A 56,599-nucleotide genomic window follows, 5' to 3' on the forward strand; every position below is an offset into this window, starting at 1 on the left:
GAGATGGACATCAAGACGCCGCCGGCGTCCTACTATCTCAAGAAGGCGGCCAAGCTGAAGTCCGGTTCGAACACGCCGGGCCGCGACACCATCGCCACGGTCACGCCCAAGCAACTGCGCGAGATCGCGGAAGCGAAGTGGAGAGACCTGAACGCAAACGACGTCGAGTCCGCGATGAAGATCATCCAGGGCTCCGCACGCTCCATGGGCATCGAGGTGAAGTAAGATGGCAAAGCTTGGAAAACGCGCCCGCGCCGCCCGCGAAGCCTTCGAGGGCAAGGAAAACCTGACGATCGAAGAGGCCGTGGCCCTGGTCAAGAACAATGCCAAGGCGAAGTTCGACGAGACGATCGAGATCGCCATGAACCTCGGCGTAGATCCGCGCCATGCCGACCAGATGGTCCGCGGTGTCGTGGGCCTGCCGAACGGCACGGGCAAGGACGTGCGTGTCGCCGTCTTCGCGCGCGGTGCCAAGGCCGACGAGGCCAAGGAAGCCGGGGCCGATATCGTCGGAGCCGAGGACCTGATGGAAACCGTGCAGAACGGCGAAATCAACTTCGACCGCTGCATCGCCACGCCCGACATGATGCCCATCGTGGGCCGCCTGGGCAAGGTTCTGGGCCCGCGCAACCTGATGCCGAACCCCAAGGTCGGCACGGTGACGATGGACGTGGCCGAGGCCGTCAAGGGCGCCAAGGGCGGTGAAGTCCAGTTCAAGGCCGAGAAGGCGGGTGTCGTCCATGCGGGCGTCGGAAAGGCATCGTTCGACGAAGAGAAGCTCGTCGAGAACGTGCGCGCCTTCGTCAACGCGGTGGCCAAGGCCAAGCCCTCGGGCGCCAAGGGCACCTACATGAAGAAGATCGCGCTGAGCTCGACCATGGGTCCCGGCGTCACGATCGACGTGGCGACCGCCGCGACCGAGTAAGCGGCCAAGGCCGATCCCGGACCACGAATGACGACGCCCCGGCACCCGTGCCGGGGCGTTTTCGCAGGGTCATCCCGCGAATGATCGGAAGCCGGGGATTTACCCCTTCACATTTGCCACGAAAGCCACTAGATGCACCACTCGTCGGGTGGCTGCGCATGCGTGGCCACCCGGCGATTCGTCCAAGACGGTGGGTGCGCGGGTTATTCCGGTGCTTAATATCCTGCCTGAGACGGGAAACGACAAGATTGGCCGGGGTTCCGACCTCGGGCGGTTTGGCGATGCCCCGTAACGGACCTGATTGCCGGGTCGATGGCCCGGTGGAACTGAGCCGGGGGGCAACCCCCAAATTTGGAGTGAAACTGTGGATAGAGCCCAGAAAGAGAAAGTGGTCGAGGAACTCGGCCAGATCTTCGAAAGCTCTGGCGTCGTGGTGGTTGCGCACTACGAGGGCCTGACAGTTGCCGAGATGCAGGATCTTCGTGCCCGCGCCCGCGAGGCCGAAGCATCCGTACGCGTCGCCAAGAACAGGCTCGCCAAGATCGCCCTCGATGGAAAGCCCTGCGCAAGCATTGCCGACTATCTTTCGGGCATGACCGTTCTGACCTTCTCGGAAGACCCCGTGGCAGCAGCCAAGGTCGCCGAAGGTTTCGCCAAGGACAACAAGAAATTCGAGATCCTTGGCGGGGCTATGGGTGAGAGCGCTCTGGACCGCTCCGGCGTCGAAGCCGTGTCGAAAATGCCCTCGCGTGACGAGCTCATCGCTCAGATCGCAAGCTGCATCGGCGCACCCGCTTCGAACATCGCCGGCGCGATTGGCGCACCTGCTTCGAACATCGCGAGCATCCTCTCGACGATCGAGGAGAAGGCGGAAGCCGCCTGAGGCAACTGACATGACCCGCGCGGGGCACAAGCCTCCGACGTTGGAACACAAATCTGAAAACGGAAAGAGCTGATACAATGGCTGATCTGAAAAAACTCGCTGAAGAGATCGTTGGTCTGACGCTTCTCGAAGCACAGGAACTGAAAACCATCCTCAAGGACGAATACGGCATCGAGCCCGCAGCCGGTGGCGCGGTCATGATGGCCGGTCCCGCAGGCGACGCCGGTGGCGCAGCCGCCGAGGAGCAGACCGAATTCGACGTGATCCTGAAATCGGCCGGCGCGTCGAAGATCAACGTCATCAAGGAAGTCCGCGCGATCACCGGTCTTGGCCTGAAAGAAGCCAAGGACCTGGTCGAAGCCGGTGGCAAGGCCGTCAAGGAGCAGGTCTCCAAGGACGAGGCCGAGGACATCAAAGGCAAGCTGGAAGCAGCCGGCGCCGAGGTGGAACTCAAGTAATCGGTTGGTGCGTGATCCCACGCACCGCTTTTTGCAAGGCTGAGCCCGGATCTCCGGGCTCAGCCGAACCTGTCTTAGCAAGACCCCGACCTGTCGGGCCGGAGTTTTCCTAGGACGAGGTTCTTCGATCGGGAGGCGCGTGGTGGGACATGCGCCGGGAATAGATCGGAACCCGCTCTCTCGTATGGCGGTGGTGCTGGGGCCCGACAGCAGCCGCCGCCGGTGCGACATGAAAGGTGACCAGACACATGGCTCAGACCTACCTTGGCCAGAAGCGTTTGCGCAAATACTTCGGCAAAATCCGCGAAGTCCTCGAAATGCCGAACCTCATCGAGGTTCAGAAATCCTCGTATGACCTGTTCCTGAACTCCGGCGACCAGAAGACGCCGCAGGACGGCGAAGGCATCAAGGGTGTCTTCCAGTCGGTCTTCCCGATCTCGGATTTCAACGAGACGAGCGTGATCGAGTTCGTGGACTACGAGCTCGAGAAGCCGAAATACGACGTCGAGGAGTGCATGCAGCGCGATATGACCTACAGCGCGCCGCTCAAGGTGACGCTGCGGCTCATCGTGTTCGACGTGGACGAGGATACCGGCGCGAAATCCGTGAAGGACATCAAGGAGCAGGACGTCTTCATGGGCGACATGCCCCTGATGACCCCGAACGGCACCTTCGTCGTCAACGGCACCGAACGCGTGATCGTGAGCCAGATGCACCGCTCTCCCGGTGTCTTCTTCGACCATGACAAGGGCAAGACGCACAGCTCGGGCAAGCTGCTCTTCGCCTGCCGGATCATTCCCTATCGCGGGTCGTGGCTGGATTTCGAGTTCGACGCCAAGGACATCGTCTTTGCCCGTATCGACCGGCGCCGGAAGCTTCCGGTGACGACGCTGCTCTATGCGCTCGGGCTCGACCAGGAAGGCATCATGGATGCCTATTACGACACCGTCACCTACAAGCTGAAGAAGAAGGGCAAATCGGTCAACGGCTGGGTCACGAAATTCTTCCCCGAGCGCGTGCGTGGCACCCGCCCCACCTTCGACCTTGTGGACGCGAAGACCGGTGAAGTGATCGCCGAGGCCGGCAAGAAGGTGACGCCGCGCGCGGTCAAGAAGCTCATCGACGAGGGCGAGGTCAAGGACCTCCTGGTCCCGTTCGAGAATATCGTGGGCAAGTTCGCGGCCAAGGATATCATCAACGAGGAAACCGGCGCGATCTATGTCGAGGCGGGCGACGAGCTGACGCTCGAGCGCGACAAGGATGGCGAGATCACGGGCGGCACGCTTCAGGACCTGCTGGACGCGGGCATCACCGAGATCCCGGTGCTCGACATCGACAACATCAACGTCGGCCCCTACATGCGCAACACGATGGCCGCGGACAAGAACATGAACCGCGCCACCGCGCTCATGGACATCTACCGCGTCATGCGTCCGGGCGAGCCGCCCACCGAGGAGGCCGCGTCGGCGCTTTTCGAGACGCTGTTCTTCGACAGCGAACGCTATGACCTGAGCGCCGTGGGCCGGGTCAAGATGAACATGCGCCTCGCGCTCGACAAGCCCGACACGCAGCGCACGCTGGACCGCGAGGACATCGTCGCCTGCATCAAGGCGCTGGTCGACCTGCGCGACGGCAAGGGCGACATCGACGATATCGACCACCTCGGCAACCGCCGGGTGCGGTCGGTCGGCGAATTGATGGAAAACCAGTACCGCGTCGGCCTGCTGCGGATGGAGCGCGCGATCAAGGAGCGCATGTCGTCGGTCGAGATCGACACGGTGATGCCGCAGGACCTGATCAACGCCAAACCCGCCGCCGCCGCGGTGCGCGAGTTCTTCGGCTCCTCGCAGCTTTCGCAGTTCATGGACCAGACCAACCCGCTCAGCGAAGTGACGCACAAGCGCCGCCTTTCGGCGCTCGGGCCGGGCGGTCTCACGCGCGAGCGCGCGGGCTTCGAGGTGCGCGACGTCCACGCCACGCATTACGGCCGGATGTGCCCGATCGAAACGCCCGAGGGTCCGAATATCGGTCTCATCAACTCGCTCGCCACTTTCGCGCGGGTGAACAAGTACGGCTTCATCGAAACGCCTTACCGGAAAGTCGAGAACGGCCAGGTCACGGACGAAGTGCAATACATGTCCGCCACCGAGGAACAGCGTCACGTCGTGGCGCAGGCCAACGCCAATCTCGACGAGCAGGGCAGGTTCGTGAACGAGATGGTCAACACGCGGCAGGCGGGTGAATACACGCTCTCGCCGGTCGAGGGTGTGGACCTGATCGACGTGAGCCCCAAGCAGCTTGTCTCGGTCGCGGCCTCGCTCATCCCGTTCCTCGAGAACGACGACGCCAACCGCGCGCTCATGGGATCGAACATGATGCGGCAGGCGCTGCCGCTTCTGCAGGCCGAGGCGCCGCTGGTCGGCACCGGCATCGAGGAAGTGGTGGCCCGCGATTCGGGTGCCGCGATCATGGCGAAGCGCGCCGGTGTCATCGACCAGGTCGATGCGCAGCGTATCGTCGTGCGCGCGACCGAGGACCTGGAGCCGGGCGATCCGGGCGTGGACATCTACCGTCTGCGCAAGTTCCAGCGGTCGAACCAGAACTCGTGCATCAACCAGAAACCCCTTGTGAAGGTGGGCGACACCGTGACCAAGGGCGAGGTCGTGGCCGATGGGCCCGCGACCGACATGGGCGAGCTGGCCGTGGGCCGGAACGTGGTCGTCGCGTTCATGCCGTGGAACGGCTACAACTTCGAGGACTCGATCCTGATCTCGGAGCGCATGTCGCGTGACGACGTGTTCACGAGCGTTCACATCGAGGAATTCGAGGTCGCCGCGCGCGATACGAAGCTGGGCCCCGAGGAAATCACCCGCGACATCCCGAACGTGGGCGAGGAGGCGCTGCGCAACCTCGACGAGGCGGGCATCGTCTATATCGGCGCCGACGTGGAGCCGGGCGATATCCTGGTGGGCAAGATCACCCCCAAGGGCGAAAGCCCGATGACGCCGGAGGAGAAACTGCTGCGCGCGATCTTCGGCGAGAAGGCGAGCGACGTGCGCGACACGTCCCTGCGCGTGAAGCCGGGCGATTTCGGCACCGTGGTCGAGGTGCGTGTCTTCAACCGCCACGGCGTCGAGAAGGACGAGCGTGCGCTTCAGATCGAGCGCGAGGAAGTCGAGCGCCTGGCCCGTGACCGGGACGACGAACTCGCCATTCTCGAGCGCAACATCTATGCGCGCCTGAAGTCGATGATCCTGGGCAAGACCGCCGTGAAAGGCCCGAAGGGTGTCAAGGCGAACTCGGAGATCACCGAGGAGCTTCTGGAGACCCTCAGCAAGGGCCAGTGGTGGCAGCTTGCGCTCAAGGACGAGGGTGACGCGCAGATCGTCGAAGCCCTGAACGAGCAGTACGAGGCGCAGAAACGCGCGCTCGACGCCCGTTTCGAGGACAAGGTCGAGAAGGTGCGCCGGGGCGACGACCTGCCGCCGGGCGTGATGAAGATGGTCAAGGTCTTCATCGCCGTGAAGCGCAAGCTTCAGCCGGGCGACAAGATGGCCGGGCGTCACGGCAACAAGGGCGTCGTGTCGAAGGTGGTGCCGATGGAGGACATGCCGTTCCTCGCCGATGGCACGCCGGTCGATATCTGCCTCAACCCGCTGGGCGTTCCCAGCCGGATGAACGTGGGCCAGATCCTCGAGACGCATATGGGCTGGGCCGCGCGCGGCTTCGGCGTGCAGATCGACGAGGCGCTTCAGGACTATCGCCGCTCGGGCGACCTGACCCCGGTGCGCGAGGCGATGAAGCTCGCCTATGGCGACGATGTCTATGAAGAGGGCATCGCCGGCATGGAAGAGGATCAGCTTGTCGAGGCGGCGGGCAACGTGACGCGCGGCGTGCCGATCGCGACGCCCGTCTTCGACGGGGCCAAGGAGGCGGATGTGAACGACGCGCTGATGCGCGCGGGCTTTGCCACCTCGGGCCAGTCGATCCTGTTCGACGGGCGCACGGGCGAGCAGTTCAGCCGGCCGGTGACGGTGGGCGTGAAATACCTGCTCAAGCTGCATCACCTGGTGGACGACAAGATCCACGCGCGCTCGACCGGACCCTACAGCCTCGTCACGCAGCAACCGCTGGGCGGCAAGGCGCAGTTCGGCGGCCAGCGCTTCGGCGAGATGGAGGTCTGGGCGCTCGAAGCCTATGGCGCCGCCTACACGCTGCAGGAGATGCTGACCGTGAAGTCGGACGACGTGGCGGGGCGGACCAAGGTCTACGAGAGCATCGTCAAGGGCGAGGACAATTTCGAGGCCGGCGTGCCGGAATCGTTCAACGTGCTCGTCAAGGAGGTCCGCGGCCTGGGCCTCAACATGGAACTCCTGGATGCGGAGGATGAGGAGTGAGCCGGATGCCGGGCTGAGGCCCGGCTTTCGGCAACCGGGTAGGCCGGACTTCGGTCCGGCGTGCCCCATCCCTTCCGCACAGATCGAGGTATCAAGATGAACCAGGAACTCACGAACAACCCTTTCAACCCCGCCGCCCCCGCGCAGGTCTTTGACGAGATCCGCGTGAGCCTTGCCAGCCCCGAGCGCATCCTGAGCTGGTCCTACGGCGAGATCAAGAAGCCCGAAACGATCAACTACCGCACGTTCAAGCCCGAGCGTGACGGTCTCTTCTGCGCGCGCATCTTCGGTCCGATCAAGGATTACGAGTGTCTCTGCGGCAAATACAAGCGCATGAAGTATCGCGGCGTCGTCTGCGAGAAATGCGGCGTCGAGGTGACGTTGCAGAAGGTCCGGCGCGAGCGCATGGGCCATATCGAGCTGGCGGCACCTTGTGCGCATATCTGGTTCCTGAAATCGCTGCCCTCGCGCATCGGTCTCATGCTGGACATGACGCTGCGCGACCTGGAGCGCGTGCTCTATTTCGAGAACTACGTGGTGATCGAACCGGGCCTCACGGACCTGCAATACGGCCAGATGCTCACCGAGGAAGAGTTCATGGACGCGCAGGATGCCTATGGCATGGACGCGTTCACGGCCAATATCGGCGCCGAGGCCATCCGCGACATGCTGGCGCAGATCGACCTCGAATCCGAGGCCGAGAACCTGCGTGCCGATCTGGCCGAGGCCACGGGCGAGTTGAAGCCCAAGAAGATCATCAAGCGCCTGAAGGTCGTGGAGTCGTTCCTCGAGTCGGGCAACCGCCCCGAGTGGATGGTCATGACCGTCATTCCGGTCATCCCGCCGGAACTGCGCCCGCTGGTGCCGCTCGATGGCGGCCGGTTTGCCACGTCGGACCTCAACGATCTCTACCGCCGGGTCATCAACCGCAACAACCGCCTCAAGCGGCTCATCGAGCTGCGCGCGCCCGACATCATCGTGCGCAACGAGAAGCGGATGTTGCAGGAATCGGTCGACGCCCTCTTTGACAACGGCCGCCGCGGCCGCGTCATCACCGGCGCCAACAAGCGTCCGCTGAAATCGCTGTCGGACATGCTTAAGGGCAAGCAGGGCCGCTTCCGCCAGAACCTTCTGGGCAAGCGGGTCGACTTCTCGGGCCGGTCGGTCATCGTGACCGGGCCGGAGCTGAAGCTACACCAGTGCGGCCTGCCGAAGAAGATGGCGCTCGAACTGTTCAAGCCGTTCATCTATTCGCGGCTTGAGGCGAAGGGGTTGTCCTCGACCGTCAAGCAGGCGAAAAAGCTGGTCGAGAAAGAGCGTCCCGAGGTCTGGGACATCCTCGACGAGGTGATCCGCGAGCATCCCGTGATGCTGAACCGCGCGCCGACGCTGCACCGCCTGGGCATCCAGGCGTTCGAGCCGGTGCTGATCGAGGGCAAGGCGATCCAGCTTCATCCGCTCGTGTGCTCGGCCTTCAACGCCGACTTCGACGGGGACCAGATGGCCGTGCACGTGCCGCTGAGCCTCGAGGCGCAGCTCGAAGCGCGTGTGCTCATGATGTCGACGAACAACGTCCTGAGCCCCGCCAACGGGACGCCCATCATCGTGCCGTCGCAGGACATGGTCCTGGGTCTCTACTACACGACGCTGGAACGCGCCGGCATGAAGGGCGAGGGCATGGTCTTTTCGTCGATCGACGAGGTGCAGCAGGCGCTCGACGCCGGCGAAGTGCATCTGCACGCCAAGATCACCGCGCGCGTGCCGGTCATCGACGACGAGGGCAACGAGACGCTGGAGCGGGTCGAGACGACGCCCGGCCGCGTGCGTCTCGGGGCGCTTCTGCCGATCAACGCGAAGGCGCCCTTCAGTCTCGTGAACCGCCTTCTGCGCAAGAAGGAAGTTCAGGAGGTCATCGACACGGTCTATCGCTATTGCGGGCAGAAGGAGAGCGTCATCTTCTGTGACCAGATCATGACCATGGGCTTCCGCGAGGCGTTCCGTGCCGGCATCTCGTTCGGCAAGGACGACATGGTGGTGCCCGATGACAAGTGGAGCATCGTCAACGAGACGCGCGAGCAGGTCAAAGGCTTCGAACAGCAATACATGGACGGCCTGATCACGCAGGGCGAGAAATACAACAAGGTCGTGGACGCCTGGTCGAAATGCAACGACCAGGTCACCGAGGCCATGATGAGCACCATCTCGGCGGGCAAGACCGACGAGAACGGTGCGGAACTCGAGCCCAACAGCGTCTACATGATGGCCCACTCGGGTGCGCGTGGCTCGGTCACGCAGATGAAGCAGCTGGGCGGTATGCGCGGCCTGATGGCCAAGCCCAACGGCGACATCATCGAGACGCCGATCATCTCGAACTTCAAGGAAGGTCTGACCGTTCTCGAATACTTCAACTCGACTCACGGCGCCCGCAAGGGCCTGTCCGACACCGCCCTGAAGACGGCGAACTCGGGCTACCTGACGCGCCGCCTGGTGGACGTGGCCCAGGACTGCATCGTGCGCGAGCATGATTGCGGCACCGATCGCGCCATCACCGCGGAAGCGGCGGTCAACGACGGCGAGGTCGTGGCGTCGCTGGGTGAGCGTGTGCTGGGCCGTGTCGCGGCCGAGGACATCGTCAAGCCCGGCACCGAGGAGGTGGTCGTCGCGGCGGGTGAGCTCATCGACGAGCGCATGGCCGACGCGATCGAGGAGGCCGCCGTGCAATCGGCGCGCATCCGCAGCCCGCTGACCTGCGAGGCCGAGGACGGAGTCTGTGCCTTGTGCTACGGGCGCGACCTTGCGCGGGGCACGATGGTCAACACCGGAGAGGCCGTGGGCATCATCGCCGCGCAGTCGATCGGCGAGCCGGGCACGCAGCTCACGATGCGGACCTTCCACATCGGCGGCGTGGCGCAGGGTGGCCAGCAATCCTTCCTCGAGGCGAGCCAGGAGGGCACGGTGGCGTTCGAGAACGCGACCACGCTCGAGAACTCGCGCGGCGAGACGCTTGTCATGGGCCGGAACATGAAGCTCAAGATCATGGGCGAGGGCGACCGCGAACTGGCGAGCCACAAGATCGGCTATGGCTCGGCGCTCCATGTCAAGGAAGGCGACAAGGTCAAGCGTGGCGACAAGCTCTTCGAGTGGGATCCCTACACCCTTCCGATCATCGCCGAGAAGTCGGGCACCGCGAAGTTCGTCGATCTCGTGACCGGCGTGGCCGTGCGCGACGAGACGGACGATGCGACCGGCATGACCCAGAAGATCGTCATGGACTGGCGCGCGGCGCCCAAGGGCAACGAGCTCAAGCCCGAGATCATCGTCGTCGGTGACGATGGGGAACCCGTGCGCAACGAGGCCGGCAACCCCGTCACCTACCCGATGTCGGTGGACGCGATCCTGTCGATCGAGGACGGCGACGCCATCCAGGCCGGCGACGTGGTCGCGCGGATCCCGCGCGAGGGTGCGAAGACCAAGGACATCACCGGCGGTCTGCCGCGGGTGGCCGAGCTCTTCGAGGCGCGGCGTCCGAAGGATCACGCGATCATCGCCGAGATCGACGGCTATGTCCGCTATGGGCGCGACTACAAGAACAAGCGCCGCATCAGCATCGAGCCCGTCGACGAGACCTTGGAGACGGTCGAATACATGGTGCCCAAGGGCAAGCACATTCCGGTTCAGGAAGGTGATTATGTCCAGAAGGGCGACTACATCATGGACGGCAACCCCGCGCCGCATGACATCCTGTCGATCCTGGGTGTCGAGGCGCTGGCGGACTACATGATCAACGAGGTGCAGGAGGTCTATCGTCTGCAGGGCGTGAAGATCAACGACAAGCACATCGAGGTCGTGGTGCGCCAGATGCTCCAGAAGTGGGAGATCCTCGACAGCGGGGAGACCACGCTTCTCAAGGGCGAGCACGTGGACAAGGCCGAGTTCGACGAGGCCAACGAGAAGGCCATCGCGCGCAACAAACGGCCGGCGCAGGGCGAGCCGATCCTCCTGGGGATCACCAAGGCGAGCCTGCAGACCCGCAGCTTCATCTCGGCGGCGTCCTTCCAGGAGACGACGCGCGTGCTGACCGAGGCGAGCGTGCAGGGCAAGCGCGACAAGCTCGTCGGTCTCAAGGAAAACGTCATCGTGGGCCGGCTCATCCCGGCGGGCACGGGGGGCGCCACGCAAGAGGTGCGCCGCATCGCCCAGAGCCGCGACAACGTGGTCATCGAGGCGCGCCGAGAGGAGGCGGAGGCCGCAGCGGCGCTTGCCGCACCGGCCGAGGACGACGTGGTGGGTGGAGACGAGCACGACACGCTGGTCGAAACCCCCGAGAGCCGCGACGAATAAGCCGGGTCTCGACCCCGCAGCAAAGGCCCCGCCCGACCCGGCGGGGCCTTTTTCGTGTTGCACCTTGCCGGGATTGCCGGAAGAGATTGGTGGCGAAGGGGGCGGGGCGCATGAAACTATCCGACAACCTGACCGGCGCGGTCTTCATGATGGTGGCCATGGCCGCCTTCACGGTGAACGACATGTTCATGAAGCTGATGAGCGGGTCGGTGCCGCTCATCCAGCTCATCTTCCTGCGGGGCATCCTGACGACGATCGCGGTTTCGGTCCTGGCCTGGCGGCTTGGGGCCTTCCGGGGACGGATCGCCGGCCGCGACCGGCTGATCGTCGCGATCCGGACCGGGTCGGAGATCTGTGCGACCTATTTCTTCCTGACCGCGCTCACCCACATGCCGCTGGCCAACGTCACCGCCATTCTCCAGGCGCTCCCGCTTGCCATCGCGGTCGCGGCGGCGCTTTTCCTGGGCGAAGGGTTCGGGTGGAAGCGGCTCGTGGCCATCGTCGTCGGTTTCGTGGGTGTCCTGCTCATCGTGCGGCCCGGCGCGGAGGGGTTCAATGTCTACTCGCTTTACGGCCTTGTGGCCGTGGGTTTCGTCACGGTGCGCGATCTCAGCACGCGGCGCCTGTCGCGCGAGACGTCCTCGATGCTGGTCACTTGGGTGACGGCGCTTTCGATCACCGTTGTCTACGGCCTTGCGTCGATCACGATCGACTGGGGCCCGATGGACGGCGGCGAACTGGTGCTGCTGGTGCTGGCGTCGAGCTCGATCATCGCGGGTTATCTCTTTTCGATCATGGTGATGCGAGTGGGCGAGATCTCGTTCGTGGCGCCGTTTCGCTATACCGGGCTTGTCTGGGCGCTGGTGCTCGGGTGGTTCGCCTTCGGCGACTGGCCGAGCAACATCACGCTTCTGGGGGCCGCCATCGTTGCCGGGAGCGGCATCTTCACCATCATCCGCGAGGCACGGGAAGGTCGGCGCACACCGATGCAATATGGTCCGCGGATACGTTGAAACGCGCCTTGATGAGAGTTTTCTGATCCTCGTCCATCGGCGCGAGCCCCTTGGGCTGGAACTTGTCGCCTGAATCGTTGTCGTCGTGTTTCGAGCGCAGATACATCGGCTCGGACGGCTGGATCACCATCGGCATCACCTGGTGGAGCCGGTGGTGGCCGAAATTCATGATGGTCTTGTCGTCGCCTGGCGGAAAGAGGACGGCGAGACCGCAGGACAGAAACGCGCCATATTCGGGCCGCACGAGCAGGGTGTCTTCCGCGAGGCTGACCGAGAAGCCGTTGTTGAACTCGTAGGCCATGCGCGGGTTTTCCTTGCGGAAACGCGCCGTGCGGCGGGCCGCGAAAAGCGACTTCTGGATGAAATCGACCCCGATCGCGTCGTCATCGTCGAGACGGAATTGCAGGGACTCGCCATCATGTCCGTCGAGCTCTTTCTGGATGGCCAGCTGGAGGGCGAGCCGGTGCTTGAGCGGCGGGGTCGGCACGATCCTGATCTGCGGGACCGCGGCGGTCACGTCGTGGAGCCGGTCGAGCCAGCGTTTCGGCATCCGCTCGCCGATGATGACGAGGAGGGTGAAGTCCCCGTTGGTCTGAGCCACGAGCGACGGCAGGGTGAGTGCCTCGAAATGGCGGAAGCGAAGGGTCATCCGCGCATCGTCATAGAGATAGGCCTCGCGCTCTTCGAGCGTGTCGTGCATCCGGCGAAATCCGCCATGGGCGGGGTAGGAGAAACGGCAGACACCGATCACGCGCATGGACGGGTTCCCCGTATTCCGGTTTCAGGCCGCATAGAGCGCGCGGACCCGTGTTTCGTCGAGGCAGAAGACGCGCGAGAGATGCGCCGCGTCCTCGGCCGAGATCCGCGGCAGGCGCACGGGCTTGATCCCGTCCTTCTGGCGCGAGTCGTTGAAATCGTTATGGCCCCGGATGAACATGTCCTCGCCGGTGACGCTGAGGACAGGCATGATCCGCGCGAGCTTCGCATGGCTGAAATTCATGATCCCGCGCGAGGCATGGGGCGAAACCGCAATGGCGAGCGCGGGGGTCCAGAGCGTTTCGATGCAGGGCCGGGCGCGGACGCCCCCGGCGTCGAGACGTGCGATGAAACCCTGGTTGAAGTCGATGCCCGCGTAGCGGTTGTTGCGGATCACCCCGATCATGTCCTGCGCCGTTTCGCGCAGCCGCTCGACGAAGCGGATCGAGACGGCGTCGTCGTCGTCCATGCGGAATTGCAGAGAGGGAAGGCCGCGATCCTCGCGCAGCGCGTTCACGACCGCCTTCATCACCGGACGGTGCCGCCCCGGCTCGCGCGCGACAAGGACCGCCTGCGGCAGGTCGGCGAGGAGCGCCTCGAGCCGGGCGCGCAAATGGGGTGGGAAGGACGTGCCGATCACCACCGCCAGGGTGAAATCGGGGTCGGTCTGCGCCCTGAGCGGGGGCAGGGTCAGCGCCTCGAAGGTGCGAAACCGCTCTTCCATGCGGATCGGGTCGTAGAGGAAGGCCTCGCGGTCCTCGATCGTGTCGTGTTCGACCTGAAAGCCGCCGAGCGCGGGATAGGAAAATCGGCAGATGCCGATCACCTGCATGTCGCGACTGTTCATCCTGCCACTGCTTTCCCGTCCTGCCCGTTGCGCATAGAATGGCACCGGCCGAGGGCGCAAGGCAAGGGCCGTGGCCGCTGTTGACAACCCTTCCGACTCCCCCTATACGCGCCCCAATCCGGTGGGGGAGGTCGCTCCTTTCGCCGTAATCAAAATTCAAGTGGACAAGATCCGGGCAATTTTGTCGCCCCGATCCTCTGGGAACCCACCGCGTCGTTCACCTCGGAATGGGAACGATTGCGGTATTTGCGCTTTGCGGACGCGCGAGGTGCACGCCAGGAAGCCGCACGGGGCGCGCCTTGTGCAAACACATGTGTTGAAAGACGGGAAAGAGACCGAATGCCAACGATCCAACAGCTGATCCGCAAGCCGCGGCAGCCCAAAGTCAAACGTTCGAAGTCGATGCACCTCGAGGGTTGTCCGCAGAAGCGCGGCGTCTGCACGCGCGTCTATACCACCACGCCGAAGAAGCCGAACTCGGCCATGCGGAAGGTCGCCAAGGTGCGCCTCACCAATGGTTACGAGGTCATCAGCTACATCCCCGGCGAGAGCCACAACCTTCAGGAGCACTCGGTGGTCCTGATCCGTGGTGGCCGGGTCAAGGACCTTCCCGGTGTCCGCTATCACATCCTGCGCGGTGTTCTGGATACCCAGGGTGTCAAGGATCGGAAGCAGCGCCGTTCGAAATACGGTGCCAAGCGTCCCAAGTGATGCCGGTGGCATCATCCCGGGCCTGAGCCGGGATCCCGAAGCCAATGAGGCCCCGGATCAGTTCCGGGGCGCGAAGAGAAGAAACGAAGGATTGACCTAGATGTCTCGTCGTCACGCCGCCGAAAAGCGCGAAATCCTGCCCGATGCCAAGTTCGGCGACAGGGTTCTGAGCAAGTTCATGAACAACCTGATGATCGACGGCAAGAAGTCGGTCGCTGAGAAAATCGTCTACAACGCGCTCGATCGCGTCGAGGACAAGATCAAGCGCGCACCCGTCGAGGTGTTCCACGAAGCGCTCGACAACATCAAGCCGTCGGTCGAGGTGCGGTCGCGCCGCGTCGGTGGTGCGACCTACCAGGTTCCCGTCGAGGTCCGCCCCGAGCGCCGCGAAGCCCTGGCGATCCGCTGGCTCATCAACGCGAGCCGCGCGCGCAACGAGAACACGATGGAAGAGCGCCTCGCCGGCGAGCTCCTGGACGCCGTGCAGTCGCGCGGCTCCGCCGTGAAGAAGCGCGAAGACACTCACAAGATGGCCGAAGCCAACAAGGCTTTCAGCCACTACCGCTGGTAAACCCGGAGAGGCACGACACTTATGGCACGCGATTATCCGCTCGAGCGCTACCGCAACTTCGGCATCATGGCGCATATCGACGCTGGCAAGACGACGATGACCGAGCGCATCCTCTTCTACACCGGCAAGAACCACAAGATGGGCGAAACCCACGAGGGCGCCTCCACCATGGACTGGATGGAGCAGGAAGCCGAACGCGGGATCACCATCACTTCGGCCGCGACGACGACTTTCTGGCAGCGCCAGGAAGACCCGACGCCCGAAGGCACGTCCGAAACCAAGACGCGCTTCAACATCATCGACACGCCCGGCCACGTGGACTTCACCATCGAGGTGGAGCGGTCGCTCGCGGTTCTCGACGGGGCCGTGGCCCTGCTCGACGGCAATGCCGGCGTTGAGCCGCAGACCGAGACGGTGTGGCGCCAGGCCGACCGCTACAAGGTTCCGCGCCTCGTTTTCGTCAACAAGATGGACAAGATCGGCGCCGACTTCTTCAACTGCGTGAAGATGGTCAAGGAGCGCACCGGCGGCCAGCCGCTTCCGATCGCGCTGCCGATCGGGGCCGAGGACAAGCTCGAAGGCATCATCGATCTCATCAAGATGGAAGAATGGGTCTGGATCGGCGAGGATCTCGGTGCGTCGTGGGAACGCCGCCCGATCCGTGACGAGCTTCAGGACCAGGCGCAGGAATGGCGCGACAACCTGATCGAACTCGCGGTCGAGATGGACGATGACGCGATGGAAGCCTATCTCGAGGGCGAAGAGCCCGATGAGGCGACCCTGCGCAAGCTCATCCGCAAGGGCACCCTGTCGCTCACCTTCTTCCCGATGCTCGCGGGCTCGGCCTTCAAGAACAAGGGTGTGCAGCCGCTCCTGAACGCCGTGGTGGACTTCCTGCCCGGACCGAAGGACGTGCCGGTGCTCAAGGGCTTCTCGCCCGACGACGAGACAGAGGAGCGCAACATCGAGCGTCCCGCCGATGACAGCGCGCCGTTCTCGGCGCTTGCGTTCAAGATCATGAACGACCCGTTCGTGGGCTCGCTGACCTTCACCCGCATCTATTCGGGCGTTCTCAAGAAGGGCGACCAGATGCTGAACTCGACGAAGGGCAAACGTGAGCGCGTGGGCCGCATGATGCTCATGCACGCGATCGACCGCCAGGAGATCGAGGAAGCCTTCTCGGGCGACATCATCGCGCTCGCGGGTCTCAAGGACACCACGACCGGGGACACGCTCTGCGATCCGCAGAAGCCCGTCGTCCTGGAAACCATGACCTTCCCCGACCCGGTGATCGAGATCGCGGTCGAGCCGAAGACGAAGAACGACCAGGAGAAGATGAGCCAGGGTCTCCAGCGTCTCGCGGCGGAGGATCCGTCCTTCCGCGTCGAAACCGACCTCGAGAGCGGCCAGACGATCATGAAGGGCATGGGCGAGCTTCACCTCGACATTCTCGTCGATCGACTGAAACGCGAGTTCAAGGTCGAGGCCAATATCGGTGCGCCGCAGGTGGCCTACCGTGAGACCATCGGCCACGAGATCGAGCATACCTACACCCACAAGAAACAGTCGGGTGGGTCGGGTCAGTTCGCCGAGGTCAAGATGATCATCTCGCCGACCGAGCCGGGCGAGGGCTATTCCTTCGAGAGCCGCATTGTCGGCGGCTCGGTTCCGAAGGAATACATTCCCGGTGTCGAGAAGGGTATCGAGAGCGTCATGGACAGCGGTCCGCTTGCCGGCTTCCCGGTGATCGACTTCAAGGTCGCGCTCGTCGACGGCAAGTTCCACGATGTCGACTCGTCGGTCATGGCCTTCGAGATCGCGGCGCGGATGTGCATGCGCGAAGGTCTTCGCAAGGCCGGCGCCAAGCTCCTGGAGCCGATCATGAAGGTCGAGGTGATCACGCCCGAGGAATACACGGGCAACATCATCGGCGATCTGACCTCGCGTCGCGGGCAGGTTTCGGGGCAGGAGCCGCGCGGCAACGCCATCGCGATCAGCGCCAACGTGCCGCTCGCCAACATGTTCGGCTACATCAACACGCTGCGCTCGATGTCCTCGGGCCGTGCGCAGTTCACGATGCAGTTCTCGCATTACGATCCGGTACCGCAGAACATCTCGGAGGAGATCCAGGCGAAATACGCATAACCACGGTGGGCAGGTTGCCCACCCTACCAACCTCGTAGGGTGGGCAGGTTGCCCACCCTACCAACCTCGTAGGGTGGGCGTTCCGCCCACCGTTGTGAAAAAGCAAGGAGGCCAAAAATGGCAAAGGAAAAGTTCGACCGTTCGAAACCGCATGTCAACATCGGGACTGTTGGTCACGTTGACCACGGGAAGACGACTTTGACGGCTGCGATCACGAAGTATTTCGGCGATTTCAAGGCGTATGACCAGATCGACGGGGCGCCCGAGGAGAAGGCGCGCGGGATCACGATCTCGACGGCGCATGTGGAATACGAGACCGACGCGCGGCATTACGCGCATGTGGACTGCCCGGGCCACGCGGACTACGTGAAGAACATGATCACGGGTGCGGCGCAGATGGACGGGGCGATCCTCGTGGTGAACGCGGCGGACGGCCCGATGCCGCAGACGCGCGAGCACATCCTTCTGGCGCGCCAGGTGGGCGTTCCTGCCCTGGTGGTGTTCATGAACAAGGTGGACCAGGTCGATGACGAGGAGCTGCTGGAGCTCGTCGAGATGGAGATCCGCGAGCTTCTGTCGAGCTACGACTTCCCGGGCGACGACATCCCGATCATCGCGGGCAGCGCGCTGGCGGCGATGGAGGGGCGTGACCCGGAGATCGGCGAGAACAAGATCCGCGAGCTGATGGCGGCGGTTGACGAGTACATCCCGACGCCCGAGCGCGCGGTGGACCAGCCGTTCCTGATGCCGATCGAGGACGTGTTCTCGATCTCGGGCCGCGGCACGGTCGTGACGGGTCGCGTGGAGCGCGGCGTGATCAACGTGGGCGACGAGATCGAGATCGTGGGCATCCGCGACACGAAGAAGACGACCTGCACGGGCGTGGAGATGTTCCGCAAGCTTCTGGATCGCGGCGAGGCGGGCGACAACATCGGGGCGCTGCTGCGCGGGATCGACCGTGAAGGCGTGGAGCGGGGGCAGGTTCTCTGCAAGCCGGGTTCGGTGACGCCGCACACGAAGTTCGAGGCGGAGGCGTATATCCTGACGAAGGAAGAGGGTGGCCGTCACACGCCGTTCTTCGCCAACTACCGTCCGCAGTTCTACTTCCGGACGACGGACGTGACGGGGACGGTGGAGCTTCCGAGCGGCACGGAGATGGTGATGCCGGGCGACAACCTGAAGTTCACGGTCGAGCTCATCGCGCCGATCGCGATGGAAGACGGTCTGCGCTTTGCCATCCGCGAGGGCGGCCGCACGGTCGGCGCGGGCGTGGTGTCGAAGATCATCGAGTAAGGGCGGCTTTGCGGGCGTCAGCCCGTGAAACGCCCGTGGGCGGCTTGGCCCAGGGTGGCTTCGCGCAGCGAAACGCCCGGGCCCGACCGCCCGTCTGCGTGGCAGGCGTGAGAGACGCGAAGGGCGCCCCGGACCGGGGCGCCCTTTGTGCGTGGAGAGACCGTTCGCAACAGCGGTCGGAAGGGGCCGCGACGCGGCGAGGTCCGGCGCAGGTCGAAAGAGATCGCGCGCCTGCATCATTCCGGTTTCCGCCCTCTTGCCAGCCCTCTCGAAACCGCCTATACGAGCCCTCGCAGCCGGGCCGCGTGATTCACGCGGCCCGGTGCATTATACGACGCGAAGAGGGTGCCGGATGAGCCGCCATCCTCCAATCCGATCGAAACCCCAGTCGAAGGGGACTGACATGGCCGTAGCCAGCCAGAACATCCGCATTCGCCTCAAGGCGTTTGACTACCGTGTTCTCGACACCTCCACCCAGGAAATCGTCAACACCGCCAAGCGCACCGGCGCCTCGGTTCGCGGGCCCATCCCGCTGCCGAACAAGATCGAGAAATTCACCGTTCTGCGTGGTCCCCACGTGAACAAGAAATCCCGCGACCAGTTCGAGATCCGCACGCACAAGCGCCTTCTCGACATCGTGGACCCGACCCCGCAGACCGTGGACGCGCTGATGAAGCTCGACCTGGCCGCCGGCGTCGACGTGCAGATTTCGGTTTAAGGAGGGCTACGCATGTTGCGCTCTGGTGTAATCGCGAAGAAGGTCGGGATGACCCGGCTCTTCATGGAGGACGGGAAACAGATCCCCGTGACCGTCCTGCAACTGGACAACCTTCAGGTCGTCGCGCAGCGCACGGCCGAGGACCATGGGTATTCGGCCGTTCAGCTCGGCGCCGGCTCGATCAAGGCGAAGCGCGTCTCGAAGGCGATGCGCGGGCATTTCTCGGTCGCCAAGGTGGAGCCCAAGCGGAAGGTCGCGGAATTCCGCGTCGATCCCGAGAACCTGATCAACGTGGGTGAGGAAATCACCGCGAACCATTACTTCGAGGGCCAGTTCGTCGACGTGAGCGGCACCTCGATCGGCAAGGGCTTCGCCGGTGCCATGAAGCGGCACAATTTCGGCGGCCTGCGCGCGTCGCACGGCGTGTCGATCAGCCACCGTTCGCACGGCTCGACGGGTCAGTGCCAGGATCCGGGCAAGGTCTTCAAGGGCAAGAAGATGGCCGGTCACATGGGCGCCGCTCGTGTCACCACGCAGAACCTTCAGGTCGTCAAAACCGACGCCGACCGTGGCCTGATCATGGTCAAGGGTGCCGTTCCCGGCTCCAAGGGTGGCTGGGTCACGGTGAAGGACGCGGTCAAGAAGCCGTTCCCCGAGAACGCGATCCTGCCCGCTGCCCTGAAATCGGATGCCGAAGCCGCCGCGAAGGCCGCCGAGGAAGCCGCGGCCGCAGCCGCCGCCGAGGCCGAGGCCGAAGCCAAGCGTCTCGCCGAGGAGCAGGCCGCCCAGGAAGCAGCCGAGCTGAAAGCCGCAGAAGCCGACATCGAGGCCGACAAGGCCGACGAGACCGGCGAAGAGAAAAAGGACGGTGAGGAATGAAACTCGACGTGATCAAACTGGACGGCAGCAAGGCCGGCTCGGTCGATCTTGGCGAAGACATCTTCGACCTCGATCCGCGTGCCGACATCCTGCACCGCGTTGTCCGCTGGCAGCGCAACAAGGCGCAGCAGGGCACCCACAAGGTCAAGACGCGCTCCGAGGTCAGCTATTCGACCAAGAAGATCTATCGCCAGAAGGGCACCGGCGGCGCACGCCACGGCGCGCGCTCGGCTCCGATCTTCCGCAAGGGTGGCATCTACAAGGGCCCGGTTCCGCGCAGCCACGCGCATGACCTGCCCAAGAAGGTGCGCGCGCTCGGCCTGAAACACGCGCTGAGCGCGAAGGCCAAGGCCGGTGAACTGGTCGTGATCGAATCGGCCGAGGCAGAAGGCAAGACCGGCGCCCTGGCCAAGCAGGTCCGCGACCTGGGCTGGAAACGCGCGCTGGTGATCGACGGGGCAGAGGTGAACGAAGGGTTCGCCAAGGCCGCGCGCAACATCGAGGGTCTCGATGTGCTGCCGTCGATCGGCGCAAACGTCTATGACATCCTCAAGCGCGACACGCTCGTGCTGACCAAGGCGGGTGTCGAAGCACTGGAGGCTCGTCTGAAATGAGTGCCAAAGCCGAACATTACGATGTGATCCGCAAGCCCGTGATCACCGAGAAGGCCACCATGGCGTCGGAGAACGGCGCGGTCGTCTTCGAGGTGTCGATGGACGCGGCCAAGCCCCAGATCAAGGAGGCCGTCGAGGCGCTCTTCGGTGTGAAGGTGAAGGCCGTGAACACCTCGATCATGAAGGGCAAGGCCAAGCGCTTTCGCGGCCAGCCGGGCAAGCGCAAGGACGTCAAGAAGGCCTACGTGACGCTCGAAGAGGGCAACACGATCGACGTGACGACAGGGCTTTAAGGGTCCGTCCCGGGCTTGACCCGGGACCTCGCGCCGCGTGGCGTGCTCTGACGTGACGAGGCCCCGGATCAGGTCCGGGGCGGGAATTTCGGGAAACCCCGGCTGCGCGAGTGGTCGGGGTTTTTCCTTTTTTGCTATGTTCAAGCCGAATTGAAACTGGAGATATCACGTGTACTTTAAGGCGTTGCAGGCAAGCCTACTATAATCTCCTGTCCAGGGATGCATGGCACAGGCTAGGTCAATGCCATGATTTCCCGCCCGGCGTTGAGAGCTTTACGCGGTGGTTCGCGGCGGAGCGGGGGAGCGATCCGCTCCGATCCATGGCCGCCCCGCTGCTTTTCGCACCTTACCCGCTTGACCCTCCGCACAGTCTTCACTACACGGACCCATCACGGCAGCCCCGGATTCGTCCGGGGCTTTGCCATTGTTCGCGAGAACGCTCGAACCGGGCACCTACGGGGGCCTATAACATCGCCGGGTCAACGCCCGGTCTACATAGCGGGGCCGCGGCCTCGCACTGCTAAACGGAAGACAGAAAGCATGGCACTCAAGTCGTACAAGCCAACGACGCCGGGCCAGCGCGGGCTGGTGCTGATCGACCGTTCGGAGCTTTGGAAAGGACGCCCCGTCAAATCCCTCACCGAGGGTCTGACGAAATCGGGCGGCCGGAACAACACCGGACGCATCACATCGCGCCGTCGCGGCGGCGGGGCGAAACGCCTCTACCGGATCGTTGATTTCAAACGTAACAAGTTCGACGTGGCGGCCACCGTCGAGCGGATCGAATACGATCCGAACCGGACCGCCTTCATCGCGCTGGTGAAATACGAGGACGGCGAACAGGCCTATATCCTCGCGCCGCAGCGCTTGGCCGTTGGCGACAGGATCGTCGCCGGCTCCAAGGTCGACATCAAGCCCGGTAACGCCATGCCCTTTGCCGGCATGCCCATCGGCACGATCGTCCACAATATCGAGCTCAAGCCCGGCAAGGGTGGCCAGATCGCGCGTGCCGCGGGCACCTATGCCCAGTTCGTCGGCCGCGACGGCGGCTATGCGCAGATCCGCCTCTCGAGCGGTGAGCTTCGCATGGTGCGCCAGGAATGCATGGCGACCGTGGGTGCCGTCTCGAACCCCGACAACTCGAACCAGAACTTCGGCAAGGCCGGCCGGATGCGCCACCTTGGCAAGCGTCCATCGGTGCGCGGTGTCGTGATGAACCCGATCGACCACCCGCATGGCGGGGGCGAAGGCCGGACCTCGGGTGGCCGTCACCCGGTCACGCCCTGGGGCAAGCCCACCAAGGGTGCCCGCACCCGCAACAAGAACAAGGCGTCGCAGAAGCTCATCATCCGCTCGCGTCACGCCAAGAAGAAGGGCCGTTAACACATGGCACGTTCCGTCTGGAAAGGCCCCTTCGTCGATGCCTATGTCCTGAAAAAGGCCGAAGCATCGCGCGAGTCGGGGCGCAACGAAGTCATCAAGATCTGGTCGCGCCGTTCGACCATCCTCCCGCAATTCGTGGGACTGACGTTCGGCGTCTACAATGGTCACAAGCACATTCCCGTGAACGTGACCGAGGACATGATCGGTCAGAAGTTCGGTGAATACTCGCCGACGCGCACCTATTACGGGCACGCGGCCGACAAGAAAGCGAAGCGGAAGTAAGTCATGGGCAAGGAAAAGAACCCCCGCCGCGTGGCAGACAACGAAGCAATGGCGAAACTCCGCATGCTTCGCACGAGCCCGCAGAAACTCAACCTGGTCGCGGCGCTGATCCGTGGCAAGAAGGTGGACAAGGCGTTGAACGACCTCACCTTCAGCCAGAAGCGGATCGCGCAGGACGTGAAGAAATGCCTTCAGTCCGCCATCGCCAACGCCGAGAACAACCACAACCTTGACGTGGACGAGTTGATCGTGGCCGAGGCCTATGTCGGCAAGAACCTCGTCATGAAGCGCGGCCGCCCGCGTGCCCGCGGACGGTTCGGCGCCCTGCGCAAGCCGTTCTCGGAACTGACGATCAAGGTGCGTGAAGTCGAGGAGCAAGCCTAATGGGTAACAAAGTCAATCCGATCGGCATGCGCCTTCAGGTCAACCGCACCTGGGACAGCCGCTGGTATGCCAATACCAAGGACTACGGAAACCTCCTGCTCGAGGATATCGCGATCCGCGATTTCATCGAGAAGGAATGCAAGCAGGCCGGCATCAGCCGCGTGATCATCGAGCGTCCGCACAAGAAGTGCCGCGTCACGGTGCATACCGCGCGTCCGGGCGTGATCATCGGCAAGAAAGGCGCCGATATCGAGACCCTGCGCAAGAAGCTCGCCAACATCACCGACAGCGAGCTTCACCTCAACATCGTCGAGGTGCGCAAGCCCGAGCTCGATGCCGCCCTCGTGGGTGACAGCATCGCACAGCAGCTCGAGCGTCGTGTCTCGTTCCGCCGTGCCATGAAGCGCGCCGTGCAGAACGCGATGCGCATGGGTGCCCTCGGTATCCGTGTCAACGTGTCGGGCCGCCTCGGCGGGGCCGAGATCGCGCGGACCGAATGGTATCGCGAGGGCCGGGTGCCGCTGCACACGCTGCGTGCGGATATCGACTACGCGCAGTCCGAGGCGATGACGCCCTACGGGATCATCGGCATCAAGGTTTGGATCTTCAAGGGTGAGATCATGGAGCACGATCCCGGTGCCCGTGACCGCAAGGCCCAGGAGCTCCAGGATGGTCCCGCGCCGCGTGGCGCCGGCGGCCGTCGCTAAGGAGGACAGGACATGCTGCAACCAAAGCGCACCAAATTCCGCAAGATGCACAAGGGCCGGATCAAGGGCGAAGCCAAGGGCGGGTCCGATCTGAACTTCGGCTCCTTCGGCCTGAAGGCCACGCAGCCCGAGCGCGTCACCGCGCGCCAGATCGAGGCCGCACGCCGTGCCATGACGCGCCACATGAAGCGTCAGGGTCGCGTCTGGATCCGTATCTTCCCCGATACGCCCGTCACCTCGAAACCCACCGAGGTCCGGATGGGCAAGGGTAAGGGCTCGGTCGATTTCTGGGCCTGCAAGGTCAAGCCGGGCCGCGTGATGTTCGAGATCGACGGCGTGAGCGACGAAGTGGCCCACGAGGCCCTGCGCCTTGCCGCGATGAAGCTTCCGATCAAGACCCGCGTGGTGGTCCGCGAGGACTGGTGAGTTTCGCGATGCGAAGTTCAACAGGTGCGGTGTAGGCAATCTCGCAGAAATCGCCGGGCCGCGCCCCCAAAGAAAGACAAAACCCCCGCCGGAGACATCCGGCGGGGTTTTCCTTTGCGCTCAACCCTCGGCGTCGTTGCCTTGGGCCGTCATCGTGAGCGGTTCCTTGAACGTGAGCGTGCGATAGGGGAAGGGGATCTCGATCCCGGCCTCGTCGAGCGCGCGCTTGACCGCGGCGACGACTTCATCGCGCGAGCGGCGGACGTCCACGGGTTTCGAGCCGGTCCACCACGTCACCTCGAAATTGATCGAGGACGAGGCGAATTCCTGCGCGAAGACCTGCACGGGCCGGGTGTCCTGCTTGACCGTCGAGCAGCCCTTGAGCGCCTTCTCGATCACCTCGCGCGCCTGGTCGACATCGGTGTCGTAGGAGACGCCCGCGATCACGGTCACGCGGCGATCGTCCTGGTGGGTGCGGATCGTGACCGGGTTCTTGAAGAGGATCGAGTTCGGCACGATCACGAGCTGGCCGTCGGTCTGCTGGATGTGGCTTTCGCGGATGGCGATATGCGCGACCTTGCCCTCGATATCCTCGCATTCGATGAAATCGCCCATGCGCATCTCGCGCCGGAAGAGGATGATGATCCCTGCAAGGAAGTTCTCGAACACGTCCTTGAAGGCGAACCCGATCGCCACCGATCCGATACCGAGCCCGGCGAGGATGCTGGCCGGGGTAAGACCGGGAAAGAGGATGACGGCGGCGATCATGATGCCGAGCACCCAGATGCCGATGGACAAAAGCAGGTTGAAGAGCTCCTGGAGGCTCGGGCGCAGCTTGGTGCGCGACAGGGTCCGGGCGAGAAGCGCGGAGGCTCCCTTGGAGACGAGCCAGGTGAGAAGGATGACCAGGACGGCCACGGCCAGTTGCGGCAGGATCGCGATCGCGCCGCGCGCGATGTCGCGAAGCTGGTTGAGGAGTATTTCGACGGGTTCCAGTGGGCCGCTCCGGTTGCTGGTTTGCAGTCAAACGCACGAGGCCGGATTTTGTTCACCGTGGTGTCGGGACGGCTTCTCAAGGCACCGCAAGCTGCGCTACATCCGGGGCATGGCCCAGATCGATTCCCTCTTCGTCACCCGCCTCTATCGCGCCGCGCTGTCCGAGCATGGACCGGCCGTCGATACCGGCGAGCTTGCCGCGTCGTGCTATTCCATCGCCGAGGACGACGAGGCGGGCCAGGACTGGTGCGAGGAAAACGGCTATCCCGGCTACACCTCATATGCATCGCTGACCGACCTGCCGTGGCGGTTTCCCATCTTCGCCGACCTGGTCAAGGTGCTGAATGCGCATGTGGCCGCATTCGCAGACGACCTCGAGTTCGACCTTGAGGGCAGGGCGCTTGCGCTCGAGGATATCTGGATCAACATCCTGCCCGAGGGCGGATCGCATTCCTCGCATATCCATCCGCACTCGGTCATTTCCGGCACGACCTACGTGGCGATGCCCGAGGGGACGAGCGCGCTTCGGCTCGAGGATCCCCGCTCGGCCCGGATGATGGCCGCCCCCCCGCGCCGGAAGGGATGCCGCGACGAGCTGCGCACCTTTGTCTATGCCGCGCCGAAGGTGGGCGACGTGCTTCTCTGGGAAAGCTGGCTTCGCCACGAGGTGCCCACGAACATGAGCGAGGACGACCGGATCTCGGTCAGTTTCAACTACGGCTGGGGGTGAGCGGAGAAAAGCGGGATATACTCTTGCCCTCGCGCCGCGCCTCCCTTATAGAGCCGCAATCCGCGTGACCCGCCCGTCGGGGATTCGCGTGTCTGCAATTCATCCACCGGGTTTCGGGTGACCCTGAAGCAACCGCCAGGGGCCTTCCGGTGTTTTGAGAAAAGGAAGATGGCAATGAACGCCTCGGAACTGCGTGACAAGACGCCCGACCAGCTTCGCGAAGAGCTGGCCAACCTCAAGAAAGAGCAGTTCAACCTGCGCTTTCAGGCCGCGACCGGCCAGCTGGAAAACCCGGCCCGGATGCGCCGTGCCCGTCGTGACGCCGCGCGCGTCAAGACGATCCTCAACGAAAAAGCCCGCGCGGCAGCCGAGTAAGGAGCGAGAGACATGCCCAAACGTATCCTTCAGGGCCGCGTGACCAGCGACGCCAACGAACAGACCGTCACCGTTTCGGTCGAGCGCCGCTTCAAGCACCCGGTGCTTCAGAAAACCATCCGTAAGTCCAAGAAATACCGGGCTCACGATGAGAAGAACACCTACAAGGTGGGTGACGTGGTCCGCATCATCGAATGTGCGCCCAAGTCCAAGACGAAACGCTGGGAGGTTCTGGAGGCGTAAGCCCGAGAACCTTCCGGTTTGATCGAAACCATGGGGCCGATGGCACGCGAGTGCGACCCCAAAGGTCAGGAGAAACCAAATGATCCAGATGCAGACCAATCTGGATGTAGCTGACAATTCCGGCGCCCGCCGGGTTCAGTGCATCAAGGTCCTGGGTGGTTCCAAGCGCAAGTATGCGTCCGTCGGCGACATCATCGTCGTCTCGGTCAAGGAAGCCATCCCGCGTGGTCGCGTGAAGAAGGGTGACGTCCGCAAGGCCGTCGTCGTGCGCACCGCCAAGGAAGTCCGTCGCGAAGACGGCACCGCCATCCGCTTCGACCGCAACGCCGCCGTCATCCTGAACAACTCGGGTGAGCCCATCGGCACGCGTATCTTCGGCCCGGTGGTTCGCGAGCTGCGCGCGAAGAACTTCATGAAGATCATCTCGCTCGCCCCGGAGGTGCTGTGACATGGCTGCCAAACTGAAAAAGGGCGACAAGGTCGTCGTTCTCGCCGGCAAGGACAAGGGCAAGGAAGGCACGATCGCATCGGTCGATCCCAAGGCCGGAAAGGCCGTGGTCGATGGCGTGAACATGGCCATGCGCCACACCCGCCAGAGCCAGACGAGCCAGGGCGGCCGCCTGCCCAAGGCGATGCCGATCGACCTGAGCAACCTCGCCTATGTCGACGCCAACGGAAAACCGACGCGCGTCGGCTTCAAGATGGACGGCGACAAGAAGGTTCGCTTCGCCAAGACCACGGGGGACGTGATCGATGCTTGACACCGCAACCTATACACCGCGCCTGCGCACGCAGTACCGCGAGAGCATCAAGCCCGCGCTCAAGGAAGAGTTCGGCTACAAGAACGACATGCAGATCCCGCGTCTGGAGAAGATCGTCCTCAACATCGGCTGCGGCCGCGAGGCGGTCAAGGACAGCAAGAAGGCCAAGTCGGCCGTCGAGGACCTGTCGCTCATCGCCGGTCAGCGCGCCGTCATGACGGTCGCCAAGAAGTCGATCGCGGGCTTCCGCGTTCGTGACGGCATGCCCATGGGCGCCAAGGTCACGCTTCGCGGCGATCGCATGTATGATTTCCTCGATCGTCTGATCACCATCGCCATGCCCCGCATCCGCGACTTCCGCGGCGTGTCGGGCAAGAGCTTCGATGGCCGCGGCAACTATGCCATGGGCCTGAAGGAGCACATGGTGTTCCCCGAGATCAACTTCGACAAGATCGATGAATCCTGGGGAATGGACATCGTCATCACAACCACGGCTCAGACCGACGCCGAAGCCAAGGCACTGTTGAAGCATTTCAACATGCCCTTCACAAGCTGACGCCGCGGGAGGATTTGAAAAATGGCCAAGAAAGCAATGATCGAACGCGAGAAGAAGCGTCAGAAACTGGTGGAGAAATATGCCGCCAAGCGCGCCGCGTTGAAGGAGATCATCTCGGATGAGAGCAAGCCGATGGAGGAGCGCTTCCGCGCGTCTCTCAAGCTTGCACAACTGCCGCGCAACAGCTCGGCGACGCGGCTCCACAACCGTTGCCAGCTCACCGGGCGTCCGCACGCCTATTACCGCAAACTCAAGATCAGCCGGATCGCCCTGCGCGATCTCGGGTCCGCCGGCCAACTGCCCGGCATGGTCAAGTCGAGCTGGTAAGGAGGCACGCACATGAATGATCCCATCGGCGATATGCTCACCCGCCTGCGCAACGCGGGCATGCGTGGCAAATCCACCGTCACGATGCCGGCCTCGAAGATGCGCGTGCGCGTTCTCGAAGTCCTGGCCGACGAAGGCTACATCCGCGGTTTCGAACAGACCACGGGCGAGAATGGCCATCCGGCCATCGAGGTGAGCCTCAAGTATTTCGAAGGCGCCCCCGCCATTCGCGAGATGAAACGGGTCTCCAAGCCCGGTCGCCGCGTCTACATGGGCGTCAAGGACATCCCGACGGTCCGTCAGGGCCTGGGTGTGTCGATTGTCTCCACCCCCAAGGGTGTGATGTCGGACGCAAGCGCACGCGCGGCCAATGTCGGCGGCGAAGTGCTCTGCACCGTATTCTGAGGAGGCCGCAATGTCTCGTATCGGCAAGAAACCAGTCGACCTTCCCGATGGCGTCAGCGCCAACGTGTCGGGTCAGACCATCGAGGTCAAAGGCCCCAAGGACAGCAAGTCCTTCACCGCGACCGACGACGTGACCCTCGAGGTGGCGGACGGCAAGATCACCGTCACGCCGCGCGGCAAGTCCAAGCGTGCCCGTCAGCAATGGGGCATGACCCGGACGATCGTGGCCAACATGGTTCACGGCGCCAAGGACACGTTCAAGAAAGAGCTCGAGATCCGCGGCGTGGGTTACCGGGCCCAGATGCAGGGCAACGTGCTGAAGCTGAACCTCGGCTACAGCCACGATGTCGATTTTCCCATTCCGGAAGGTGTGACTGTCACCGTGCCCAAGCCGACGGAACTCACCGTCGAAGGCACCGACAAGCAGCTCGTCGGCCAGGTCGCGGCCAATATCCGCGAATGGCGTAGCCCCGAGCCCTACAAGGGCAAGGGTATCCGCTACAAGGACGAGTACATCTTCCAGAAGGAAGGCAAGAAGAAGTAAGGAACGCGAGAGATGGCAAACAGCAAACTGCAACTGTTTCAGAAACGCCGCCTGCGCGTTCGGAGCAAGCTTCGCAAGGTCAACTCGGGCCGTCCGCGCCTGAGCGTGCACCGCTCGAACAAGAACCTCAGCGTGCAGCTGATCGACGACGTGAACGGCGTGACGCTGGCCTCGGCCTCGACCCTCGAGAAGGATCTCGGCGTCGTGGGCAAGAACAACGTCGAGGCGGCCAAGAAGGTGGGTTCGGCGATCGCCGAGCGCGCGAAGAAGGCCGGCGTGACCGAGGCCCAGTTCGACCGTGGCGGGTTCCTGTTCCACGGCAATATCGAGGCGCTGGCCGATGCCGCGCGCGAGGGTGGTCTGAAGATCTGACGGGTCCTGCGCGCCTGGCGCGCAGCCCATGAACCAAGCGAAGATGGCCCGTCGCGGGCCATCTCGATGATCCGGGGGCCCGGTTGGCCCACCTGGATTGACACCAACGCGCCCCGCGTGGGCCGGCAAGAAAGGAAGCCTGATGGCAAGAGATGACAAACGGGGACGTGGTCGCGACCGCGATGAGACGCCCGAATTCGCCGATCGCCTTGTCGCGATCAACCGTGTTTCGAAGACTGTGAAGGGCGGCAAGCGCTTCGGTTTCGCCGCGCTCGTTGTCGTGGGCGACCAGAAGGGCCGCGTGGGCTTCGGCAAGGGCAAGGCCAAGGAGGTCCCCGAGGCGATCCGCAAGGCCACCGAGCAGGCCAAGCGCCAGATGATCCGCGTGCCGCTGCGCGAGGGTCGCACGCTGCACCACGACATGCAGGGCCGTCACGGTGCCGGCAAGGTGGTCATGCGCACGGCCCCGACCGGCACGGGCATCATCGCCGGTGGTCCGATGCGGGCCGTTTTCGAGATGCTGGGTGTTCAGGACGTCGTCGCCAAGTCGGTCGGCAGCCAGAACCCCTACAACATGATCCGTGCCACGCTGAACGGCCTCCAGAAGGAAGCCAGCCCGCGCATGGTCGCGCAACGCCGCGGCAAGAAGGTCGCCGACATCCTGCGCCACAACGAGGACGCGCCGCAAGCCGCGCCTTCGGACGCGCCGGTCGACGTGGCCTCGCCGAGCTAAGGAGACAGAGCAATGGCAAAAACCATCGTCGTCAAGCAGGTGGGTTCGCCCATCCGCCGCCCCGCCAAGCAGCGCCAGACGCTGATCGGGCTCGGCCTCAACAAGATGCACAAGACCCGCGAACTCGAGGACACGCCCTCGATCCGCGGCATGGTCGCCAAGATCCCGCATCTCGTCGAGATCGTCGAAGAGAAAAACTGAAGCCGGGGCGGGTGCGAACCCGCCCTGCCTTCGTTCCAGGCCGGGCGCGCCCGGCTTGAACCGCAAGACCGATACGACTATACGCCACCGGCGGCCCGATGGGCCTCCGACTCACATGACAGACGCCGCGTTCGGCCGCTCCCGTCGCTGGGGGCCGCATCCGGCAAAGGAGAAGCGACATGAAACTGCATGAACTGCGCGACAACGAAGGCGCGAACAAGAAACGCAAGCGCGTGGGCCGTGGCCCGGGCTCGGGCATGGGCAAGACCGGTGGCCGGGGTATCAAGGGTCAGAAATCGCGCTCGGGCGTGGCGATCAAGGGGTTCGAGGGTGGCCAGATGCCGCTCTACCAACGCTTGCCGAAGCGCGGCTTCTCGAAGCCGAACCGCAAGAAATACGCGGTCGTCAACCTCGGCATGATCCAGAAATTCGTCGATGCCAAGAAGCTCGACGCCAAGGGCACGATCACCGAGGACACGCTGATCGAGGCGGGCCTCGTGCGCCGCAAGCTCGACGGTGTGCGCATTCTGGCCAAGGGTGACGTGACCGCGAAACTGACGATCGAGGTCGCCGGTGCATCGAAATCCGCGATCGACGCGGTCGAGAAGGCGGGTGGTTCGCTCAAGGTCACATCCGCGCAGGCGGCCGAATAAGAGGTTGTGGGCGCCAGTCCCGGCGCTTACATATCCCCAAGTTTTCCCTTCGACGCCGCCTGAGCCGGAAAACGGCTTTGGCGGCGTTTGCACAAGAAAGAGACGCCTCAAATGGTTTCCGCAGCAGAACAAATGGCGGCGAACTCGAGCTGGGCCGCCTTCGGCAAGGCCACAGACCTTCGCAAGCGCATCTTCTTCACGATCGGCCTTCTGATCATCTACCGGCTGGGCACGTTCATCCCGGTTCCGGGGATCGACGGCGCCGAGCTTCGGGAGTTCATGGAAGGCGCGGCGGCCAGCATCGGCGGCATGCTCAGCATGTTCACCGGCGGGGCGCTCGGGCGGATGGGCATCTTCGCACTCGGGATCATGCCCTATATCTCGGCCTCGATCATCGTGCAGCTTCTGACCGCCATGGTGCCGCAACTCGAGCAACTCAAGAAAGAGGGCGAGCAGGGGCGAAAGAAGATCAACCAGTATACCCGCTACGGCACCGTTGCCCTTGCGACGCTGCAATCCTACGGTCTCGCGGTCAGTCTCCAGTCAGGCGGGTTGGTGACCGAGCCAGGGATTTTCTTCATCGCGTCCTGCATGATCACGCTCGTCGGCGGCACGATGTTCCTGATGTGGATCGGCGAGCAGATCACCGCGCGCGGCATCGGCAACGGCATCTCTCTCATCATTTTCGTGGGCATCATCGCCGAGGTGCCCGCGGCGCTCGCACAGTTCTTCGCGAGCGGGCGGAGCGGGGCGGTCAGCCCGGCTGTCATCGTGGGCGTGATGATCATGGTGGTCGCGGTCATCGCCTTCGTCGTGTTCATGGAGCGAAGCCTGCGCAAGATCCATATCCAGTATCCGCGCCGGCAGGTGGGGATGAAGGTCTATGACGGCGGCTCCTCGCACCTGCCGATCAAGGTGAACCCCGCGGGCGTCATCCCGGCGATCTTCGCCTCGTCGCTCCTGCTGCTGCCGACGACGATCAGCACCTTCTCGGGCAACCAGACGAGCCCCGTCATGTCGACGGTTCTGGCCTATTTCGGGCCGGGTCAGCCGCTCTACCTGGTGTTCTTCACCGGGATGATCGTCTTCTTCGCGTATTTCTACACCTACAACGTCGCCTTCAAGACCGACGATGTCGCGGAGAACCTCAAGAACCAGAACGGCTTCATCCCGGGTATCCGGCCCGGCAAGAAAACCGCGGAATATCTCGATTACGTGGTGACGCGCGTTCTTGTGCTCGGCTCCGCCTACCTCGCGGCGGTCTGTCTTCTGCCTGAAATTCTGCGGTCGCAACTGGCGATCCCCTTCTATTTCGGCGGGACCTCTGTTCTTATCGTCGTGTCGGTCACGATGGATACGATCCAGCAGGTTCAGTCGCACCTCCTGGCGCATCAGTACGAGGGCCTTATCGAGAAATCGCAGCTGAGCGGCCGGGGCAAGCGCCGCGCGCGGAGAAAAGGGACACAACGCAGATGAACATCATCCTTCTCGGACCGCCGGGCGCGGGCAAGGGCACGCAGGCGCATCTCCTGGTGGAGGAGCGCGACATGATCCAGCTCTCGACCGGCGACATGCTGCGCGAGGCCAAGGACAGCGGCACCGAGATGGGCAAGGTCGTGGCCGACGTGATGGCACGCGGCGACCTGGTGACGGACGAGATCGTGATCGGCCTCATCCGCGAGAAACTCCGGGGCGAGAAGGGCGGCGGTTTCATCTTCGACGGTTTCCCCCGCACCCTGCCGCAGGCGGATGCCCTGGGCGAGCTGCTGGCCGAGTTCGGCGAGACGCTCGACGCGGTCGTCGAGATGCGCGTGGATGACGACGCGCTGGTCGAGCGGATCACGGCGCGGTCGACCTGTGGCAATTGCGGCGAGGTCTATAACGACCATACCAAGCCGATCCCCGAGGACGGCAAATGCGTGAAGTGCGGCGGCACCGAGTTCAAGCGCCGCGCGGACGACAACGAGGAGGCGCTTCGCAACCGCCTGATGGAATACTACAAGAAAACCTCGCCTTTGATCGGCTACTACTATGCCAAGGACATGCTGCGCACGGTGAACGGGCTTGGATCCATCGAGGATGTGAAGGCGGCGATTTCGAAGGTCCTCGGCTGATCGCCGAGCCGGGGTCAGCACTGGATTCCTCGCCGAATTCCGGGGCTATCGCGGCAATTCCGCGGATGGGCTTGACGACTCCGCGCGTTCCCTCTAACCAGCCCTATCTCTCGAGAGAGTGATTCTGTCCGGGTCGCACCCGGAAGGAATCGATCACCTGACATCAGCTGCGGCCCGGAGCGTCCCGCCTCGGGCCTACGTTGTGAAAAAAGGGTCTGGCATTACGGACCCGCAACGAAAAAGGAAATGACACTTGGCACGTATCGCCGGCGTTAACATCCCGACCCACAAGCGGGTCCCGATCGCCCTCACCTACATCACCGGCATTGGCAACACCTCTGCCAAAGCCATCTGCGACGCCGTCAACATCGACCCGTCGCGCCGCGTCAACGAGCTGTCGGACGCGGAAATCCTGGCCATTCGCGAGCATATCGACGCGAATTTCATGGTCGAAGGCGATCTGCGCCGTGAAACGCAGATGAACATCAAGCGCCTGATGGATCTCGGCTCCTATCGCGGTCTGCGTCACCGCCGCAACCTTCCGGTTCGCGGTCAGCGCACGCATACCAATGCCCGCACCCGCAAAGGCCCCGCGAAGGCCATTGCCGGCAAGAAGAAATAAGGGAGGGCACGCGACATGGCACGAGATACCCGCCGCACGAAGCGCAAGGTTTCCAAGAACATCGCCACCGGTGTGGCGCATGTGAACTCTTCGTTCAACAACACCAAGATCCTGATCTCGGACGTGCAGGGCAACGCGATCGCATGGTCGTCGGCCGGCACGATGGGCTTCAAGGGATCGCGCAAATCGACGCCCTACGCGGCGCAGATGGCCGCCGAGGACGCTGGCCGCAAGGCACAGGAGCACGGCATGCGCACGCTCGAGGTCGAGGTGCAGGGCCCCGGTTCGGGCCGCGAAAGCGCGCTGCGCGCACTGGCGGCCGTGGGGTTCAACATCACCTCCATCCGCGACGTGACGCCGATCGCGCATAACGGTTGCCGCCCGCCGAAACGCCGCCGGGTCTGATACCTATTTCCAGGATTGGGGCCGCGTGTTCGCACGGCCCCATTCCGTCATTTTGAAACCTCGGGCGTTTTCTGGCCTTTGGACATGGGGCCGGAAACAGGAATGGAGGGACGCATGATCCATAAGAATTGGGCAGAATTGATCAAGCCGACGCAACTCGACGTGAAGCCGGGCAATGACCCGCTGCGTCAGGCGACGGTCGTTGCCGAACCGCTCGAGCGCGGTTTCGGCCTTACACTGGGCAACGCGCTGCGCCGCGTGCTCCTGAGCTCGCTCCAGGGCGCCGCGATCACGAGCGTGCAGATCGACAACGTGCTGCACGAGTTCTCGTCGGTGGCCGGTGTGCGCGAGGACGTCACCGACATCGTTCTCAACCTCAAGGGCGTCTCGCTGCGCATGGATGTCGAGGGGCCGAAACGCCTGTCGGTATCGGCGAAGGGCCCGGGTGTCGTGACCGCCGCCGACATTTCGGAAACCGCCGGCATCGAGGTCCTGAACCGCGATCACGTGATCTGTCACCTCGACGATGGCGCCGATCTCTACATGGAACTGACGGTCAACACCGGCAAGGGCTATGTGGCCGCCGACAAGAACAAACCCGAGGACGCGCCGATCGGGATGATCCCGGTCGATGCGATCTACAGCCCCGTGCGCCGCGTGAGCTATGACGTGCAGCCCACGCGCGAGGGTCAGGTGCTCGACTATGACAAGCTGACCATGAAGATCGAGACCGATGGCTCGATCTCGCCCGACGATGCCGTCGCCTTCGCCGCACGCATTCTTCAGGATCAGCTTTCGATCTTCGTCAACTTCGACGAGCCGGAATCCGCTGGCCGCGAGTCCGAGGATGACGGGCTCGAGTTCAACCCGCTCCTGCTCAAGAAAGTCGACGAGCTGGAACTTTCCGTGCGCTCGGCCAACTGCCTGAAGAATGACAACATCGTATATATCGGCGATCTGATCCAGAAAACCGAGGCCGAGATGCTGCGCACGCCGAACTTCGGCCGCAAGTCGCTCAACGAGATCAAGGAAGTGCTCTCGGGCATGGGTCTGCACCTCGGCATGGATGTCGAGGACTGGCCGCCGGACAACATCGAGGACCTGGCCAAGAAGTTCGAAGATCAGTTTTGAGGAATTGATCTTCGAATCCCGGACTTGATCCGGGGTCTCGCGGCCGGGCCGTCCGCGAGATAACCACGAGGTCCCGGGTCAAGCCCGGGACAGGCCCCAAGGAGAGCCGGTGACACGCATCGCCGGTCGGACAAAGCAAAACCGCCCGTAGAGGGCCAGAATGGAGTGAGAAAATGCGTCACGCACGAGGCTATCGCCGCCTGAACCGCACCCATGAGCACCGCAAGGCGCTCTTTGCCAACATGGCCGGGTCGCTTATCGAACACGAACAGATCAAGACCACGCTGCCCAAGGCGAAGGAATTGCGCCGGGTGGTCGAGAAGCTCGTCACACTGGGCAAGCGCGGTGACATTCACGCCCGCCGCCAGGCTGCCGCGCAGCTCAAGCAGGATGCGCATGTCGAGAAGCTCTTCGACGTGTTGGGCCCGCGCTACAAGGAACGCCAGGGCGGGTATGTGCGCGTGCTCAAGGCCGGTTTCCGTTACGGGGACATGGCGCCCATGGCGATCATCGAATTCGTCGAACGCGACGTCGATGCGAAGGGTGCCGCGGACAAGGCGCGCGTCGCCGCCGAAGAGATGGCCGACGACGAAGAGTGATCCGAACGATCACGTGAAACGAGACAAAGCCGCCGGATCGCTCCGGCGGCTTTCTTCGTTGGTGGGGGCCGGGTCAGGAATTGTCGAGCTCGGCCTTCACGATCTTCTCGATCTCGTCTACGGGGTGATTGGTCAGCGTCTTGGGGATGTCCGCAACGAGGCGGTCGAGCACTTCCGAGTGCATCTCTTCGCGCAGAACGCCCAGAACCTGCGGAGAGGCGGCAATGACGAGATGGTCGAAATTCCCCGCATGCGCCTCCTTGTAGAGAATATCGGACAGATCCTTGGCGAAGCGCTCCTTGGCGAGTTCGTGCCAGTCGGTGTCGTCCATGGCGGAGCGGTGGCCCTCTCCGGTGTCGGGCATGCGCCCGCGGCGGTTTGCCGATTGTTCCGCGTCCGACGGATTATCCTGTTCTTCCTGGTCCTCGACCTCGAAATTCGGATCCTCGTGATCGGTAAGGTTGCGCAGGAAAAGCGCCTTTTCGCTGTCGGTCACGACGACGAGGGTGTTCTGTCTGAGTTTCGCCATGGTCAATCCTCCCGCTTCGGCTTGCCGGTCCCGTGATGGCCGCCGAGGTTGCCCTCGCCCTTCTCGTCGGCCTTGTGGACACGGGTTGGCCCGTGGTCGCCGCGCTCGGCCCGCTTGAGGCTGTCGCGGGTGCCGACCTTGCGTTCGAGGTTGCCCTGGGCGCGGCCTTGCTGTGACGGGGTCTCCGCCTTGTCGACGAAGTCCTCGGTCTCGCTTTTGCCGTCCTTGGATCGTTTGCGTTCGGCCATGTCGCACCTTCCTTTCTGTTTGGAAGACAACTTCGGAAGGCGCGCAGGGTTCCGGCATGACGCGCGCCCCGCGTCTTGCAATCGGCGGCACCACGGGCATATCAGGGATGGCCCGACCAAATTTCGAGGGAGTAACATCGGTGCGTCCGTGGCACATTCTCTGCATCGCGTGCCTTGCCCTGCCGTTTGCGGTGCGCGCCGAGATCCCGGCGGATCGCGGTGAGATCACGCTTGGCTTCGCGCCGGTCGTGCGGGCGACGACACCGGCCGTGGTCAATATCTATGCGCGCCGCGTGGTCGAGGCCGAGGCGAGCCCGTTCCATGACGATCCCTTCTTCGGGTCCATCTTCCGCGAGTTGGCGCCACGCCGGCCGCGGGTCCAGAACTCGCTCGGGTCGGGCGTGATCCTCTCGGCCGACGGGCTGGTCGTTTCCAACTATCACGTGGTCGGAGGATTCACGGATATCCGCGTCGTCCTCAACGACCGGCGCGAGTTCGATGCCGAGATATTGCTTGCGGACGAGGACAGCGATCTGGCGATCCTGCAACTCGAGGGCGCGCGGGATCTCGCCGCGCTCGAGTTGCGCGACAGTGATACGGTCGAGGTCGGGGACCTGGTTCTTGCGATCGGGAACCCGTTCGGTGTGGGCCAGACCGTGAGCAGCGGGATCATTTCGGGCCTTGCACGCTCGGGGCTGGTGACAGGGATCGCGCGAGGGCTGTTCCTCCAGACCGACGCACCGATCAACCCGGGCAATTCGGGCGGGGCGCTGGTGGATACGCAAGGTCGGCTTGTCGGGGTGAATACCTCGATCCTGTCGCGGTCGGGCGGGTCGAACGGCATCGGCTTCGCGATTCCGGCCGACATGGTGGCGCAGTTCATGGCGCAGGCGCGGGCCGGGAATACCCGGTTCGAGAGGCCCTGGGTCGGCGCGATGGGGCAGCCGGTGACGTTCGACATGGCCGAGGCCCTGGGGCTGGAGGGGCCTTACGGTGTCGCACTGACCGACCTGCACGAGGCAAGCCCGCTGCGCGAGATAGGCTATGGCGTGGGGGACGTGATCCTCGCGATCGACGATGCGCCCGTTTTCGCGCCCGAGGAAGTTCTCTACCATCTTTCGGTCGCGGGGGCCGGGGCGTCGGTCAAGGTCGATGGCATCGTCGCGGGCCAGAGGCGCAGCGATACGCTGAGGCTGACATTGCCACCGGACGATCCGCCGCGGAACACCCTGACCACCGGGCCGCAGTCCGCGATACCGGGGCTCACGCTATCGACGGTCAACCCGGCGGTTCAGACCGAGCGGAACCTTCCGCTGCGGGCCGAGGGGGTCATACTGGACGATCCAGGCCGCGTGGGGGCGCGGTTGGGCCTGCGGGAGGGAGACATACTGCGCGGGGTGAACGGCGTGGAGGTCCGCGACGCGGTGGCGGCCGCGAAGGCGTTGCGGGTCGCCACGCGGCGGCTCGAACTCGTCGTGGAGCGCGGGGGCCGGTCGATGGTCCTGCGCGTGCGGCTTTGACGCGATGGCGGACCTGTTCGACATAGCCGGCGAAGAGGGAGGCGACGGCGAGGACGGAGCACCGCGCCCCCTTGCCGATCTTCTCAGACCCCGGAGCCTTGGCGAGGTGATCGGGCAGGAGCACGTCCTCGGGCCGGATGCGCCGCTGGGTGTCATGCTGGCGCAGAAAAGCCTTGGCTCGCTCATCTTCTGGGGGCCGCCGGGGGTGGGCAAGACCACCATCGCGCGGCTTCTGGCGGACGAAACCGACCTGCATTTCGTTCAGATCAGCGCGATCTTCACCGGCGTGCCCGAACTTCGCAAGGTCTTCGAGGAGGCCAAGCTGCGCCGCCGCACGGGGCGCGGCACGCTTCTGTTCGTCGACGAGATCCATCGCTTCAACAAGGCGCAGCAGGACGGATTCCTGCCCCATATGGAGGACGGGACGATCCTTCTTGTCGGGGCGACGACCGAGAACCCGAGCTTCGAGCTGAACGCCGCGCTTCTGAGCCGGTCGCAGGTGCTGGTGCTGGAGCGTCTTTCGCCCGCAGATCTCGAACGCCTCGTGCAGCGGGCCGAGAAGGCCCTCGGCAAGACACTGCCGCTGACCGGGGAGGCGCGTGAGACGCTTCTGGAGATGGCGGACGGGGATGGGCGCGCGCTTCTGAATCTGGTCGAACAGATCTCGCGCTGGGAGGTCGAGGGCAAGGTCGATCCCGCCGCCCTGGCCAAGCGGCTGATGAGGCGTGCGGCGGTCTACGACAAGGCCGGCGACGAACATTTCAACCTCATATCCGCGCTGCACAAGTCGGTGCGCGGCTCCGATCCCGACGCCGCGCTCTACTGGCTGGCGCGGATGCTGAAGGGGGGCGAGGACCCCCGCTATCTCGCGCGGCGGATCACCCGGATGGCGGTCGAGGATATCGGCCTGGCCGATCCCCAGGCGCAGGCGCACTGCCTGCAGGCGTGGCAGACCTACGAGCGGCTGGGCAGCCCCGAGGGAGAGCTGGCGCTGGCGCAGGCGGTGATCTACATCGCGCTGGCGCCGAAATCGAACGCGGCCTACGTGGCCTACAAGGCCGCCATGCGCGAGGCCGACAGGACCGGAAGCCTGCCGCCGCCCAAGCATATCCGCAACGCGCCGACGAAGCTCATGAAGGACGAGGGCTACGGCGCGGGCTATGCCTACGACCACGATGCCGAGGACGGCTTTTCAGGGCAGAACTATTTCCCCGAAGGCATGAAACGGCTTGTCGCTTACGAGCCGGTCGAGCGCGGTTTCGAGCGCGAATTGAAGCGGCGCCTCGACTGGTTCGTCAAGCAGCGGAGCCGGCGCGGCGACTGAAAGGGTGCCGGAAGAAACGGCGCAGGGCCGGGTGGCGCTCGGCCGGATTTCATGTTTCACTTGGCGCACAAGGGGATCGCGCTAGGTCGTTTCCCAAGCTCATGCGTGAGCACGCGGACACCGCATGCATGTCCGCCTCGAAAATCAGATTTTTCTTCAGCACCTTACGACAGGAGGCATCATGACGAATCCATCGGACAAGATCCTTATCGACAAGCTGGCGCACGCCGCCCGAGCGGGCAGCATCTCGCGCCGGTCCTTCATGCACTACGCCATGGCGACCGGCATGTCGGCTTCCGCCGCGACAGGTCTCTGGACCACCAAGGCGAATGCCGCGCCGCAGAAGGGCGGGACGTTCCGTTTCGGCATCCATGACGGGAACACTTCGGACACGCATGATCCGGGCACCTACGTGACGCGCCAGATGATCTATCTCGCGCACCAGTATCGAAGCTACCTGACGATGATCAATCCCGACGGCTCGCTCGGCCCGGACCTCGCGACGGAATGGAGCGCGAATGACGACGCGTCCGAGTGGACCTTCAAGCTCAACGAGAATGCGTCCTTCCACAGCGGCAAGCCCGTCACCTCGGAGGATGTGAAGGCATCGCTGAACCATCACCGGGGCGAGGACAGCAGCTCGGCCGCCAAGGCGCTTCTGGCCTCGGTGAGCGACATCACGACGGATGGCGATCACACGGTCATCGTGACGCTGGACAGCGGGAATGCCGATCTTCCCTGGCTCATGACGGATTATCACTTCGCGATCTGTCCGGCCGATGGCGAGGGCGGTATCGAGTGGAAATCCGGCGATGGCTCCGGCCCCTACAAGATCGACGGCGGCGAGTTCGGCGTGCAGTGGCAATTGAGCCGGCATGACGGGTGGCACCTTGACGGGGCGTATTTCGACGATCTGGTCATGCTCGTCCTGAACGACTCGAACGCGCGACAGTCTGCCCTCGTCACGGGCGACGTGGACGCCGTGTCGCTTGTCGATCTCAAGACGAAATCGCTTCTGGAGCGTGACCCGAGCATCGTGATCGAGAGTGTGCCCTCGGCCGCGGCGATCACCATGCCGATGCATTGCGACACGGCGCCGTTCGACGACGTCAAGGTGCGCAACGCGCTCAAGCTCGCGATGGACCGCGACGAGGTGATCGAGAAGATCGCCTTCGGTGAGGCGACCAAGGGCAACGATTTCCACCACTCTCCCGCGATGCCGTATTGGCCCGAAGGGATCGAGCAGCGCGAATACGATCCCGACAAGGCCAGGTCGCTTCTGAAGGAGGCGGGTGCCGAGGGGCTCAACGTGTCCATCAGCACGGCGGATTCGGTGTTCTCGGGGGCGGTGGACATGGCCGTTCTCTATGCCGCGCAGGCCAAGAAGGCCGGCATCAACGTCGAGGTCGTCCGCGAGCCGAGCGACGGCTACTACTCGGATGTCTGGCTCAAGAAACCCTTCTGCCTCGTTTCCTGGGGCGCGCGGCCCACGCCGGACGTCATGTACACGCTGGCCTACAAGGCCGACGCGGCGTGGAACGAGACGAAGTGGCAGAACGAGAGGTTCAACGAACTTCTGCTTCAGGCGAAGAGCGAGCTCGACAACGAGCTGCGCAAGGAGATGTATACCGAGATGGCGCAGATCCTGCGCGACGACGGCGGGCTGCTCCTGCCGTTCTTCAACAACTTCGTCTATGCGCGCCGCGACAACGTGATGCGGGGCGATAATCTCGCGGCAAGCTGGGAGCTTGACGGCGCCCGCGCGCCGAGCCGTTGGTGGTTCGCGAGCTAAGGCAGAGTCCGCGACGCAACGAGGGGTCCGGCGCGGTCGTGCGCCGGGCCCTTCGCGGTCGTGACGGGGGCCTGACGAGACGATTCAGGCAGACTGACCGGCTTCACATTCGCTCCATCCGCCGCACAAAAGGCTGGAAACACGCGGAACTTCGTGTTTTGCTTGCCGCATGTCGTTTTCAGGCCGCCAGAAACCCCGTTTAGACGAAACTCTGGACCCTCCATTCCACCTCTCAGGGTGAAACGGACGACGCACTACACAAAAAAACAAGAACTCAGGGAGATGAGATGAGTAATTCGGAAAAGGACTACATGATGGACCGTCTGGCGGCCGAAGCCCGTATGGGCCGGATCTCGCGACGGTCCTTCATGCATTATTCGATGGCCGCGGGCCTGACCGCGTCGGCCGCGACCGGGCTGTGGACCAGTTCGGCCAAGGCCGCGCCGCAGAAGGGCGGGACGCTGCGCGTGGCCCAGCATGACGGGAACACCTCGGATCAGCACGATCCCGGTCAATACCAGTCGAACTTCGAGATCGGCTATGGCCACACGGTGCGCGCCTATCTCACCATGATCAATCCCGACGGGTCGCTTGGCCCCGACGTGGCGAAGGAATGGTCGGCCACGCCGGACGCGGCCGAGTGGACCTTCGTGATCAACGAGAACGCCACGTTCCACGATGGCAACAAGGTGACGGGTGCGGATGTGGTCGCGTCGCTGAACCATCACCGGGGCGACAACACGACCTCGGCGGCGAAGTCGCTCTTGACGGATGTGGAGGAGATCAAGGACAATGGCGACAACTCGGTCACGATCACGCTTTCGGGCGGGAATGCCGATCTGCCGTGGCTCATGACCGACTACCACCTCGCCATCCTGCCGGCGAACGAGGATGGCTCGATCAACTGGCAGTCCGGCATCGGTTGCGGCCCTTACAAGATGGTCGAGCTCGAATTCGGGGTCGGCGGACGCTTCGTCCGGCACGAGGACTGGCACGGCGAGGGCGCGTGGTTCGACGAGGTGCAAGTCCTTGTCATCAACGACCCGAACGCACGCCAGACCGCGCTTGTCACCGGCGACGTCGATACGGCCAGCCTTCTCGACAACAAGACGCTGGCGCTTCTGTCGCGCAATCCGCAGGTCGAGATCGACAACGTGGCCTCGGCCCAGGCCATCACCATGCCGATGCATTGCGATGTCGCGCCCTTCGACAACGTGGACGTGCGCAACGCGCTGAAGCTCGCGATCAACCGCGAGGAACTGATCGAGAAGATCACCTTCGGCGCGGCGACGGTCGGCAACGACTTCCACCACTCGCCGGCGATGCCCTATTTCCCGGAAGGGATCGAGCAGCGCGAATACGACCCCGAGCAGGCGAAATCCCTGCTCAAGAAGGCGGGCATGGAAGGGCTCACGGTCAATTTCTCGACCGCCGACTCGATCACCACCGGCGCCGTGGACGCGGCCGTGCTCTATGCCGAGCACGCCAAGGAAGCGGGCATCACGATCAACGTCGTGCGCGAGCCCAATGACGGCTACTGGTCGGATGTCTGGCTCGAGAAGCCGTGGTGCATGGTGACGTGGGGCGCACGCCCGACGCCCGACGTGATGTACAGCCTCGCCTACAAGGAGGGCGCGGACTGGAACGAGTCGCATTGGGTCAATGACGAGTTCAACAAGCTGCTCCAGCAGGGCAAGGCGGAGCTCGACCAGGAGAAGCGCAAGCAGATCTATCACGACATGGCGCTTCTGGCGCGCAACGACGGGGGCACGGTCATCCCGTATTTCCCGAACTTCATCTACGGCCGTCGGTCGAACGTGAAGCATACCGGCGCCCTGGCCCCCTCGTGGCAGATGGATGGCTACCGCTATGCGAGCCGCTGGTGGTTCGAAAGCTGATCCCGAACGACACCCGGCGTCACGCGGCGCCGGGTGCACCTTATCGAGCGCCTGCGCCCGCTTCCCGACGCGGCGGGCGCGCTCGACCCACTCCCGTTCGACACGAAGAAATCAGGCGCCGTGCAGGGCGCGGCGGGACAATTCGTTGACGCCTCGTGGCATATCCCTAAGTTGGGACAAACAAAAACGATAACAGGAGGGACACATGGGAGACATACTGAGCCTCGTTGCAAAACGACTCGGTCTTGGTCTTTTCATCTTGTTCGTGATTTCGGTCATCATCTTTTTCATGGTCGAAGCACTGCCGGGTGACATCGCACAAGCCGTTCTGGGGCAGGGCGCGACGCCCGAGAACCTCGCGGCGCTGCGCAAGGAGATGGGCCTCGATCAACCCGCGATCGTGCGGTACTTCGAGTGGCTTGTCGGCGCTCTGACCTTCGATTTCGGAACCTCGGTCGTGACCGGAAACTCCGTGGCCGCCATCATCGGCGACCGTTTCACGAAAACGCTTTTCCTGGCTGCCTATGCGGCGGTGATCGCGGTGCCGGTGGCCATCATCCTCGGCATCATCGTGGCGCTTCTGCGCAACACGATCTTCGACCGGGTGGCGAACGTGGTGACGCTGAGCTTCATCTCGTCGCCGGAGTTCTTCCTCGGCTATATCCTGATCCTCTACTTCGCCGTCCAGTGGGGCATGTTCCCCGCGATCTCGAGCGTGCGCGAGGGGATGGGGTTCTTCGAGCTTCTGGAGCGAACCTTCCTTCCGGCGCTGACGCTCGTTCTCGTGGTCGTGGCGCACATGATGCGGATGACGCGGGCGGCGATCATCAACCTCCTCGCCTCGCCCTATATCGAGATGGCGAAGCTCAAGGGCGTGCCGCCCTGGAAGGTGATCGTGCGGCACGCGCTGCCGAACGCCTGGGCGCCCATCATCAACGTGATCGCGCTCAACCTCGCCTATCTCATCACCGGCGTGGTCCTCGTCGAGGTGGTCTTCGTCTACCCCGGTATCGGTCAGGCGCTTGTCGATGCGGTGAGCAAACGCGACTTCCCGATCGTGCAGGCCGTATGCCTCATCTTCGCGGCGACCTTCATCCTGCTCAACCTCGCGGCTGACGTGGGCTCTATTCTCACGAACCCGCGCCTGCGGCACCCGAAATAAGGAGGGCTGAGACATGGACGGAACGGAACAGGCGACGATTTTCGGTATCTCGGAAACGGCATTCGTCATCTTCTACTTCGCGGTGATCCTCGGCGGATCATGCCTCGCGGCATTCTACAACAGGCGCGGCCCCTTCATGCTGCTCTTCGGGCTCACGCTGGTTTCCATCGTGCTGGGCATCGTGGGCGGCGTGGGAGGTCTTCGGACCATCGCGGTCGCGGCGGTGCTTCTGGCCTTCGCGGCAATGCTCTCCTACGGCTTCCGCGAGTTTCTCATCAACGTGGTGGGCGTGTTCAGCAACGAACTGGCCAAGGAGTTGCGGACCGCGCCGCTGACCGCGGGGTTCGGGATGTTCATCATCTTCATCTACGCGGTGGCGGCGATCTTCGCCCCGGCGATCGCGCCCTATGGCGAGGCGGAAGTGATTTCCTCGGCCTTCGCGCCGGCGGATGAAAACATGCTTCTGGGCGCCGACCAGCTTGGGCGGGACATGTTCAGCCGTGTCATCTACGGCGCGCGGAACACCGTCTCGCTCGCGCTCGTGGGGACGACGCTGGCCTTCATCCTGGGCGCGCTCGCGGGGCTTCTTGCGGCGGTCAGGGGCGGATGGTTCGACCAGGCGATGGGCCGGACGGCGGATGTGATCATGTCGATCCCGTCGCTCATCTTCGGTCTTCTGATGGTGTCGATCTTCGGCTCGCTCGCCACGAACCCGGCCTGGCTTCGGATGTTCAGCGGCAACGTGGGGCAGGCGGATTACTTCCTCGGCGTCGCGCTGATGTGCTTCTTCGGCTTCCTCGTGGGACTGCTGGTGCTGGCCACGGTGGCCGAGACGTTCCTGGGCTGGATCATCACGAGCCTGATCTCGGGGGGCGTCATCCTGGTCTTCGCGCTGGGGCTTGCGACCGTCTTCAACTCGTCCGAGATCATCCTCATCCTCGTGGTGTCGGTGATCTACTCGCCGAGGGTCTACCGATTGACCAGGGCGGTGGCGGGCAACGTGGTCGTGATGGATTACATCGAGGCCGCGCGCCTGCGGGGCGAGCGCCGCTGGTACCTCATCCGGCGCGAGATCCTGCCCAACTCGACCGCGCCGCTGGTGGCGGAGTTCGGCCTGGAGTTCTGCTTCGTCTTCCTGCTGATCTCGGGCCTGTCGTTCCTCGGCCTCGGCATCCAGCCGCCGACCGCGGATTGGGGGTCGATGGTGAAGGAGAATGCCACGCTGATCTCCTTCGGGGAAATCACGCCGCTTATCCCGGCAGCCGCGATCGCGCTGTTGACGGTGGCGGTGAACTTCGTCGTCGACTGGATGCTTTTCCGGTCCTCCGGCCTGAAGGAGAATTGATATGAGCAAGGACAAGAGCGTTCTTCTGAAGATCGAAGACCTGCGCATCCAAGGGTATTCGGACGAGACCTGGGTCGACATCATCAAGGGTGTCGACCTCACGCTCCACCGGGGCGAGGTGATGGGCCTGATCGGCGAATCCGGCGCGGGCAAGTCGACCATCGGCGCGGCGGCCATGGGTTATGCCCGTGACGGCACGCGGATCGTCGAGGGCTCGAAGATCGAGTTCGACGGCATGGAGCTGACCAACGCGTCGGAGGCCGACAAGCGGGGGCTGCGCGGATCGCGCATCGCCTACGTGGCGCAATCGGCGGCCGCGTCGTTCAACCCCGCGCACAAGATCATCGACCAGCACACGGAGGCGCCCCTGCAATACCGCATCAAGAAGCGGTTGGAGGCGCAGGAGGACGCGATCGAGCTTTACCGCAAGCTGCGCCTGCCCAATCCCGAGGAGATCGGCTTCCGCTATCCGCACCAGGTGTCGGGCGGGCAGTTGCAGCGCGCGATGACGGCGATGGCGATGTCCTGTCGACCCGACCTGATCATCTTCGACGAGCCGACCACCGCGCTCGACGTGACGACGCAGATCGAGGTCCTGGCCGCGATCCGCGACATCGTCGACGAGTTCAACACCGCCGCGCTTTACATCACGCACGACCTGGCCGTCGTGGCGCAGATGGCTGATACCATCAAGGTCTTGCTGAAAGGTGAAGAGGTCGAGCAGGCGCCGACCGAGCAGATGCTGAGCAACCCAAAGGAGGACTACACCAAGTCGCTCTGGGCCGTGCGCAGCTTCAAGAGCCCGCAGCGCCACCGCAAGGAGGGGGCGACGCCGCTCATCTCGGTGCAGAATGTCGATGCGTCCTATACCGGCGGCGAGAAGGTTCTCGACGATGTCTCCTTCGACATCCACGAGGGCATGACCGTGGCCGTGGTGGGTGAATCCGGCTCGGGCAAATCGACGACGGCGCGCGTCATCACGGGCCTCCTGCCACCGTCGAACGGGCAGGTTCTCTGCAAGGGGGAGCCCTTCCCGCCAAGCTACAAGCAGCGCACGCGCGAACAGCTCAGGCAGTGCCAGATGATCTACCAGATGGCCGATACCGCGTTGAATCCGAAGGTGAAAATCAGCGAGATCATCGGCAGGCCGGCGGCGTTCTACTCGGGGCTCAAGGGGGCCGCGCTCAAGAACCGGGTGGATGAACTTCTCGACCTGATCGAGCTTGATCCGTCGCAATACTACAACCGCTATCCGCCCGAGCTTTCGGGGGGGCAGAAGCAGCGCATCGGGATCGCGCGGGCGCTGGCCGCCGAGCCCACCTTCATCGTCTGCGACGAGGTGACGTCGGCGCTCGACCAGCTTGTCGCGGAGGGGATCCTGCGGCTTCTGGACCGGCTTCAGAACGAGCTGAACCTCGCCTACATGTTCATCACCCACGACCTCGCCACCGTGCGGGCGATCGCGGATGAAGTGGTGGTCATGCAGAACGGGAAGGTGATCGAACAGGGCCCGAAGGACGAGATGTTCACGCCGCCGCACCATCCCTATACCGACCTGCTGCTGAGTTCGGTGCCGGAGATGGACCCCAACTGGCTCACCACCCTGCTCGAGGAGCGGGGCGGTATCGAGAACGTGGGCGACGCGGCCATGGCCGATATCGATCCGGAGGACGACAAGGTCCATTGAGGCCCGGGAAAAACGAGAAAAGGGCGCCGCAGCGGGCGCCCTTTTCCTTTTCAACTCAACGTGTTGTCCGGTCAGGTGATGGCCATCGCCGACAGGACAAGTGTGGCCACGATGGCCCCATACACAATCACGACAGCTTGCCACGTGGCGCTGTGCATACGCAGTTCTCGGTTCAGTTCATCGCGTGTCATGGCGATCTCCCTCAAAGCGGGTGCCCCTTGGGGTGTGGATAAAAAAGCGACGCGCAGGGGCTTGCCCTGGGCATCGCTCCGCGGCGGATTGTGCTGAAAGGATTTATCCCTTCAAATCAATGGCTTGTATCGTCAGACGATGGCCATTGCCGAGAAGACCAGTGCCCCGACCATGGTGGCATAAACCACCAGGACGGCCGGCCAGGTGGCACTGTGCATGCGAAGTTCGCGGTTCAGTTCGTCGCGCGTCATGTGTGCCTCCTGCATTCTGGAGCTACGGGTCGAGCGAGGCGGTCGGGCGCCTCTGACCCCCACATAGTCGATAAATCCTAATACGCAATTAAAATCGGGCAGAAAATGCATGCGCCATTCGCATGGCAGTCAAACCTTTTGTGCATGTCGCGTTTTTGTCACATTTTTCCTTGTTTTCATTGGAAAAAATCCGGCCGACCAAGACTCTCGGGCAGTTGCGCCGACGCCACTCACGACGCCGCGATCGCGGTCATCTCCGCGCCGTGAGCGGAATTCGCCAAAAGTTAACGGGCCGAACCCCACGTCGGTATCCGTGTCGGTATCCACGTCGGTATCGCGTCGGTGGAGGGTGATTCGGGGAAGTTGTGAATGCTGCGCGCGCAACCCGCGCCAGCCGCTTGATCGAGACGGGGCGGCGGGATAGAGCGGACGGGCCGCGAAGCTGCGACGGGGGCGGGCGAGAGATGATCGGGGACACCCGCGAGTTCGATTTCATCGTCATCGGCGCGGGATCGGCCGGCGCGGTGCTGGCAGACCGGCTCAGCGCCGATGGGCGGCACCGGGTCCTGGTGCTCGAGGCGGGGGGGCGCGACCTGCACCCCTGGGTGCGGATGCCCATCGGCTACGGCAAGGCCTATTACCATCCGCGGCTCAACTGGAAGTTCACGACCGAGCCCGTCGAGGGGCTTGGCGGGCGCAGGAGCTACTGGCCGCGTGGCAAGGTGATCGGCGGCTCGAGCGCGATCAACGCGATGGTCTGGGCGCGGGGACACCCGGAGGATTTCGACGACTGGGCCGAGATGGCGGATGCGCCGGGCTGGGGGTGGCCCGAGGTGGCGAAGACCTATCGCCGTATCGAGGACTGGCAGGGGGACCCCGACCAGATCAGGGGGCAGGGGGGCAAGCTCACGGTCGAGCGGATCGAGGACCGGATGCATCCGCTGTGCCACACCTACCTGAAAGCGGCGCAAGAGGCCGGGATCCCGTTCAATCCCGATTACAACGGCGCCGAGATGACGGGGGCGTCGATCTACCAGATCTCGACGCGGCGGGGGGTGCGGGCCTCGACCGCCGCGGCCTACCTGCGGCCCGCGCTGCGTCGCGCGAACCTCCGGCTCGAGACCCATGCGCATGTGACGCGGGTGATCTTCGAGGGGCGCCGTGCGGTCGGCGTGGCCTACAGGCGCGGCGGGCGGGAGCGGATCGCGCGGGCGCGGGGCGAGGTTATCCTGTCGGCGGGCGCGGTGATGAGCCCCGCGATCCTGCAACTGTCGGGCGTGGGGGCGGGGGCCGCGTTGCAGGCGCTCGGCCTCGACGTGGTGCAGGACGCCCCACGCGTGGGCCGGCATCTCCAGGATCATCTTGGCGCCGACCTGCTTTTCCGCTGCACGCCGCCCACGCTCAACCAGGAACTCGGCCCGTGGTGGGGCAAGCTGCGCGCCGGGCTGCGCTACGGGCTGACCCGGGGCGGGCCGCTTGGTCTCAGCGTGAACCAGGGGGGCGGGTTCGTGCGGCTGCGGCCGGGCGCGGGGCGACCCGATCTGCAGCTCTATTTCTCGCCGGTGAGCTACACGCGCGCGCCCGCGGGCAAGCGTCCGCTCATGTCACCCGATCCGTTTCCGGGGTTTCTCATGGGGATGAACCCCTGCCGCCCGACGAGCGAGGGGCACCTGGGCATCACGTCACCGGATCCGATGACGCCGCCCGCGATCCATCCCGATTACCTCGCCACCGCCGAGGATCGCGAGATGATGGTGGCCGGGCTGCAACTGGTGCGGCGGATCGCGGCGCAGCCGGCGATGGCGGGGATCATCGAGGAAGAGATCGCGCCGGGCGCGGGCGTGGAGGGCGACGCCGCGCTGCTCGACTATGCGCGGCGGACGGCGTGGACCGTGTTTCATCCCTGCGGCACCTGCCGGATGGGGCGCGATGCCGATGCCGCCGTGGTCGACCCGCGCCTGCGGGTGCACGGGCTCGATGGGCTGCGCGTGGCGGATGCGTCGATCTTCCCGGTGATCCCCTCGGGCAACACCAATGCCCCCGCGATCATGGTGGGCGAGATGGCGGCCGAGATGGTGCTGGAAGATGCGCGCGGACGGTGAGGAGAGCCTTGCGCGTTTTCCCATGATCGGCGGGGGTAGCATAGGTTGTGCCGATAATCTTATCAGAATTAGATATTTCACTTATGAGCGGCAATGGGTCACTCAGGGGATCAGATTTGCGGAAAGGAGCCGCCATGACCAGGATCGCCGCGCCCGAACTGGGTGAGCCCTATCTTCTGACGCCGGGGCCGCTGACCACGGCCCGTTCCACCAAGGCGGCGATGCTGCGCGACTGGGGGAGTTGGGACGGCGATTTCCGTGCCATGACCCGCGAGATGCGCGACCGGCTCGTCGCGATGCTGGGCGAGGGGTCGGAGGCCTATGACTGCGTGCCGGTGCAGGGGTCGGGATCCTATTGCGTCGAGGCGATGCTGGGCTCTTTCGTGCCGCGCGACGGCAAGGTGCTGGTGCTGGCGAACGGCGCCTACGGGTTGCGCGCGGCGCAGACGATGGAATACCTGGGCCGCGCATTTCACCTTCTGGACAAGGGCGATTACCTGCCGCCGCGAGGTGACGAGGTGGCGCGGATCCTCGCCGAGGATCCGGCCATCACGCATGTTCTGGCCATCCATTGCGAGACCTCGTCGGGCATCCTGAACCCGGTGGCCGAGATCGCGGAGGCCACGCAGGCGGCGGGCCGCAAGCTTCTCATCGACAGCATGTCGGCCTTCGGGGCGCTCGATCTCTGTCCTGCCGAGATCGAGTTCGAGGCGATGGTGAGCAGTGCCAACAAGTGCATCGAGGGTGTGCCCGGCTTCGGCTTCGCGCTGGCCAGGACCGACGCGCTCGAGGCGGCGAAGGGGGTGAGCCATTCGCTGAGCCTCGACGTGCATGCGCAATGGGCGCATATGGAAAAGACCGGGCAATGGCGCTTCACCCCGCCCACGCATGTGGTGGCGGCCTTTCTCGAGGCGCTGCGGCTGCACGAGGCGGAGGGCGGCGTCGCGGGACGCGGCGCGCGCTACACGCGCAATCGCGACGTGATGGTCGAGGGGATGCGCGGCCTCGGCTTCGAGACGCTCTTGGCCGAGCGGTGGCTGAGCCCGATCATCGTCACCTTCTTCTGCCCGGCCGATCCGGCGTTCGAGTTTGCCCGCTTCTACGACCTGATGAAGGAGAAGGGGTTCATCATCTATCCCGGCAAGCTTACGGTCGTGGACAGTTTCCGCGTGGGCTGCATCGGGCAGATGGACGAGCACGTGATGCGCAACGTGGTGCGCGCGGCGCGGGACGCATTGTCGGAGATGGGCGTCGCAAACGCCGCGCCGCCGCAAGCCGCATTGGAAGAACGCGCCAAGCTGGCCGCGTGAAAAGGAGAATGAAAGCATGACTATCGACGCGCCCGTCGAGGCGAACGAGCGGATCTATCCCGAGCCCAGGGTCACGGCCATCGCCATCTGCCTTGACGGCTGCGAGCCTGCCTACCTGGACGCGGCGATCGCGGACGGGCTGATGCCGACCCTGAAACGGATGCGCGAGGAGGGGACCGACCGCATGGCGCATTCGGTGATCCCGTCCTTCACCAATCCCAACAACCTCAGCATCGCGACGGGGCGGCCGCCCAGCGTTCACGGGATCTGCGGCAATTACCTGATCGACCCCGAGACGGGCGAGGAGGTGATGATGAACGACGTGCGGTTCCTGCGGGCGCCGACGATCTTCAAGCAGTTCTACGACGCGGGCGCGAAGGTGGCCGTGGTGACCGCGAAGGACAAGCTGCGCGCGCTTCTGGGGGCGGGGCTTCGCTTCGATGACGGGCGGGCGAAGTGTTTCTCGGCCGAGAAGGCCGACAGCACGACGCAGGCCGAGCACGGGCAGGAGAAGGCGAGCGAATGGCTTGGCATGGCGCAGCCGGAAGTCTATTCCGCCGAACTGTCGGAATTCGTCTTCGCCGCGGGCGTCAAGCTTTTGCGCGAGTGGAAGCCGGACGTGATGTACCTGACCACGACCGACTACATCCAGCACAAGTTCGCGCCGGAAGAGCCGCAGGCGAAGGCGTTCTACGAGATGTTCGACCGCTACCTCGCGCAGCTTGACGAGATGGGGGCGGCGATCGTCGTGACCGCGGATCACGGGATGAAGCCCAAGCATCACGCGGATGGAAGCCCCAACGTGATCTACGTGCAGGAGTTGATGGACGAGTGGCTGGGCGCGGGCAAGGCGCGGGTGATCCTGCCGATCACCGACCCTTACGTGGTCCATCACGGTGCGCTGGGATCCTTCGCGACGGCCTACCTGCCGGAGGGGGCCGACCGGGAGGAGATCATCGAGAAGCTGCGGGCGCGCGAGGAGTTGATCCTCGTTGTGGACAAGGAGACCGCGATGTCGAGATTCGACCTGCCGGGGGACCGGATCGGGGATATCGTGATGATCTCGGGCGAGAATGTCTGCATCGGGACGAGCGAGGACCGGCACGACCTGGCCGCCTTGAAGGAACCGCTGAGGTCGCACGGGGGGCTGACCGAGCAGGAGGTGCCGTTCATCGTGAACCGCCGGATCGACCTGCCCGATGCGCCCGAGCTGCGCAATTTCGACGCGTTCTTCTTTGCCACGACAGCGGCGGCGAAGGAGGCGGCGGACGCGTGAGCGGATCGCGAGGCCCCGGATCAAGCCCGGGGCAGGCTCCCGGATCACGTCCGGGGCAGGCTCCCGGATCAGGGTCGGGGAAATCCCCGGACCGAGGCCGGGGCGATTGGATGCAAGGGGCGGGTCGATCCGCCGGGGAGGTGAGATGAACAAGATGACCGGCACCGAGATCCGCCGCGAGGGCATGCGCATCGGGGGCGAGGTGGTGCATACCGAGGCCGTGATCGAGGTGCGTTATCCCTACACCGACGAGGTGGTGGGCACGGTCCCCGCGGGCGATGCAAGCCATGCGCGGAAAGCCTTCGAGATCGCGGCCGGTTACACGCCGAAGCTCACGCGATACGAGCGGGCGACGATCCTGCGCCGCGCGGGCGAACTCATCGGGGAGCGGCGCGACGAGCTGGCCAAGTGGCTGACGCTGGAGCTGGGTATCTGTCACCAGCACGCGATCTACGAGACGAAGCGTGCGCAGGATGTCTATGACTTCGCAGCCGCGCAGGCGTTGAAGGATGACGGCGAGATATTCTCCTGCGACCTCACCCATAACGGCAAGGCGCGCAAGATCTACACGATGCGCGAGCCGGTGCGCGCGATCAGCGCGATCACGCCCTTCAACCATCCGCTCAACATGGTAAGCCACAAGATCGCGCCGTCGATCGCCACCAACAATTGCATGGTCTGCAAGCCCACGGAACTCACGCCGCTCACCTGTATCGCGCTTGCGGATATCCTCTACGAGGCGGGGCTTCCGCCCGAGATGTTCCAGGTGGTCACGGGCTGGCCCGGCGATATCGGTGACGAGATGATCACCAACGACCATATCGACGTCATCACCTTCACCGGCGGCGTTCCGGTGGGCAAGATGATCGCCGCCAAGGCCGTCTACAAGCGCCAGGCGCTGGAACTGGGCGGGAACGATCCGCTGATCGTCTGCAACGACCTGGGCGAGGCGGATCTCGAACGCGCGGCGGCCATCGCGGTGGCGGGGGCCACGGGCAATTCGGGGCAGCGGTGCACCGCGATCAAGCGCATCCTCGTGCAGGAGAGCGTCGCGGATGCCTTCGTCCCGAAGGTCCTGGAGCACGCCAAGGCGATCCGCTTCGGCGATCCGCAGGATCCCGAGACCGAGCTGGGATGCGTGATCCACGCCGAGGCGGCCGAGCTGTTCGAGAAGCGGGTCTACATGGCCGAGAAACAGGGCGCGAAGGTGCTTTACGATCCCGGTCGCAAGGGCGCGCTTCTGCCGCCGATCGTGGTTGATCACGTGCCCCATGACAGCGAGCTGGTGATGGAGGAGACCTTCGGCCCGATCATCCCCATCGTGCGCGTGCCCGATGACGACGCCGAGGTGATGCGCATCTCGAACGGGACGGAATTCGGTTTGAGTTCGGGAGTTTGCACCAATGACCTCAACCGGGCGATCGCCTATATCAACGGGCTGGACGTGGGCACCTGCAACATCTGGGAGCAACCCGGATACCGCATCGAGATGTCGCCCTTCGGCGGTATCAAGGACAGCGGCAACGGCGTGAAGGAAGGTGTCATCGAGGCGATGAAGTTCTTCACCAACGTGAAGACCTATTCGCTTCCCTGGCCGGGGTGAGAGATTCCGCCTCCGGCGGGAGTATTTTGGGCAAGATGAAGGGGGCGGGGCGCGTGCGGCACACCGAGGGGGAAGCGAACACGAGCGCCGCGCGGGCCAAGTGGCGGGCGGCGCGGACGGATGAGCCGGGCGAGGCGCTGCTCGAGCGGGACGCGGCGGCGTTCCTGCACCAGAGCCTGTCGAGCCCCTGCGTGAGCACCATCGCGAAGGCCGAGGGCATCTGGATCGAGGATCATGCCGGGCGCCGCTACATGGATTTCCACGGCAATTCGGTGCACCACATCGGCTATGGGCATCCGCGGCTCAAGCAGGCGATCCGGGACCAGCTTGACGACCTGCCCTTCTCGCCGCGGCGGTTCACCAACGAGGTGGCGGTGGCGCTGGCCGAGAAGCTGGGGGAGATCGCGCCGGGGGACCTGGGCAAGGTGCTTTTCACCACGGGCGGGTCGGACGCGAACGAGGTCGCGCTTCGCATCGCGCGGGCGGCGACGGGGCGGTTCAAGACGCTGAGCTTCTGGGATGCGTTTCACGGCGCGGGCTTCGGCGCGTCGAGCGTGGGGGGCGAGGCCACCTTTCGCAGCCATATCGCCGGGCCGCTCCTGCCGGGGGCGGAGCACGTGGCGCCGTTCAACTGCTATCACTGCGCCTACGGGCATCCGGGGCCGGAAAGCTGCGGGCTGGCCTGCGCGAAGATGGTGGAGTTCGTGCTGGAGCGCGAGGGCGATGTGGCGGCGGTGATCGCCGAGCCGATGCGCGCGGTGCCGGTGGTGCCACCGCCGGGCTACTGGCGCGCGGTGCGCGACGCCTGCCATCGACATGGCGCGCTTCTCATCATGGACGAGATCCCGACCGGGCTGGGCAAGACCGGCGAGATGTTCGCGTTCGAGCATGACGGGATCGTGCCGGACATCGTGACGCTGGGAAAGGCGCTGGGGGGCGGGATCCTGCCCATCGCGGCGGTCGTGGCGCGGCGTGATCTGGACGTGTGCGGGGAATACGCCATCGGGCACTACACCCACGAGAAGAACCCCGTGACCGCGCGCGCGGCGCTCACCACGCTGGAGATCATCGAGGACGAGGGGCTGGTCGAGCGGTCGGCGCGGCTGGGAAGCCGGGCGCAGGATTTCCTGCGCGAGCGGCTGGAGGACAACCCGCATGTGGGCGACATTCGCGGGCGGGGCGTGATGTTCGGGGTCGAGATGGTCGCGGATCGCGACACGCGCGCGCCGGCGCCCGAACTCGCCGAACAGGTGTATTACGGGTCGCTGGAGGGCGGGGTGAGCTTCAAGATCAGCGCGGGCAGCACGCTGACGCTGTCGCCGCCGCTCGTCATCGCGGAGGACGACCTGGAGCGGGCGCTGTCGGTGGTGGCGGACGCGATCGGCGCGGTCACGCGGGACGTGCCGCGCCGGTAGGTCGCCTCAGCTTGCGTCTTCGGCGGCGTCTTCGATGTTCTGGCCCGCTTTCTCGATGTCGCGGCCGGCGCCTTCGACGGTTTCGCAGGCGCTGAGCCCGAGGAACGCGGTAAGCGAGAGGGCGGTGAGGATGTAGCGTGTCATGGGTGATCTCCTGTTGGGATTCATCACCCACCGAACGCGAGGCATGCCGCGTTGGTTCCGGCGCCGGGCACCTATTGCGCGGCGCGCGACTGGCTGAAGTAGCGGTCTTCGTCGAACGCGGCCTGGTCGGGGTCGGGGACTTCCATCGGCGTGAAGGTCACGTGAAGCTCGTACCGGTCCTCGTGGTGATCGACCTCGAGCGTGGCGCCGAGCTGCGAGGCGAAGGATTCGATCAGCTTGGAGCCCAGCCCGCTCGAGGCGAGGTCGGAGGCGTCCACCGCGCGTTCGCCATCGGGCGAGAGCGAGTTGACCACGCTGAGCGTGATCTGGTTCCCGGAGGTTCGCTTGAGCGCCACGTTGATCCAGGCCTGGCCGGTGTCGTCGCGTCCGCAATACTTGACGGCGTTCATCGCCGCCTCGGTCGCGAGCAGGGTGAGGGGCACCGCCTGGTCGGGGTCGATGCTGACCGGGTCGAAGGCGGTGGCGAAGTCGATCTTGCCGTCGCTGCCGTCCACATGGCCCACCACAACGAGTTTCTGGATGATCTCCTCGAGCAGGTCGTCGGCCTCGATCACCGCGAGCTTGCGCGCCATGTAGAGATGGCGGTGGATCGAGGACAGCGCCATCACGCGGTCCTGCACCCGGCGCAGGAGCTTCTTTGCCTCGTCGCTGTGAGTGGTGCGGATCTGCATGTTCATCATGCTGGAGATGAGCTGGAGGTTGTTCTTGACCCGGTGGTGCACCTCCTTGAAGAGGGTCGAGATCTGGTCGATATCCTCCTGCTGACGCCGTTCGTGATCCGAGATGCGCCGGGTCATGGCGAGGAAGGCGTCGGCCACGACCTCGATCTCGGGCGGCGCGTTGTCGAGCCGCGCATTGCCCAGCCCGCCGTGCCCCGCCGAGTAGAGATACATCCAGTGCCGCAGGCGGCGCACATGCCGGATCACGAGCCGGTTGATCCCGATATAGGCCACGACGAGGGCGACGCCCCACATCAGGAACGGGAAG

Annotated in this window: 58 protein-coding genes (2 of these 58 running past the window's edge); 51 read left to right on the forward strand and 7 right to left on the reverse strand. The window is 64.3% G+C overall.

The features are described from left to right. The 7 genes from rplK to K1T73_RS04945 all read left to right on the forward strand — a co-directional run. Nucleotides 1-225, forward strand: the 3' portion of a protein-coding gene (gene rplK / locus K1T73_RS04915; RefSeq protein ID WP_220602860.1) for a 50S ribosomal protein L11. Its footprint begins 201 nt before the window's first position; 225 of the gene's 426 nt are visible here — the last part of the coding sequence; its start codon lies off the left edge, out of view; it ends in the stop codon at nt 223-225. A gap of 1 nt (nt 226) precedes the next feature. Then, on the forward strand, nt 227-925 hold the full coding sequence (gene rplA / locus K1T73_RS04920; RefSeq protein ID WP_220602861.1) for a 50S ribosomal protein L1: 699 nt from the start codon (nt 227-229) through the stop codon (nt 923-925). 364 nt (nt 926-1,289) lie between these two features. Further along, complete coding sequence (gene rplJ / locus K1T73_RS04925) at nt 1,290-1,808, forward strand: 50S ribosomal protein L10 (protein ID WP_220602862.1); 519 nt, start codon at nt 1,290-1,292, stop codon at nt 1,806-1,808. 77 nt (nt 1,809-1,885) lie between these two features. Beyond that, complete coding sequence (gene rplL / locus K1T73_RS04930; RefSeq protein ID WP_220602863.1) at nt 1,886-2,266, forward strand: 50S ribosomal protein L7/L12; 381 nt, start codon at nt 1,886-1,888, stop codon at nt 2,264-2,266. Nucleotides 2,267-2,514: 248 nt separating this feature from the next. After that, a complete protein-coding gene (rpoB, locus tag K1T73_RS04935) occupies nt 2,515-6,663 on the forward strand; it encodes a DNA-directed RNA polymerase subunit beta (RefSeq protein ID WP_220602864.1) in 4,149 nt (1,382 codons plus the stop codon). Nucleotides 6,664-6,759: 96 nt separating this feature from the next. Beyond that, on the forward strand, nt 6,760-11,004 hold the full coding sequence (gene rpoC / locus K1T73_RS04940; RefSeq protein WP_220602865.1) for a DNA-directed RNA polymerase subunit beta': 4,245 nt from the start codon (nt 6,760-6,762) through the stop codon (nt 11,002-11,004). 110 nt (nt 11,005-11,114) lie between these two features. Beyond that, a complete protein-coding gene (locus tag K1T73_RS04945; RefSeq protein WP_220602866.1) occupies nt 11,115-12,017 on the forward strand; it encodes a DMT family transporter in 903 nt (300 codons plus the stop codon). Here the strand turns inward: K1T73_RS04945 and K1T73_RS04950 are convergent. Then, on the reverse strand, nt 11,956-12,774 hold the full coding sequence (locus K1T73_RS04950; protein ID WP_220602867.1) for a glycosyltransferase: 819 nt from the start codon (nt 12,772-12,774) through the stop codon (nt 11,956-11,958). The two genes, K1T73_RS04945 and K1T73_RS04950, sit on opposite strands and share 62 nt — an antisense overlap. 24 nt (nt 12,775-12,798) lie before the next feature. Then, complete coding sequence (locus K1T73_RS04955) at nt 12,799-13,620, reverse strand: putative rhamnosyl transferase (RefSeq protein ID WP_220602868.1); 822 nt, start codon at nt 13,618-13,620, stop codon at nt 12,799-12,801. 339 nt (nt 13,621-13,959) lie between these two features. On the opposite strand from K1T73_RS04955, the gene rpsL reads away from it, so the two are divergent. From rpsL to rplP, 13 genes are all read left to right on the forward strand, one after another. Beyond that, nucleotides 13,960-14,331: a 30S ribosomal protein S12 gene (rpsL, locus tag K1T73_RS04960; protein ID WP_213546064.1), complete on the forward strand. Its 372-nt coding sequence runs from the start codon at nt 13,960-13,962 to the stop codon at nt 14,329-14,331. A gap of 100 nt (nt 14,332-14,431) precedes the next feature. Further along, on the forward strand, nt 14,432-14,902 hold the full coding sequence (gene rpsG / locus K1T73_RS04965) for a 30S ribosomal protein S7 (RefSeq protein ID WP_220602869.1): 471 nt from the start codon (nt 14,432-14,434) through the stop codon (nt 14,900-14,902). A gap of 21 nt (nt 14,903-14,923) precedes the next feature. Then, nucleotides 14,924-17,047 (forward strand): elongation factor G, encoded by a 2,124-nt coding sequence (gene fusA / locus K1T73_RS04970; protein ID WP_220602870.1) that lies wholly within the window; start codon nt 14,924-14,926, stop codon nt 17,045-17,047. A 117-nt stretch (nt 17,048-17,164) separates the two neighbouring features. Next, nucleotides 17,165-18,340 (forward strand): elongation factor Tu, encoded by a 1,176-nt coding sequence (gene tuf, locus K1T73_RS04975; RefSeq protein WP_220602855.1) that lies wholly within the window; start codon nt 17,165-17,167, stop codon nt 18,338-18,340. A 403-nt stretch (nt 18,341-18,743) separates the two neighbouring features. Next, on the forward strand, nt 18,744-19,058 hold the full coding sequence (gene rpsJ, locus K1T73_RS04980) for a 30S ribosomal protein S10 (protein ID WP_220602871.1): 315 nt from the start codon (nt 18,744-18,746) through the stop codon (nt 19,056-19,058). 12 nt (nt 19,059-19,070) lie between these two features. After that, nucleotides 19,071-19,937 (forward strand): 50S ribosomal protein L3, encoded by an 867-nt coding sequence (gene rplC / locus K1T73_RS04985; protein WP_220602872.1) that lies wholly within the window; start codon nt 19,071-19,073, stop codon nt 19,935-19,937. After that, nucleotides 19,934-20,551: a 50S ribosomal protein L4 gene (rplD, locus tag K1T73_RS04990; protein ID WP_220602873.1), complete on the forward strand. Its 618-nt coding sequence runs from the start codon at nt 19,934-19,936 to the stop codon at nt 20,549-20,551. Before rplC ends, rplD begins: the two co-directional genes overlap by 4 nt. After that, on the forward strand, nt 20,548-20,844 hold the full coding sequence (locus K1T73_RS04995; RefSeq protein WP_220602874.1) for a 50S ribosomal protein L23: 297 nt from the start codon (nt 20,548-20,550) through the stop codon (nt 20,842-20,844). The genes rplD and K1T73_RS04995 overlap by 4 nt, the downstream gene beginning before the upstream one ends. Before the next feature lie 540 nt (nt 20,845-21,384). Then, nucleotides 21,385-22,227: a 50S ribosomal protein L2 gene (gene rplB / locus K1T73_RS05000; protein ID WP_220602875.1), complete on the forward strand. Its 843-nt coding sequence runs from the start codon at nt 21,385-21,387 to the stop codon at nt 22,225-22,227. A gap of 3 nt (nt 22,228-22,230) precedes the next feature. Beyond that, a complete protein-coding gene (gene rpsS / locus K1T73_RS05005; RefSeq protein WP_093037855.1) occupies nt 22,231-22,509 on the forward strand; it encodes a 30S ribosomal protein S19 in 279 nt (92 codons plus the stop codon). A gap of 3 nt (nt 22,510-22,512) precedes the next feature. Continuing rightward, nucleotides 22,513-22,893 carry a 50S ribosomal protein L22 gene (gene rplV, locus K1T73_RS05010; protein WP_220602876.1) on the forward strand — a complete coding sequence of 127 codons (381 nt, stop codon included), beginning with the start codon at nt 22,513-22,515 and terminating at the stop codon, nt 22,891-22,893. Then, a complete protein-coding gene (gene rpsC, locus K1T73_RS05015; protein WP_220602877.1) occupies nt 22,893-23,600 on the forward strand; it encodes a 30S ribosomal protein S3 in 708 nt (235 codons plus the stop codon). Before rplV ends, rpsC begins: the two co-directional genes overlap by 1 nt. Before the next feature lie 12 nt (nt 23,601-23,612). Next, a complete protein-coding gene (rplP, locus tag K1T73_RS05020) occupies nt 23,613-24,026 on the forward strand; it encodes a 50S ribosomal protein L16 (RefSeq protein ID WP_220602878.1) in 414 nt (137 codons plus the stop codon). 120 nt (nt 24,027-24,146) lie between these two features. Here rplP and K1T73_RS05025 read toward each other — a convergent pair whose 3' ends face one another. Beyond that, nucleotides 24,147-25,022, reverse strand: a complete 876-nt coding sequence (locus tag K1T73_RS05025) for a mechanosensitive ion channel family protein (RefSeq protein ID WP_220603621.1) — start codon at nt 25,020-25,022, stop codon at nt 24,147-24,149. A gap of 109 nt (nt 25,023-25,131) precedes the next feature. Here K1T73_RS05025 and K1T73_RS05030 point away from each other — a divergent pair, with 109 nt between their 5' ends. From K1T73_RS05030 to rplQ, 19 genes are all read left to right on the forward strand, one after another. Further along, nucleotides 25,132-25,752: a TIGR02466 family protein gene (locus tag K1T73_RS05030; RefSeq protein ID WP_220602879.1), complete on the forward strand. Its 621-nt coding sequence runs from the start codon at nt 25,132-25,134 to the stop codon at nt 25,750-25,752. 174 nt (nt 25,753-25,926) lie between these two features. Continuing rightward, a complete protein-coding gene (gene rpmC / locus K1T73_RS05035) occupies nt 25,927-26,127 on the forward strand; it encodes a 50S ribosomal protein L29 (protein ID WP_220602880.1) in 201 nt (66 codons plus the stop codon). 12 nt (nt 26,128-26,139) lie between these two features. Next, nucleotides 26,140-26,370, forward strand: coding sequence for a 30S ribosomal protein S17 (gene rpsQ / locus K1T73_RS05040; protein WP_220602881.1), 231 nt, complete (start codon nt 26,140-26,142; stop codon nt 26,368-26,370). Nucleotides 26,371-26,449: 79 nt separating this feature from the next. Then, nucleotides 26,450-26,818, forward strand: coding sequence for a 50S ribosomal protein L14 (rplN, locus tag K1T73_RS05045; RefSeq protein WP_116133200.1), 369 nt, complete (start codon nt 26,450-26,452; stop codon nt 26,816-26,818). Between the two features lies 1 nt (nt 26,819). Beyond that, the gene (gene rplX / locus K1T73_RS05050; RefSeq protein ID WP_220602882.1) at nt 26,820-27,131 is read left to right on the forward strand and encodes a 50S ribosomal protein L24; all 312 of its coding nucleotides are present in this window, start codon (nt 26,820-26,822) and stop codon (nt 27,129-27,131) included. Continuing rightward, nucleotides 27,124-27,687, forward strand: coding sequence for a 50S ribosomal protein L5 (gene rplE, locus K1T73_RS05055; RefSeq protein ID WP_220602883.1), 564 nt, complete (start codon nt 27,124-27,126; stop codon nt 27,685-27,687). The genes rplX and rplE overlap by 8 nt, the downstream gene beginning before the upstream one ends. A gap of 21 nt (nt 27,688-27,708) precedes the next feature. Further along, nucleotides 27,709-28,014, forward strand: coding sequence for a 30S ribosomal protein S14 (gene rpsN / locus K1T73_RS05060; protein ID WP_220602884.1), 306 nt, complete (start codon nt 27,709-27,711; stop codon nt 28,012-28,014). Nucleotides 28,015-28,026: 12 nt separating this feature from the next. After that, nucleotides 28,027-28,419 (forward strand): 30S ribosomal protein S8, encoded by a 393-nt coding sequence (gene rpsH, locus K1T73_RS05065; protein WP_220602885.1) that lies wholly within the window; start codon nt 28,027-28,029, stop codon nt 28,417-28,419. Between the two features lie 10 nt (nt 28,420-28,429). Beyond that, complete coding sequence (gene rplF, locus K1T73_RS05070) at nt 28,430-28,963, forward strand: 50S ribosomal protein L6 (protein WP_220602886.1); 534 nt, start codon at nt 28,430-28,432, stop codon at nt 28,961-28,963. A 12-nt stretch (nt 28,964-28,975) separates the two neighbouring features. After that, nucleotides 28,976-29,335, forward strand: a complete 360-nt coding sequence (rplR, locus tag K1T73_RS05075; RefSeq protein WP_220602887.1) for a 50S ribosomal protein L18 — start codon at nt 28,976-28,978, stop codon at nt 29,333-29,335. A 142-nt stretch (nt 29,336-29,477) separates the two neighbouring features. Continuing rightward, nucleotides 29,478-30,068, forward strand: coding sequence for a 30S ribosomal protein S5 (rpsE, locus tag K1T73_RS05080; RefSeq protein ID WP_220602888.1), 591 nt, complete (start codon nt 29,478-29,480; stop codon nt 30,066-30,068). 12 nt (nt 30,069-30,080) lie between these two features. Next, on the forward strand, nt 30,081-30,269 hold the full coding sequence (rpmD, locus tag K1T73_RS05085) for a 50S ribosomal protein L30 (RefSeq protein ID WP_220602889.1): 189 nt from the start codon (nt 30,081-30,083) through the stop codon (nt 30,267-30,269). A 179-nt stretch (nt 30,270-30,448) separates the two neighbouring features. Next, nucleotides 30,449-30,922 (forward strand): 50S ribosomal protein L15, encoded by a 474-nt coding sequence (gene rplO, locus K1T73_RS05090; RefSeq protein ID WP_220602890.1) that lies wholly within the window; start codon nt 30,449-30,451, stop codon nt 30,920-30,922. A 111-nt stretch (nt 30,923-31,033) separates the two neighbouring features. Continuing rightward, nucleotides 31,034-32,398, forward strand: a complete 1,365-nt coding sequence (secY, locus tag K1T73_RS05095; RefSeq protein ID WP_220602891.1) for a preprotein translocase subunit SecY — start codon at nt 31,034-31,036, stop codon at nt 32,396-32,398. Beyond that, nucleotides 32,395-33,036 (forward strand): adenylate kinase, encoded by a 642-nt coding sequence (locus K1T73_RS05100; RefSeq protein WP_220602892.1) that lies wholly within the window; start codon nt 32,395-32,397, stop codon nt 33,034-33,036. The genes secY and K1T73_RS05100 overlap by 4 nt, the downstream gene beginning before the upstream one ends. Before the next feature lie 253 nt (nt 33,037-33,289). Beyond that, on the forward strand, nt 33,290-33,658 hold the full coding sequence (gene rpsM, locus K1T73_RS05105) for a 30S ribosomal protein S13 (RefSeq protein ID WP_220602893.1): 369 nt from the start codon (nt 33,290-33,292) through the stop codon (nt 33,656-33,658). A 15-nt stretch (nt 33,659-33,673) separates the two neighbouring features. Beyond that, entirely contained in the window at nt 33,674-34,063 is a 390-nt protein-coding gene (gene rpsK, locus K1T73_RS05110) for a 30S ribosomal protein S11 (RefSeq protein WP_220602894.1), read from the forward strand. A gap of 114 nt (nt 34,064-34,177) precedes the next feature. Beyond that, nucleotides 34,178-35,194 (forward strand): DNA-directed RNA polymerase subunit alpha, encoded by a 1,017-nt coding sequence (locus K1T73_RS05115; protein ID WP_220602895.1) that lies wholly within the window; start codon nt 34,178-34,180, stop codon nt 35,192-35,194. Nucleotides 35,195-35,367: 173 nt separating this feature from the next. After that, nucleotides 35,368-35,793, forward strand: a complete 426-nt coding sequence (gene rplQ / locus K1T73_RS05120) for a 50S ribosomal protein L17 (protein WP_220602896.1) — start codon at nt 35,368-35,370, stop codon at nt 35,791-35,793. Between the two features lie 73 nt (nt 35,794-35,866). Here the strand turns inward: rplQ and K1T73_RS05125 are convergent, their stop codons facing one another. Continuing rightward, complete coding sequence (locus tag K1T73_RS05125; RefSeq protein WP_220602897.1) at nt 35,867-36,322, reverse strand: host attachment family protein; 456 nt, start codon at nt 36,320-36,322, stop codon at nt 35,867-35,869. A gap of 2 nt (nt 36,323-36,324) precedes the next feature. Beyond that, entirely contained in the window at nt 36,325-36,570 is a 246-nt protein-coding gene (locus tag K1T73_RS05130) for a hypothetical protein (protein ID WP_220602898.1), read from the reverse strand. Between the two features lie 107 nt (nt 36,571-36,677). Between K1T73_RS05130 and K1T73_RS05135 the strand changes: the two genes are divergently transcribed. The 12 genes from K1T73_RS05135 to K1T73_RS05190 all read left to right on the forward strand — a co-directional run bounded on the left by K1T73_RS05135 (nt 36,678) and on the right by K1T73_RS05190 (nt 55,447). Beyond that, nucleotides 36,678-38,090 carry a trypsin-like peptidase domain-containing protein gene (locus tag K1T73_RS05135; protein WP_220603622.1) on the forward strand — a complete coding sequence of 471 codons (1,413 nt, stop codon included), beginning with the start codon at nt 36,678-36,680 and terminating at the stop codon, nt 38,088-38,090. A gap of 4 nt (nt 38,091-38,094) precedes the next feature. After that, on the forward strand, nt 38,095-39,414 hold the full coding sequence (locus tag K1T73_RS05140) for a replication-associated recombination protein A (RefSeq protein ID WP_220602899.1): 1,320 nt from the start codon (nt 38,095-38,097) through the stop codon (nt 39,412-39,414). A 181-nt stretch (nt 39,415-39,595) separates the two neighbouring features. Then, nucleotides 39,596-41,206 (forward strand): ABC transporter substrate-binding protein, encoded by a 1,611-nt coding sequence (locus K1T73_RS05145; RefSeq protein ID WP_220602900.1) that lies wholly within the window; start codon nt 39,596-39,598, stop codon nt 41,204-41,206. Between the two features lie 287 nt (nt 41,207-41,493). Then, nucleotides 41,494-43,104, forward strand: coding sequence for an ABC transporter substrate-binding protein (locus tag K1T73_RS05150; RefSeq protein ID WP_259400451.1), 1,611 nt, complete (start codon nt 41,494-41,496; stop codon nt 43,102-43,104). Between the two features lie 205 nt (nt 43,105-43,309). Continuing rightward, complete coding sequence (locus tag K1T73_RS05155; protein ID WP_220602901.1) at nt 43,310-44,266, forward strand: ABC transporter permease; 957 nt, start codon at nt 43,310-43,312, stop codon at nt 44,264-44,266. A gap of 13 nt (nt 44,267-44,279) precedes the next feature. Next, on the forward strand, nt 44,280-45,611 hold the full coding sequence (locus tag K1T73_RS05160; protein WP_220602902.1) for an ABC transporter permease: 1,332 nt from the start codon (nt 44,280-44,282) through the stop codon (nt 45,609-45,611). Between the two features lies 1 nt (nt 45,612). Then, the gene (locus tag K1T73_RS05165; RefSeq protein WP_220602903.1) at nt 45,613-47,298 is read left to right on the forward strand and encodes an ABC transporter ATP-binding protein; all 1,686 of its coding nucleotides are present in this window, start codon (nt 45,613-45,615) and stop codon (nt 47,296-47,298) included. Between the two features lie 907 nt (nt 47,299-48,205). Continuing rightward, complete coding sequence (locus tag K1T73_RS05170) at nt 48,206-49,843, forward strand: GMC family oxidoreductase (RefSeq protein WP_220602904.1); 1,638 nt, start codon at nt 48,206-48,208, stop codon at nt 49,841-49,843. 134 nt (nt 49,844-49,977) lie between these two features. Continuing rightward, a complete protein-coding gene (locus K1T73_RS05175) occupies nt 49,978-51,153 on the forward strand; it encodes a 2-aminoethylphosphonate--pyruvate transaminase (protein ID WP_220602905.1) in 1,176 nt (391 codons plus the stop codon). 16 nt (nt 51,154-51,169) lie between these two features. Beyond that, nucleotides 51,170-52,429, forward strand: a complete 1,260-nt coding sequence (gene phnA / locus K1T73_RS05180; protein WP_220602906.1) for a phosphonoacetate hydrolase — start codon at nt 51,170-51,172, stop codon at nt 52,427-52,429. A gap of 145 nt (nt 52,430-52,574) precedes the next feature. Then, nucleotides 52,575-54,032 carry a phosphonoacetaldehyde dehydrogenase gene (gene phnY, locus K1T73_RS05185; RefSeq protein ID WP_259400452.1) on the forward strand — a complete coding sequence of 486 codons (1,458 nt, stop codon included), beginning with the start codon at nt 52,575-52,577 and terminating at the stop codon, nt 54,030-54,032. Nucleotides 54,033-54,085: 53 nt separating this feature from the next. Then, nucleotides 54,086-55,447 (forward strand): aspartate aminotransferase family protein, encoded by a 1,362-nt coding sequence (locus K1T73_RS05190; protein WP_220602907.1) that lies wholly within the window; start codon nt 54,086-54,088, stop codon nt 55,445-55,447. A gap of 6 nt (nt 55,448-55,453) precedes the next feature. On the opposite strand, the gene K1T73_RS05195 is transcribed toward K1T73_RS05190, so the two are convergent. Both K1T73_RS05195 and K1T73_RS05200 read right to left on the reverse strand, forming a co-directional pair. Then, entirely contained in the window at nt 55,454-55,591 is a 138-nt protein-coding gene (locus tag K1T73_RS05195; protein WP_220602908.1) for an entericidin A/B family lipoprotein, read from the reverse strand. Nucleotides 55,592-55,662: 71 nt separating this feature from the next. After that, nucleotides 55,663-56,599: the 3' portion of a sensor histidine kinase gene (locus tag K1T73_RS05200; protein WP_259400453.1), read on the reverse strand. Its footprint extends 818 nt past the window's final position; only the last 937 of its 1,755 coding nucleotides appear in the window; its start codon lies off the right edge, out of view; the stop codon is at nt 55,663-55,665.

It is taken from the genome of Roseovarius sp. SCSIO 43702 (genome assembly GCF_019599045.1).
Classification (GTDB): domain Bacteria; phylum Pseudomonadota; class Alphaproteobacteria; order Rhodobacterales; family Rhodobacteraceae; genus Roseovarius.

Excerpts from the sequence above, each read along its gene's own strand:
- rplA (WP_220602861.1), top strand. The coding sequence starts at position 227 with ATGGCAAAGCTTGGAAAACGCGCCCGCGCCGCCCGCGAAGCCTTCGAG.
- rplL (WP_220602863.1), top strand. The coding sequence starts at position 1,886 with ATGGCTGATCTGAAAAAACTCGCTGAAGAGATCGTTGGTCTGACGCTT.
- rpoB (WP_220602864.1), top strand. The coding sequence starts at position 2,515 with ATGGCTCAGACCTACCTTGGCCAGAAGCGTTTGCGCAAATACTTCGGC.
- rpoC (WP_220602865.1), top strand. The coding sequence starts at position 6,760 with ATGAACCAGGAACTCACGAACAACCCTTTCAACCCCGCCGCCCCCGCG.
- K1T73_RS04945 (WP_220602866.1), top strand. The coding sequence starts at position 11,115 with ATGAAACTATCCGACAACCTGACCGGCGCGGTCTTCATGATGGTGGCC.
- K1T73_RS04950 (WP_220602867.1), bottom strand. The coding sequence starts at position 12,774 with ATGCGCGTGATCGGTGTCTGCCGTTTCTCCTACCCCGCCCATGGCGGA.
- K1T73_RS04955 (WP_220602868.1), bottom strand. The coding sequence starts at position 13,620 with ATGAACAGTCGCGACATGCAGGTGATCGGCATCTGCCGATTTTCCTAT.
- rpsL (WP_213546064.1), top strand. The coding sequence starts at position 13,960 with ATGCCAACGATCCAACAGCTGATCCGCAAGCCGCGGCAGCCCAAAGTC.
- rpsG (WP_220602869.1), top strand. The coding sequence starts at position 14,432 with ATGTCTCGTCGTCACGCCGCCGAAAAGCGCGAAATCCTGCCCGATGCC.
- fusA (WP_220602870.1), top strand. The coding sequence starts at position 14,924 with ATGGCACGCGATTATCCGCTCGAGCGCTACCGCAACTTCGGCATCATG.
- tuf (WP_220602855.1), top strand. The coding sequence starts at position 17,165 with ATGGCAAAGGAAAAGTTCGACCGTTCGAAACCGCATGTCAACATCGGG.
- rpsJ (WP_220602871.1), top strand. The coding sequence starts at position 18,744 with ATGGCCGTAGCCAGCCAGAACATCCGCATTCGCCTCAAGGCGTTTGAC.
- rplC (WP_220602872.1), top strand. The coding sequence starts at position 19,071 with ATGTTGCGCTCTGGTGTAATCGCGAAGAAGGTCGGGATGACCCGGCTC.
- rplD (WP_220602873.1), top strand. The coding sequence starts at position 19,934 with ATGAAACTCGACGTGATCAAACTGGACGGCAGCAAGGCCGGCTCGGTC.
- K1T73_RS04995 (WP_220602874.1), top strand. The coding sequence starts at position 20,548 with ATGAGTGCCAAAGCCGAACATTACGATGTGATCCGCAAGCCCGTGATC.
- rplB (WP_220602875.1), top strand. The coding sequence starts at position 21,385 with ATGGCACTCAAGTCGTACAAGCCAACGACGCCGGGCCAGCGCGGGCTG.
- rpsS (WP_093037855.1), top strand. The coding sequence starts at position 22,231 with ATGGCACGTTCCGTCTGGAAAGGCCCCTTCGTCGATGCCTATGTCCTG.
- rplV (WP_220602876.1), top strand. The coding sequence starts at position 22,513 with ATGGGCAAGGAAAAGAACCCCCGCCGCGTGGCAGACAACGAAGCAATG.
- rpsC (WP_220602877.1), top strand. The coding sequence starts at position 22,893 with ATGGGTAACAAAGTCAATCCGATCGGCATGCGCCTTCAGGTCAACCGC.
- rplP (WP_220602878.1), top strand. The coding sequence starts at position 23,613 with ATGCTGCAACCAAAGCGCACCAAATTCCGCAAGATGCACAAGGGCCGG.
- K1T73_RS05030 (WP_220602879.1), top strand. The coding sequence starts at position 25,132 with ATGGCCCAGATCGATTCCCTCTTCGTCACCCGCCTCTATCGCGCCGCG.
- rpmC (WP_220602880.1), top strand. The coding sequence starts at position 25,927 with ATGAACGCCTCGGAACTGCGTGACAAGACGCCCGACCAGCTTCGCGAA.
- rpsQ (WP_220602881.1), top strand. The coding sequence starts at position 26,140 with ATGCCCAAACGTATCCTTCAGGGCCGCGTGACCAGCGACGCCAACGAA.
- rplN (WP_116133200.1), top strand. The coding sequence starts at position 26,450 with ATGATCCAGATGCAGACCAATCTGGATGTAGCTGACAATTCCGGCGCC.
- rplX (WP_220602882.1), top strand. The coding sequence starts at position 26,820 with ATGGCTGCCAAACTGAAAAAGGGCGACAAGGTCGTCGTTCTCGCCGGC.
- rplE (WP_220602883.1), top strand. The coding sequence starts at position 27,124 with ATGCTTGACACCGCAACCTATACACCGCGCCTGCGCACGCAGTACCGC.
- rpsN (WP_220602884.1), top strand. The coding sequence starts at position 27,709 with ATGGCCAAGAAAGCAATGATCGAACGCGAGAAGAAGCGTCAGAAACTG.
- rpsH (WP_220602885.1), top strand. The coding sequence starts at position 28,027 with ATGAATGATCCCATCGGCGATATGCTCACCCGCCTGCGCAACGCGGGC.
- rplF (WP_220602886.1), top strand. The coding sequence starts at position 28,430 with ATGTCTCGTATCGGCAAGAAACCAGTCGACCTTCCCGATGGCGTCAGC.
- rplR (WP_220602887.1), top strand. The coding sequence starts at position 28,976 with ATGGCAAACAGCAAACTGCAACTGTTTCAGAAACGCCGCCTGCGCGTT.
- rpsE (WP_220602888.1), top strand. The coding sequence starts at position 29,478 with ATGGCAAGAGATGACAAACGGGGACGTGGTCGCGACCGCGATGAGACG.
- rpmD (WP_220602889.1), top strand. The coding sequence starts at position 30,081 with ATGGCAAAAACCATCGTCGTCAAGCAGGTGGGTTCGCCCATCCGCCGC.
- rplO (WP_220602890.1), top strand. The coding sequence starts at position 30,449 with ATGAAACTGCATGAACTGCGCGACAACGAAGGCGCGAACAAGAAACGC.
- secY (WP_220602891.1), top strand. The coding sequence starts at position 31,034 with ATGGTTTCCGCAGCAGAACAAATGGCGGCGAACTCGAGCTGGGCCGCC.
- K1T73_RS05100 (WP_220602892.1), top strand. The coding sequence starts at position 32,395 with ATGAACATCATCCTTCTCGGACCGCCGGGCGCGGGCAAGGGCACGCAG.
- rpsK (WP_220602894.1), top strand. The coding sequence starts at position 33,674 with ATGGCACGAGATACCCGCCGCACGAAGCGCAAGGTTTCCAAGAACATC.
- K1T73_RS05115 (WP_220602895.1), top strand. The coding sequence starts at position 34,178 with ATGATCCATAAGAATTGGGCAGAATTGATCAAGCCGACGCAACTCGAC.
- rplQ (WP_220602896.1), top strand. The coding sequence starts at position 35,368 with ATGCGTCACGCACGAGGCTATCGCCGCCTGAACCGCACCCATGAGCAC.
- K1T73_RS05125 (WP_220602897.1), bottom strand. The coding sequence starts at position 36,322 with ATGGCGAAACTCAGACAGAACACCCTCGTCGTCGTGACCGACAGCGAA.
- K1T73_RS05130 (WP_220602898.1), bottom strand. The coding sequence starts at position 36,570 with ATGGCCGAACGCAAACGATCCAAGGACGGCAAAAGCGAGACCGAGGAC.
- K1T73_RS05135 (WP_220603622.1), top strand. The coding sequence starts at position 36,678 with ATGGCCCGACCAAATTTCGAGGGAGTAACATCGGTGCGTCCGTGGCAC.
- K1T73_RS05140 (WP_220602899.1), top strand. The coding sequence starts at position 38,095 with ATGGCGGACCTGTTCGACATAGCCGGCGAAGAGGGAGGCGACGGCGAG.
- K1T73_RS05145 (WP_220602900.1), top strand. The coding sequence starts at position 39,596 with ATGACGAATCCATCGGACAAGATCCTTATCGACAAGCTGGCGCACGCC.
- K1T73_RS05150 (WP_259400451.1), top strand. The coding sequence starts at position 41,494 with ATGAGTAATTCGGAAAAGGACTACATGATGGACCGTCTGGCGGCCGAA.
- K1T73_RS05155 (WP_220602901.1), top strand. The coding sequence starts at position 43,310 with ATGGGAGACATACTGAGCCTCGTTGCAAAACGACTCGGTCTTGGTCTT.
- K1T73_RS05160 (WP_220602902.1), top strand. The coding sequence starts at position 44,280 with ATGGACGGAACGGAACAGGCGACGATTTTCGGTATCTCGGAAACGGCA.
- K1T73_RS05165 (WP_220602903.1), top strand. The coding sequence starts at position 45,613 with ATGAGCAAGGACAAGAGCGTTCTTCTGAAGATCGAAGACCTGCGCATC.
- K1T73_RS05170 (WP_220602904.1), top strand. The coding sequence starts at position 48,206 with ATGATCGGGGACACCCGCGAGTTCGATTTCATCGTCATCGGCGCGGGA.
- K1T73_RS05175 (WP_220602905.1), top strand. The coding sequence starts at position 49,978 with ATGACCAGGATCGCCGCGCCCGAACTGGGTGAGCCCTATCTTCTGACG.
- phnA (WP_220602906.1), top strand. The coding sequence starts at position 51,170 with ATGACTATCGACGCGCCCGTCGAGGCGAACGAGCGGATCTATCCCGAG.
- phnY (WP_259400452.1), top strand. The coding sequence starts at position 52,575 with ATGAACAAGATGACCGGCACCGAGATCCGCCGCGAGGGCATGCGCATC.
- K1T73_RS05195 (WP_220602908.1), bottom strand. The coding sequence starts at position 55,591 with ATGACACGCTACATCCTCACCGCCCTCTCGCTTACCGCGTTCCTCGGG.